This is a genomic window from Halovulum sp. GXIMD14794, from assembly GCF_054457455.1.
In genome coordinates this window covers 1-56268 of sequence record NZ_JBTLNF010000013.1, presented here as the reverse complement: position 1 = coordinate 56268, position 56268 = coordinate 1, and the positions used below count along the sequence as shown (strand labels likewise).

General features: G+C 62.5%; 53 protein-coding genes and 4 pseudogenes. 22 read left to right on the top strand and 35 right to left on the bottom strand.

Annotated elements, in window-relative coordinates:
- Nucleotides 1–91 precede the first annotated feature (91 nt).
- Both ACW9UR_RS24780 and ACW9UR_RS24775 read right to left on the bottom strand, forming a co-directional pair.
- Nucleotides 92–1897 carry a hypothetical protein gene (locus ACW9UR_RS24780; RefSeq protein WP_458919757.1) on the bottom strand — a complete coding sequence of 602 codons (1806 nt, stop codon included), beginning with the start codon at nt 1895–1897 and terminating at the stop codon, nt 92–94.
- Nucleotides 1894–2238 carry a plasmid mobilization protein gene (locus ACW9UR_RS24775; RefSeq protein ID WP_458919756.1) on the bottom strand — a complete coding sequence of 115 codons (345 nt, stop codon included), beginning with the start codon at nt 2236–2238 and terminating at the stop codon, nt 1894–1896. Before ACW9UR_RS24775 ends, ACW9UR_RS24780 begins: the two co-directional genes overlap by 4 nt.
- A gap of 250 nt (nt 2239–2488) precedes the next feature.
- On the opposite strand from ACW9UR_RS24775, the gene ACW9UR_RS24770 reads away from it, so the two are divergent.
- The gene (locus tag ACW9UR_RS24770; protein WP_458919780.1) at nt 2489–3172 is read left to right on the top strand and encodes an SOS response-associated peptidase; all 684 of its coding nucleotides are present in this window, start codon (nt 2489–2491) and stop codon (nt 3170–3172) included.
- 151 nt (nt 3173–3323) lie between these two features.
- On the opposite strand, the gene ACW9UR_RS24765 is transcribed toward ACW9UR_RS24770, so the two are convergent.
- The 3 genes from ACW9UR_RS24765 to ACW9UR_RS24755 are packed head-to-tail and all read right to left on the bottom strand — an operon-like array spanning nt 3324 to nt 4953.
- A complete protein-coding gene (locus ACW9UR_RS24765; protein ID WP_458919755.1) occupies nt 3324–4013 on the bottom strand; it encodes an RNA polymerase sigma factor in 690 nt (229 codons plus the stop codon).
- Nucleotides 4010–4537, bottom strand: coding sequence for a plastocyanin/azurin family copper-binding protein (locus tag ACW9UR_RS24760; RefSeq protein ID WP_458919754.1), 528 nt, complete (start codon nt 4535–4537; stop codon nt 4010–4012). The genes ACW9UR_RS24765 and ACW9UR_RS24760 overlap by 4 nt, the downstream gene beginning before the upstream one ends.
- Entirely contained in the window at nt 4534–4953 is a 420-nt protein-coding gene (locus tag ACW9UR_RS24755) for a hypothetical protein (protein WP_458919753.1), read from the bottom strand. The genes ACW9UR_RS24760 and ACW9UR_RS24755 overlap by 4 nt, the downstream gene beginning before the upstream one ends.
- Before the next feature lie 81 nt (nt 4954–5034).
- Between ACW9UR_RS24755 and ACW9UR_RS24750 the strand changes: the two genes are divergently transcribed.
- Nucleotides 5035–5268: a hypothetical protein gene (locus ACW9UR_RS24750; RefSeq protein WP_458919752.1), complete on the top strand. Its 234-nt coding sequence runs from the start codon at nt 5035–5037 to the stop codon at nt 5266–5268.
- Nucleotides 5269–5520: 252 nt separating this feature from the next.
- On the opposite strand, the gene ACW9UR_RS24745 is transcribed toward ACW9UR_RS24750, so the two are convergent.
- The 5 genes from ACW9UR_RS24745 to ACW9UR_RS24725 all read right to left on the bottom strand — a co-directional run bounded on the left by ACW9UR_RS24745 (nt 5521) and on the right by ACW9UR_RS24725 (nt 10770).
- A complete protein-coding gene (locus ACW9UR_RS24745; RefSeq protein WP_458919751.1) occupies nt 5521–7011 on the bottom strand; it encodes an amidohydrolase family protein in 1491 nt (496 codons plus the stop codon).
- A 12-nt stretch (nt 7012–7023) separates the two neighbouring features.
- Nucleotides 7024–7881, bottom strand: a complete 858-nt coding sequence (locus ACW9UR_RS24740) for an ABC transporter permease (RefSeq protein WP_458919750.1) — start codon at nt 7879–7881, stop codon at nt 7024–7026.
- Nucleotides 7817–8584: an ABC transporter ATP-binding protein gene (locus ACW9UR_RS24735; RefSeq protein ID WP_458919749.1), complete on the bottom strand. Its 768-nt coding sequence runs from the start codon at nt 8582–8584 to the stop codon at nt 7817–7819. The genes ACW9UR_RS24740 and ACW9UR_RS24735 overlap by 65 nt, the downstream gene beginning before the upstream one ends.
- A gap of 74 nt (nt 8585–8658) precedes the next feature.
- On the bottom strand, nt 8659–9663 hold the full coding sequence (locus ACW9UR_RS24730; protein WP_458919748.1) for an ABC transporter substrate-binding protein: 1005 nt from the start codon (nt 9661–9663) through the stop codon (nt 8659–8661).
- Nucleotides 9664–10014: 351 nt separating this feature from the next.
- The gene (locus tag ACW9UR_RS24725) at nt 10015–10770 is read right to left on the bottom strand and encodes a sigma-70 family RNA polymerase sigma factor (protein WP_458919747.1); all 756 of its coding nucleotides are present in this window, start codon (nt 10768–10770) and stop codon (nt 10015–10017) included.
- Here ACW9UR_RS24725 and dctP point away from each other — a divergent pair.
- The 8 genes from dctP to ACW9UR_RS24685 all read left to right on the top strand — a co-directional run bounded on the left by dctP (nt 10769) and on the right by ACW9UR_RS24685 (nt 18445).
- Nucleotides 10769–11794: a TRAP transporter substrate-binding protein DctP gene (dctP, locus tag ACW9UR_RS24720; RefSeq protein ID WP_458919746.1), complete on the top strand. Its 1026-nt coding sequence runs from the start codon at nt 10769–10771 to the stop codon at nt 11792–11794. The genes ACW9UR_RS24725 and dctP overlap by 2 nt on opposite strands.
- 59 nt (nt 11795–11853) lie before the next feature.
- A complete protein-coding gene (locus ACW9UR_RS24715) occupies nt 11854–12375 on the top strand; it encodes a TRAP transporter small permease subunit (protein WP_458919745.1) in 522 nt (173 codons plus the stop codon).
- The gene (locus ACW9UR_RS24710; RefSeq protein ID WP_458919744.1) at nt 12372–13685 is read left to right on the top strand and encodes a TRAP transporter large permease; all 1314 of its coding nucleotides are present in this window, start codon (nt 12372–12374) and stop codon (nt 13683–13685) included. The genes ACW9UR_RS24715 and ACW9UR_RS24710 overlap by 4 nt, the downstream gene beginning before the upstream one ends.
- On the top strand, nt 13682–13816 hold the full coding sequence (locus tag ACW9UR_RS24705; RefSeq protein WP_458919743.1) for a hypothetical protein: 135 nt from the start codon (nt 13682–13684) through the stop codon (nt 13814–13816). Before ACW9UR_RS24710 ends, ACW9UR_RS24705 begins: the two co-directional genes overlap by 4 nt.
- A 14-nt stretch (nt 13817–13830) precedes the next feature.
- Entirely contained in the window at nt 13831–15561 is a 1731-nt protein-coding gene (araD, locus tag ACW9UR_RS24700; protein WP_458919742.1) for an L-arabinonate dehydratase, read from the top strand.
- A 10-nt stretch (nt 15562–15571) separates the two neighbouring features.
- The gene (locus ACW9UR_RS24695) at nt 15572–16393 is read left to right on the top strand and encodes an IclR family transcriptional regulator domain-containing protein (RefSeq protein WP_458919741.1); all 822 of its coding nucleotides are present in this window, start codon (nt 15572–15574) and stop codon (nt 16391–16393) included.
- A gap of 15 nt (nt 16394–16408) precedes the next feature.
- Nucleotides 16409–17137, top strand: a complete 729-nt coding sequence (locus ACW9UR_RS24690; RefSeq protein ID WP_458919740.1) for an HpcH/HpaI aldolase family protein — start codon at nt 16409–16411, stop codon at nt 17135–17137.
- Nucleotides 17138–17248: 111 nt separating this feature from the next.
- Nucleotides 17249–18445: a Gfo/Idh/MocA family protein gene (locus ACW9UR_RS24685; protein ID WP_458919739.1), complete on the top strand. Its 1197-nt coding sequence runs from the start codon at nt 17249–17251 to the stop codon at nt 18443–18445.
- 44 nt (nt 18446–18489) lie between these two features.
- On the opposite strand, the gene ACW9UR_RS24680 is transcribed toward ACW9UR_RS24685, so the two are convergent.
- The 8 genes from ACW9UR_RS24680 to ACW9UR_RS24645 form a co-directional block, all read right to left on the bottom strand.
- Nucleotides 18490–18981 carry a VOC family protein gene (locus ACW9UR_RS24680; protein ID WP_458919738.1) on the bottom strand — a complete coding sequence of 164 codons (492 nt, stop codon included), beginning with the start codon at nt 18979–18981 and terminating at the stop codon, nt 18490–18492.
- Between the two features lie 69 nt (nt 18982–19050).
- Nucleotides 19051–20040, bottom strand: coding sequence for a sugar ABC transporter substrate-binding protein (locus ACW9UR_RS24675; RefSeq protein ID WP_458919737.1), 990 nt, complete (start codon nt 20038–20040; stop codon nt 19051–19053).
- Nucleotides 20037–21047: an ABC transporter permease gene (locus ACW9UR_RS24670; protein ID WP_458919736.1), complete on the bottom strand. Its 1011-nt coding sequence runs from the start codon at nt 21045–21047 to the stop codon at nt 20037–20039. The genes ACW9UR_RS24675 and ACW9UR_RS24670 overlap by 4 nt, the downstream gene beginning before the upstream one ends.
- Nucleotides 21044–22558 carry a sugar ABC transporter ATP-binding protein gene (locus ACW9UR_RS24665; protein ID WP_458919735.1) on the bottom strand — a complete coding sequence of 505 codons (1515 nt, stop codon included), beginning with the start codon at nt 22556–22558 and terminating at the stop codon, nt 21044–21046. Before ACW9UR_RS24665 ends, ACW9UR_RS24670 begins: the two co-directional genes overlap by 4 nt.
- On the bottom strand, nt 22555–23511 hold the full coding sequence (locus ACW9UR_RS24660) for an ABC transporter permease (protein ID WP_458919734.1): 957 nt from the start codon (nt 23509–23511) through the stop codon (nt 22555–22557). The genes ACW9UR_RS24665 and ACW9UR_RS24660 overlap by 4 nt, the downstream gene beginning before the upstream one ends.
- Nucleotides 23508–24671 carry a M24 family metallopeptidase gene (locus tag ACW9UR_RS24655; RefSeq protein WP_458919733.1) on the bottom strand — a complete coding sequence of 388 codons (1164 nt, stop codon included), beginning with the start codon at nt 24669–24671 and terminating at the stop codon, nt 23508–23510. The genes ACW9UR_RS24660 and ACW9UR_RS24655 overlap by 4 nt, the downstream gene beginning before the upstream one ends.
- Before the next feature lie 20 nt (nt 24672–24691).
- Nucleotides 24692–25540 carry a sugar phosphate isomerase/epimerase family protein gene (locus ACW9UR_RS24650; protein ID WP_458919732.1) on the bottom strand — a complete coding sequence of 283 codons (849 nt, stop codon included), beginning with the start codon at nt 25538–25540 and terminating at the stop codon, nt 24692–24694.
- A 144-nt stretch (nt 25541–25684) separates the two neighbouring features.
- A complete protein-coding gene (locus tag ACW9UR_RS24645) occupies nt 25685–27451 on the bottom strand; it encodes an extracellular solute-binding protein (RefSeq protein WP_458919731.1) in 1767 nt (588 codons plus the stop codon).
- Nucleotides 27452–27480: 29 nt separating this feature from the next.
- On the opposite strand from ACW9UR_RS24645, the gene ACW9UR_RS24640 reads away from it, so the two are divergent.
- The 3 genes from ACW9UR_RS24640 to ACW9UR_RS24630 are packed head-to-tail and all read left to right on the top strand — an operon-like array spanning nt 27481 to nt 30352.
- Nucleotides 27481–28329, top strand: a complete 849-nt coding sequence (locus tag ACW9UR_RS24640) for a sugar phosphate isomerase/epimerase family protein (RefSeq protein WP_458919730.1) — start codon at nt 27481–27483, stop codon at nt 28327–28329.
- A gap of 15 nt (nt 28330–28344) precedes the next feature.
- Nucleotides 28345–29154 carry an SDR family oxidoreductase gene (locus tag ACW9UR_RS24635; RefSeq protein WP_458919729.1) on the top strand — a complete coding sequence of 270 codons (810 nt, stop codon included), beginning with the start codon at nt 28345–28347 and terminating at the stop codon, nt 29152–29154.
- 31 nt (nt 29155–29185) lie between these two features.
- A complete protein-coding gene (locus ACW9UR_RS24630; RefSeq protein ID WP_458919728.1) occupies nt 29186–30352 on the top strand; it encodes a Gfo/Idh/MocA family protein in 1167 nt (388 codons plus the stop codon).
- 5 nt (nt 30353–30357) lie between these two features.
- Here the strand turns inward: ACW9UR_RS24630 and ACW9UR_RS24625 are convergent, their stop codons facing one another.
- From ACW9UR_RS24625 to ACW9UR_RS24615, 3 genes are read right to left on the bottom strand one after another with little or no spacing between them, the layout of a single operon-like run.
- Entirely contained in the window at nt 30358–31392 is a 1035-nt protein-coding gene (locus tag ACW9UR_RS24625; RefSeq protein WP_458919727.1) for a LacI family DNA-binding transcriptional regulator, read from the bottom strand.
- A 50-nt stretch (nt 31393–31442) separates the two neighbouring features.
- The gene (locus tag ACW9UR_RS24620; RefSeq protein ID WP_458919726.1) at nt 31443–32237 is read right to left on the bottom strand and encodes an inositol monophosphatase family protein; all 795 of its coding nucleotides are present in this window, start codon (nt 32235–32237) and stop codon (nt 31443–31445) included.
- Nucleotides 32234–32836, bottom strand: coding sequence for a nucleoside/nucleotide kinase family protein (locus ACW9UR_RS24615; protein ID WP_458919725.1), 603 nt, complete (start codon nt 32834–32836; stop codon nt 32234–32236). The genes ACW9UR_RS24620 and ACW9UR_RS24615 overlap by 4 nt, the downstream gene beginning before the upstream one ends.
- 171 nt (nt 32837–33007) lie before the next feature.
- Between ACW9UR_RS24615 and ACW9UR_RS24610 the strand changes: the two genes are divergently transcribed.
- The 5 genes from ACW9UR_RS24610 (at nt 33008) to ACW9UR_RS24590 (ending at nt 38635) form a co-directional block, all read left to right on the top strand.
- The gene (locus ACW9UR_RS24610; RefSeq protein ID WP_458919724.1) at nt 33008–34597 is read left to right on the top strand and encodes an ABC transporter substrate-binding protein; all 1590 of its coding nucleotides are present in this window, start codon (nt 33008–33010) and stop codon (nt 34595–34597) included.
- A gap of 68 nt (nt 34598–34665) precedes the next feature.
- Nucleotides 34666–35637, top strand: coding sequence for an ABC transporter permease (locus ACW9UR_RS24605; protein WP_458919723.1), 972 nt, complete (start codon nt 34666–34668; stop codon nt 35635–35637).
- A complete protein-coding gene (locus tag ACW9UR_RS24600; RefSeq protein WP_458919722.1) occupies nt 35634–36596 on the top strand; it encodes an ABC transporter permease in 963 nt (320 codons plus the stop codon). The genes ACW9UR_RS24605 and ACW9UR_RS24600 overlap by 4 nt, the downstream gene beginning before the upstream one ends.
- On the top strand, nt 36589–37626 hold the full coding sequence (locus tag ACW9UR_RS24595) for an ABC transporter ATP-binding protein (protein ID WP_458919721.1): 1038 nt from the start codon (nt 36589–36591) through the stop codon (nt 37624–37626). Before ACW9UR_RS24600 ends, ACW9UR_RS24595 begins: the two co-directional genes overlap by 8 nt.
- The gene (locus tag ACW9UR_RS24590) at nt 37619–38635 is read left to right on the top strand and encodes an ABC transporter ATP-binding protein (protein WP_458919720.1); all 1017 of its coding nucleotides are present in this window, start codon (nt 37619–37621) and stop codon (nt 38633–38635) included. Before ACW9UR_RS24595 ends, ACW9UR_RS24590 begins: the two co-directional genes overlap by 8 nt.
- 156 nt (nt 38636–38791) lie before the next feature.
- On the opposite strand, the gene ACW9UR_RS24585 is transcribed toward ACW9UR_RS24590, so the two are convergent.
- A complete protein-coding gene (locus ACW9UR_RS24585; protein WP_458919719.1) occupies nt 38792–39703 on the bottom strand; it encodes a LysR substrate-binding domain-containing protein in 912 nt (303 codons plus the stop codon).
- A 113-nt stretch (nt 39704–39816) separates the two neighbouring features.
- Between ACW9UR_RS24585 and ACW9UR_RS24580 the strand changes: the two are divergent.
- A pseudogene (locus tag ACW9UR_RS24580) lies at nt 39817–40047 on the top strand (transposase); the annotation flags it as partial.
- A 168-nt stretch (nt 40048–40215) separates the two neighbouring features.
- On the opposite strand, the gene ACW9UR_RS24575 reads toward ACW9UR_RS24580, so the two are convergent.
- The 8 genes and pseudogenes from ACW9UR_RS24575 to ACW9UR_RS24540 form a co-directional block, all read right to left on the bottom strand.
- On the bottom strand, nt 40216–41136 hold the full coding sequence (locus ACW9UR_RS24575) for a dihydrodipicolinate synthase family protein (protein WP_458919718.1): 921 nt from the start codon (nt 41134–41136) through the stop codon (nt 40216–40218).
- Nucleotides 41136–42293, bottom strand: a complete 1158-nt coding sequence (locus tag ACW9UR_RS24570) for a mandelate racemase/muconate lactonizing enzyme family protein (protein WP_458919717.1) — start codon at nt 42291–42293, stop codon at nt 41136–41138. The genes ACW9UR_RS24575 and ACW9UR_RS24570 overlap by 1 nt, the downstream gene beginning before the upstream one ends.
- Nucleotides 42294–42300: 7 nt before the next feature.
- Nucleotides 42301–43623, bottom strand: a complete 1323-nt coding sequence (locus ACW9UR_RS24565; RefSeq protein WP_458919716.1) for a TRAP transporter large permease — start codon at nt 43621–43623, stop codon at nt 42301–42303.
- Nucleotides 43620–44129 (bottom strand): TRAP transporter small permease, encoded by a 510-nt coding sequence (locus ACW9UR_RS24560; RefSeq protein WP_458919715.1) that lies wholly within the window; start codon nt 44127–44129, stop codon nt 43620–43622. The genes ACW9UR_RS24565 and ACW9UR_RS24560 overlap by 4 nt, the downstream gene beginning before the upstream one ends.
- Before the next feature lie 56 nt (nt 44130–44185).
- Entirely contained in the window at nt 44186–45148 is a 963-nt protein-coding gene (locus tag ACW9UR_RS24555) for a TRAP transporter substrate-binding protein (protein ID WP_458919714.1), read from the bottom strand.
- 68 nt (nt 45149–45216) lie between these two features.
- The gene (locus ACW9UR_RS24550) at nt 45217–45924 is read right to left on the bottom strand and encodes a FadR/GntR family transcriptional regulator (RefSeq protein ID WP_458919713.1); all 708 of its coding nucleotides are present in this window, start codon (nt 45922–45924) and stop codon (nt 45217–45219) included.
- 164 nt (nt 45925–46088) lie between these two features.
- Nucleotides 46089–46343: pseudogene (locus ACW9UR_RS24545) on the bottom strand (major capsid protein); the annotation flags it as partial.
- A gap of 171 nt (nt 46344–46514) precedes the next feature.
- The gene (locus ACW9UR_RS24540; protein WP_458919712.1) at nt 46515–46841 is read right to left on the bottom strand and encodes a hypothetical protein; all 327 of its coding nucleotides are present in this window, start codon (nt 46839–46841) and stop codon (nt 46515–46517) included.
- A gap of 288 nt (nt 46842–47129) precedes the next feature.
- Here ACW9UR_RS24540 and ACW9UR_RS24535 point away from each other — a divergent pair.
- A pseudogene (locus ACW9UR_RS24535) lies at nt 47130–48089 on the top strand (DEAD/DEAH box helicase); the annotation flags it as partial.
- Between the two features lie 1075 nt (nt 48090–49164).
- On the opposite strand, the gene ACW9UR_RS24530 reads toward ACW9UR_RS24535, so the two are convergent.
- From ACW9UR_RS24530 to ACW9UR_RS24515, 4 genes are all read right to left on the bottom strand, one after another.
- A complete protein-coding gene (locus ACW9UR_RS24530) occupies nt 49165–49908 on the bottom strand; it encodes a DUF3299 domain-containing protein (protein ID WP_458919711.1) in 744 nt (247 codons plus the stop codon).
- A gap of 46 nt (nt 49909–49954) precedes the next feature.
- Nucleotides 49955–50353 (bottom strand): hypothetical protein, encoded by a 399-nt coding sequence (locus ACW9UR_RS24525; RefSeq protein WP_458919710.1) that lies wholly within the window; start codon nt 50351–50353, stop codon nt 49955–49957.
- A 68-nt stretch (nt 50354–50421) separates the two neighbouring features.
- Nucleotides 50422–51813 (bottom strand): amidohydrolase family protein, encoded by a 1392-nt coding sequence (locus ACW9UR_RS24520; RefSeq protein ID WP_458919709.1) that lies wholly within the window; start codon nt 51811–51813, stop codon nt 50422–50424.
- 68 nt (nt 51814–51881) lie between these two features.
- Nucleotides 51882–53222 (bottom strand): metal-dependent hydrolase family protein, encoded by a 1341-nt coding sequence (locus ACW9UR_RS24515; protein ID WP_458919708.1) that lies wholly within the window; start codon nt 53220–53222, stop codon nt 51882–51884.
- 161 nt (nt 53223–53383) lie between these two features.
- On the opposite strand from ACW9UR_RS24515, the gene ACW9UR_RS24510 reads away from it, so the two are divergent.
- Entirely contained in the window at nt 53384–54340 is a 957-nt protein-coding gene (locus tag ACW9UR_RS24510; protein WP_458919707.1) for an AraC family transcriptional regulator, read from the top strand.
- 196 nt (nt 54341–54536) lie between these two features.
- On the opposite strand, the pseudogene ACW9UR_RS24505 reads toward ACW9UR_RS24510, so the two are convergent.
- Nucleotides 54537–55169: pseudogene (locus tag ACW9UR_RS24505) on the bottom strand (tyrosine-type recombinase/integrase).
- 243 nt (nt 55170–55412) lie between these two features.
- On the opposite strand from ACW9UR_RS24505, the gene ACW9UR_RS24500 reads away from it, so the two are divergent.
- Complete coding sequence (locus ACW9UR_RS24500) at nt 55413–56186, top strand: alpha/beta fold hydrolase (RefSeq protein ID WP_458919706.1); 774 nt, start codon at nt 55413–55415, stop codon at nt 56184–56186.
- The last annotated feature ends 82 nt before the right edge of the window (nt 56187–56268 follow it).

The window sequence follows — 56268 nt, the reverse complement described above, 5'->3', positions numbered from 1 at the left end:
GGTCACGAGGTAGAAGGCTTTCTCATGGCGGTCTACTATTGGTGCCGCTGTGGCGGATCCCCCTCCTCTTTCCGGGACACGCCAAAAACAACTAGATGTCGAACCTAGGCGAAAAGTTGGAGGACGGAGGTTCTGCGTTGCTGCTCAGCTCCGCCATTTCAGCTAGTTGCGAGAGGGCTGCGATATCGCCGCCATTTCCGGAACCATGTACCCCGTGTTCGTCTATCGCGTTGAATTCCCCTTTGATCGAGACTTTCAGCACCTCATTTGGTCCTGCACGAAACCGCAGATCCCGGATGCCCGCTGCTGACGCTGCTCGTTTCAGACGAACCATCACCTCTGCTCTGCTTCCGGCAGGGGGGCGGAGAACCACTCCTTCAGCATCGCAACATCCTTCTGAAGCAGCATGAGGCTGCGCGCGACCGCCTCCTGCCGAGAGGCGTCGTTCTCCTGAAGCGAAACCGCCCGTTCCAGCACGTCCGCCGCGCGCTGCATGTGACCGCTGATCGCCGTCAACTCGCCCATCAGCGCGTCCAGCCGCTCCCCGATGCCCGGCGCTTGCTCCATGGCCAGGAGAATCTGCAGCGGCTCGATCAACGCCGCCAGCGTGCGGGTGATGGATATGAGCTCCTCCAGGTCGTGCGGTGGGGTCGGCGGGGTGTCGGTCATCGAGGCGCTCCAGTTGTCGTCTGAGACTGGAGTAGGGTCGCAGGTCGATCGCGGCTACGCGGCGGAGGACGGATCGCTCGGCTATCCACAGGTTCATGCGCTCGGCGATCCGCGCGACGAGGGTCGCAAGCCGTGAGGCGATCGGGGTTCGAAACTGCTTGGGCTGATGGCCCGGGTGCCGGGGCGGCATGGGCATCGGTGGCGCATGCAGCATGGCGTGCGGATCGGGCAGGGGATGGGTGCCTCGGTAGCGGTGCCTGTGGAACGCGGCACGGCGTTCGAGTGCGCGCCGGAGCCGCTCCGGAGCGAGACGCAGAGCGCTGAGCCGGTATTCCCGGTAGTCGTATTCCGGCAGGTCGTGAACCGGATGCTCGGGCGAGAACGCATCCGAGAACAAGTGCCCCCGCATTCGCCAGCGCTCGCCATGGCGGTTCGCGAATGTCACCGTGGAGTGCGTTACGGCGACAATCTCGATGCCACGGTCGAGGAGTGCTGCCTCCATTTCGTAGAGCAGCGAGGCGCGGTCGGATACCGCACCACATTCGTAGAGCGTCAAGGCATGTGCGGCGAGTTGCGTGCGCTGGTCCCGAAGGGCGCCGAGGCCGCGCCGGTTGGCCTCCGCCGATGCTTTCAGTTGCCAGTCTGGCAGCCCGACGAGGCGCATAAGGTCGATGCCGCGTGGGTCGGCATAGCCGAAGCATCCGTTGACCGTGTCGGTGAAACTGTCCCACAGCCGAAGGCTCGCTTTTCCGGGCGGATGGGGATTGAACGCCATCATCTGCGCGGGGCCGGATGCGCCCGGTCGCAGCACCATGCGGGGCAGCACGACGTTGACCTCGAGACGTCCGGTATGCGTGTGAGTGTTCGCGAAGAGCGGCGGTCGATGTTCGGGCGCGATGCCTGCGTAGGCCACGTCGAAGAACAGGCGCAGGATCCTCCCGACCCGGTCGCGGTGTGGATCCTGTCCGGCGTTGAACTCCTCGATCGGGACGTCCGTGACGGCGAAACTCAGCGTCGCTGCGCTGTAGCTGTGTTTGAACCGGAGCCCCTCGATCGTCTGCCGGACGATGGCGGCGCTGCCGACAAGCGGTTCGGGCAGCGGATCGCGCCACGTCACGCGGGCGGTTCCGCCAACCGATTTCCGCACGGTCTCGCCGGTAAGATAGTCGAGAAGGGGCCCCGCGCTGCCGTCGCGCAGTGTGCTGTGGGGAGACCAGCCGAGAATCACGAGCGATCCCCCTCGACAAGATCTGCAAGTAGCGCCTCGATCCGCGCGAGGCGGGCGAGGATGAAAACAGATGACGCGCCGGTCTCACCGGTTTCGACGGCGGACGCCACACGCTCCAGCTCCGCCTGAATGCGTCCGAGCCCGGCAGCGAACCGGGCTCGGCGAGGAGACCGGCGCTGTGCCTTGCCTACGCGTTTCTGCAGCCCTGCCGCGACGAGATATCGGGAGACGGTCAGCTCAGCTGCAGCTGCGCCTGCTTCGATCACGGACCATTCTGTGGGCGTCGCGTATACCTCCCGGCGCCTCGCCTTGTCGTGCGTGGGCTTTTTCGGTCGTCCCATGTCCTGCCTCCCGTCCAAAACTCGGCTCGAATTTCACCCCGGGGGCGGAGGAGCCTTGATGTCAGGTTTGGGAATGGACGTGAAAATCGAAAAGGCAATCTGCGGCGATGCGATCAGTTGCATCCTCGGCTCAAGGCTCCGGCGTGGGGAGGCTCTCTGAGAATCCGAGACGTCGTTTCGGGTCCACGAGGAAGCATTTTGGTTGCCAAGAACAGTAGCGCGGCGCGGAAAAGCCCCTATTCTGCGGCCCATGTGCAACCTCTATTCTGCCACCACCGCGCAGCAGGCCATGCGGCAGCTCTTCTCGGTCGCTCCCGGGCGCGACCGGCTCGGGAACTTCGAGCCGCTGCCGGCGATCTATCCGAATTACGACGGCCCCGTCGTGCGCAAGGCGGAGGACGGTGAACGCGAACTCGTGAGCCTCGCCTGGGGCTTTCGTACGACGAACCGCTCGAAGAAGACCGGCAACCTCATCAAGCCGAACGCCTGGAACAACGCGCGCGACGACAAGCTGCAGCGCGCCTCGCTCTGGAAGGAGAGCTTCCAAAAGCGCCGCTGCCTGGTACCCGGCTCGAGCTTCTGCGAGGCCAAGGGCCGCAATCCAGCCATCTACCACTGGTTCGCCATGGCGGGCGACGAACCGCGGCCGCCTTTCGCCTTCGCCGGTCTCTGGCGCCTGTCGCGCTACGAGACGAAGGACGGCCCGGGAAAGGCCGAGACCTACACGATGATCACCACAACGCCGAACGAGCTGGTGAAGCCCGTGCACCCCGCGCGCATGCCGGTGATCCTGGCACCTGAGGACTACGAGACCTGGATGGACGGCTCCGCAGAGGAGGCTTTCGTGCTCCTCAAGCCCTTCCCCGCCGATCGGATGCAGATTGTCTCGAAAGGCGAGGGCGAGCGTTCGGATGGCGGAAACGCGCGGGGGTAGCGCGGCACCAAAACGTATGCGTGGACTGCGGTGAGCACGTTCTGGACGATGTCGCGATTTGTGGTGCAGTCGGTCGAGGGCTTGCAGACCTACCAACGCTGCACATGGAAACGGATGACGTCAGTAGTAGCTGCGTCGGGATTGCCAATCCCTATCCGCGGCGCGCCCTCAGCCCTTCGATCACCCGATCCGCCATCCGGGCGCACCGCGCGCCGTCGAAGGGGAAGACCCCTTCGAAGCCGCTTGAGACCTTTTCGGTGAGGGCGGCGCGCAACTGGCGGCGGGCGCGGAACATGCGGGTGCGCAGCGTCACCTGGTTGATCGAAAGATCCTGCGCGATCTCTCGAAGCTTCATGCCCTCGACCTCGTGCAGCAGGAAGGGCAAACGCAGCTCTGGTGGCAGAGCAGCAATGGCCGTCTCGAGCAGTGCGCGGGCCTGCGCGCGCCCCAGCGCGCTGTCGGCGCCTTCGGGCGGGCTGCCGGGGAAGGCGACGATCTGGCGGGTCCGGTCCTCGGTCACGGTGTCGTATTCCTCGGCGGTGCGCGTCCGGCGGAGATGCATCCGCGCGTTGTTGATGGCAATGCGGGTGATCCAGGTCGAGAACCGTGCCCGTTCCTCGTACCGGTCCAGTCGGGTGAAGGCGGCAAGGTACGTTTCCTGGACGACGTCCTCCGCCTCGGCGTCGCCCGGGACAATGCCGCGGGCGATGCGGAAGAGCCTCGGGTTCAGGCGGCGGATCAGCTCGCGGATCGCGGTCTCGTCACCGAGACGCGCCGCGGCGACCAGTTCGGACTCGCTCCGGTCGGCCGGGTGCTCTGTCTTGCGTGCAGTCGCTGTCATCGGTCCTCCCCCTCGATCCGGCCGCTGGCAAGGATCGCCTCGACCGACGGTAGTGTGGCGGCGACCTCGGGCGGCAGGTCCTCATCCGCTGGGGCCGCGCCTTCGAAGTCGGGATCCTGCGGGGTGCCGACCACGATCCGCCCGGCCATGCCCGCGTGCTCGTGCGGGACGCAGTAATAATCATAGACCCCCGGCGCGCTGAGCGTCACATCGAAGCTCTCGTCCGGGAGCAGGAAGTCGCTGTCCCAGGCCTGGGCGGCGCTCGGGATCCGCCGCGAGCGGTCGAAGTTCGCCGGGTGATAGGCGGTGGCCGTGTGGCTGTTGCCGGGATCCTTGTTGACGAACCGCAGCGTGGTGCCCGGTGGGATCACAAGGCCGAGCGGGGCGAACCAGATCCGTTCGCCGCGTGCGGTGCCCCTCATTTCGATGACCTCGACCGAGGCGGCCAGCGGGCGGCGGGGCAGGAGGAGGGCGGCGCCAAGGCCGCCCCCCAGTGCCAGGATCCGGCGGCGCGAGGCGCTCATTCGGCCAACCGCGCCTTGGCGTCCTCGTCGTGGAACAATACGACGTGAGCATGGGGGACCTCGACGCCCGGGTGCCCGGCATTGAAATAGATGTCGACGCCGGAGACCGTGTGCGACCCGATCCCCAGACCGTCGTAGGCGGTGCCGTTCTCCAACTCCTCGATCGGGGTCATGTAGACCGTAGCCGAAAGCAGCCCGTCGTGGTCGTAGGCCAGGAACGGGCCGGCCGGCAGCATGTCGGGATTGGCGAAAAGCGTGCCGAGGCCGGGAATGAACTCGGGCAGGGGCAGCACGTCGCTGACCTGAACGAAGGGCGCCCCCGGAGGCGCCTGGCGCAGCATTTCCTCGTCGTGGGCCAGCGCGCCGGCAGCGCTGGCCACGGCGATCGCGGCCCCCAGGGCGAACGGTCTGATCATGTCGATATCCTTTTCCAAGCCGTGCCGATTGTCCGGCACACGCCCCGTTAGATGCAGCGACTCGGAAAACGTTCCCGGCGGGTGACTGATCGTCGTTCCGCTTCAGGTCCGGACTTGCGCGCGCGCAAACTCTACGGGCTGCAGATGTGGGAAATTGACCAGATCACAAAGGGCGGACATGTGATGCTGGCGGATATCGACGATCCTGACCTGACCATGGACGAGATGTTCAGGACCTGGCCTGAGACAGCTTCTGTATTCGTGAAGCGGGGCATGCTGTGTGTCGGTTGCCACATCGCCCGTTCCACACGCTGATCGACGCGTGTCGGGAGTATCAGCTTGGAGAAGAGGTCCTACGCGACGAACTGAAAGCGATCATCTCGTCCGATATGGTGTCCCACCGGCACCGCTGAGCAGGACCAGCCGGTGGGGTCGATGTGCCGATCTCAAGCAAAATGGCCAGTAAACCAGTCGAGTAATCCCCGGTGGCGCCAGTCACCCCTAGACTGGCCGAACTTTGCTCCGACCTGTGGCCGGATTTTGTGCCGCTGTTGACAGCGGCGCTGTTCACCGCGCCGCAAACCTGTGGATGTGGAGAGGCTCCTTTGCGAGGCCCGGGCAGAAGCTCGAGACGATGGGCGAGAGCTGCTTGAATAGCGCTTTCCGCTCAGCATTGACGACCTCTAGGCGCGCACGCGCGGCTTCCGCATCGCGTGCCAGTGCTGCCATGTCTACGTTAACCGGGGTGCGATCCCGCACCACGAACTTGCCTCCGACCATAACGTGACGAACCCCGCTACCGTCTTCGGTCTGGACGATCTGGTTGACCGGATCGTTGAAGGGGATCCAGTTCACATGGCCGAGGTCAAGGAACACGATGTCAGCCTTGTAGCCTGGGGCGATGCGTCCGATCTTCTCGAGACCAAGCGCCTTTGCGCCACCTTCCGTGGCGGCGCGCAGGATCTCTGATGTCGAGAGCCAGTGGCCAATGTCCGGTCCGCGGACGTGGCTCATGTACAGGGCGGCGCGCATCGCCTCGTACATGTTCTGATTATCAGAGCAGTTGGCCCCATCGGTTCCGATCGCGAGGTTCACGCCCAGTTCCAGCATCCTTCGGGCATAGGCGATCCCGTTCCCGAGGATCGCGTTGGAGCCCGCGTTGTGAGAGACATGACCGCCCTTGGCAGCGAGGCGCTTCATGTCGTCGTCGTCGAGCCAGACCCCATGCGCGACGACGAAGTCCGAGCCGACGAGACCCATGTCGTCCATGTGAGCGAGCAAGGACTTGCCATACAGGCGACGCCCGGCGATCACCTGCACCTTGCTTTCGGCTACATGGCTGTGAAGTCCGATGCCGTGAGCATGGGCGATATCTCGGCATCCTGTCAGGAAACCGTTGCTGCAGTGATGCGGTATCGTGGGAGCGACCGCAGGCCGGACCATCTCGGCGTTCGCCCCCCAGTTCTCAACCACGTCGCGGATCGCGGCGAGCGTGTTCTCGGCGGGATCTAGCTTCATTCCGCCGACGGCTTTCTGCAGATGCGCGGGGAGTTCCTGCATCAGTCCGGGAATGGCCTCGAAGAAGCTGATGTCGGCGACCATGGGGGCAAGGACGCAACGCATGCCAACCTCGGTGTAGGCATCGGCCGCAGCCGCCATCCCCTCGCGGGTCGGGCCCGGAAACTCGAACGTCAGGTCATAGGCTGCGGTACAGCCCTTTAGTAGCATCTCAACGGCGCCGATAGCCGTGGTTAGACGCTTGTCTTCAAGCTCGCGGCCGCCGGAAATCCAGGGACCCGCTGTCAGGAGCAACTCCAACGACCAGCGGTCGCCCATGCCCTTCGCAAGATTGCCGTGGCCATGGGTGTGACCATTCACGAGACCAGCGTGCATCAGGTAGCCCTCGGCGTCGATGATTTCGGCATCAGGCGGAGCGGCTAGCCCTGGGCCGCCGGTCTCGATGATCTCATCGCCCCGAAGCAAGATGTCCGTGGCGGGAGCTTCGTGCCTGTCAATATCGACAAGGCGACCGCCTCGGATGATTTTGATGTCGTTCATATCAGCGTCCTCTTAGGCGATGATCTGTGCGCCGGCGCCGGGCGACCAGGGGAACAGTCGGCGTTCAACGATACAAACGAGTTGGAATAGCAGGACACCCATGAATGACAGGACTATGAGGGCCGAGAAAGCCAATGGTGTCTCGAAGAATGCGGTCGAGGTCACGATGAAGTAGCCAAGGCCGGCATCCGCATTCACGAATTCCCCGACCACTGCGCCTACCACCGAAAGTGTGATGGCGACCTTCAGTCCAGAGAAGATCATTGGCACTGCATAGGGCAGCTTGATCCTCATGAGGATCTGCCAAGTCGATCCTCGGTAGGATTTTCCAAGCTCGATCAACTCGCGCGGGGCAGCCATCAGACCGGTGGCGATCGCAATCACGAGCGGGAAGAAGGCCACCAAAAAGGTCACGACGATGCGCGGTAATTCGTTGGCGCCGAGCGCGATGACCAGTATCGGTGCCAGCGCCACCTTGGGAATTGACTGGGTCAGCACCAGCATCGGGTAGATCACGTTCGCGACCCATTGCGACGAGGTGATCGCGACGGCGAGCGGTAGGCTGATCGCAACCGAGACGATAAAGCCGTACATGACGGTCCGAAACGTCACGACCGTATGGCCCATCAGCGTGCCGAAATTCTCCAGGGTCGCGGTCCAGATGACCGACGGTGCAGGCAAGAGGAAGACCGGCAACTGGAACAATACCACAACGGCTTCCCATAGGATAAAGAGGCCCGCGAGGCAGAGGACTGGGACGGCGGCAGACTGTGCGAGCAAGAGCAGCGCTTGTCTTGCCATCCTGTCAGGCCGCGGCCTGCTTGGAGAAAATGAGGTCGCGGATGTGTTCGACGCGGTCTTGGAAATCATTGCTCCGCTCCATTTCAAAAGTTCGGGGACGAGGCAGGGGCACATCTATCACCTCTTGCACGCGTCCGGGTCGGGCACTCATCACGACCACCCGGTCCGAAAGCAGTACTGCTTCGGAGATCGAGTGGGTCACGAAGATCACCGTCTTGGGTCTCTCCGCGCAGATGCGCAGTAGTTCGAGGCTCATCTCCTCGCGCGTCAGCGCGTCGAGGGCGCCGAAAGGTTCATCCATGAGAAGGGTCTCTGGATCGTGCATCAGCGCCCTGCAGATCGCCGCACGCTGCTGCATTCCGCCCGACAGCTCCGAAGGGCGCTTGCCGCCGTAGCCGCCTAGGCCGACGAGTTCGAGCAGTTCCGCTGCAGTCTGCCGTGCAGCGCCATCGACCGGCCGATGGAGCATCCTGAGGGGAAACAGCAGGTTCTCCTCGATACTCGCCCAAGGTAGGAGTGTCGGACTTTGGAACACGAGGCCGGTATCGACCCTGGGCTCGCGCACGGCATCGCCGCCAATGCTGATCTTGCCCGCGGATGGGAGCATCAACCCGGCGACGAGCCTCAGCAGCGTGGACTTTCCACAACCGGAAGGCCCCACAAGGGAGACAAATTCATGGCTGCCGACATCAAGGCTGACGGCGTCGAGCGCCTGGACTGTGCTGCCGTCGCTGCTTTCGAAGATTCGTGAGACATCGCGTATCGAAATCATCTACCTGGACTTCCTGTTCGGTTTGGCGGCTGCGGGCGAAAGCAAGTGTGCATGGCGCCGCGCAGCAACTCACGTCAGTCCAGCTGGCTGGTGTCGATCGCGTTTGTCGGATCCCATTCAGGATCCAGTTCCTGAGCTTCCGCCACGACCTCCCATGTGAAAGCCAGCCGCTGGGGGTCATAATTGCCGAGGCCGGTGATTTCTGAGTGTTCGTTGAAGACGAACTCGAGCGTAGCGGCGAGGCTGCCCATGCAATCGTCCATCGCGACTTCCGGAACCCGCTCGACGTGAAGCGCGCAGGTTTCCTCGGGGTTTTCCTTGGCCCAGGTGAACGTCTCGTGGATGGCATCGGTGAAACGCCGTACGAGGTCAGGATTTTCCTCAAGCATCTTGTCGCTTGTGACGATCGAGGCCGCGTAGATGGCAAAGCCAACCTCTTCGAAAGGCAGGACACTAATCGTCTCGCCAGCTTCTTCAGCGGCCTTGTTCTGGTAGTAGTGGTGGATCGAATAGAAGGGCGCCGCGTCGATACGCTTCTGGATCAGAAGCGGAGCCATCGCCGCGCCGTCCGTGTTCACCCATACGATCTTGCTCGGATCGGTGCCGGCGCGTTCAGCGACCTTGGGAAAATAAAGCCGGTGACTGTTTCCGGGTGTGATGCCGATCTGCTTACCCTCAAGTCCCTTGAAATCGGTGATCCCGGAGCTTTCGAGAACGAAGAGCGAGTGCGGGGAATGGGTGTAGAGGATCGAGATCGTCTTGACGGGCATGTCGGCCCGGGCCCTGCCAGCAAGCACGGCCCCGATGTCCGCAACTCCGAAATCGAAGCCGCCGGATGCGAGTTTGGTAACGGTATCGCCTGAGCCGTACCCACGGGTAATCGTCACATCGATCCCATGTTTCTCGAAGATCCCCTTCGACCAGCCGCCATAGTACATCGCGTGCTCCCCGGATGGGATCCAGTCGGTCTGGAAAGTCACCTTATCGAGGTCCTGGGATGCTGCGGGTGTGAAGAAGAGAGCGCCGAGCGCGCTTGCGGTGAGAGTGGTCTTCATCATCGACATCGTTCGATTGAACATGGATAGGTCCCCTGCTTGCCCGTGAAATCCGGCCTATTGGCGCCTGTTGGCAAACCACGCGGCGGTGTTGGCGGCGTGTGCCGGGCGTAGAAAGTCGGATCAGATTTGCTAAGGGGGCGAGCGGCGATCCGGTCGTGTCAAATGATCGGTGCGTCCGGTGCGTAATTAATGGCATACTCGCCGAAGATTGCCCCAATGGCGATCATAATTTCAGAGAGTGTCCGCTTGATAATCAAATAACTTTTTCAGATGAATACTCTTGGATCAGGGACCCACTCGCCGTTTGCCGTTCGGCTTAATCAGAGATGCAATCCTGAAGGTGACGTCATTGATTGGCCTTCTTAGAGAGTTCTAGACGCGACCTCGTTGGCTAACGATTTGGTAAAAAACGAATTCTACCTTGCGCGCGCCCTCGGCCCTTCGATCACCCCTATCCGCCATCCGGGCGCACCGCGCGCCGTCGAAGGGGAAGACCCCTTCGAAGCCGCTTGAGACCTTTTCGGTGAGGGCGGCGCGCAACTGGCGGCGGGCGCGGAACATGCGGGTGCGCAGCGTCACCTGGTTGATCGAAAGATCCTGCGCGATCTCTCGAAGCTTCATGCCCTCGACCTCGTGCAGCAGGAAGGGCAAACGCAGCTCTGGTGGCAGAGCAGCAATGGCCGTCTCGAGCAGTGCGCGGGCCTGCGCGCGCCCCAGCGCGCTGTCGGCGCCTTCGGGCGGGCTGCCGGGGAAGGCGACGATCTGGCGGGTCCGGTCCTCGGTCACGGTGTCGTATTCCTCGGCAGGGCGCGTCCGGCGGAGATGCATGCGCGCGTTGTTGATGGCAATGCGGGTGATCCAGGTCGAGAACCGTGCCCGTTCCTCGTACCGGTCCAGCCGGGTGAAGGCGGCAAGATACGTTTCCTGGACGACGTCCTCCGCCTCGGCGTCGCCTGGGACAATTCCGCGGCGACCAGTTCGGATACGCCCCGGTCGGCCTCTTAGTCCAACGCGCTGATTTAGAACGTTGTGTGCGATAATCGAACTCAGTGATCGATTATTTGACGAAGTAGTATCGGTACCGCACCAAGCACGCGGAGGAAATTCTCGGTTCGTAGGAGGAATCATGAAACTTGGTGTGCTTCTTGCCGGTGCGGTCGCCGCAGCCGTTGCACTGCCGGCTGTGGCCGAAACCACATTGCGCGTCCAGACCGCGCAGAACGCGGGCGACTTCGTCATGTCGCGGCTGCAGGAGATCTGGGTGCCCAAGCTGGCGGCCATGACCGATGGGGAACTGCAGATCGAACTGCTGCCCACGGGCGCGGTTGTTCCGCATCGCGAAACACCGAAGGCGGTCTCGGCGGGTATTCTGGACGGGCAGATGACCACGGCGAACTATTTCGCAGGGCAGGATCCGGCCTTCGCGTTGTTCGGCGACCTGATCGCGGCATTCGACACGCCAGACCAGGGGCAGACCTTCTGCCGGAACGACAAGGGCCGCGACGTGCTGCAGGGGCTCTATGACAACCACTTCGGGACCGGTCTGCAGGTGATCGGCTGCGGTCCCTACGCCCGCGAGGCGCTGGTCGCGGCGACGCCGATCCGCACGCTTGCGGATATGCAGGGCATGAAGATCCGTGCCCCCGAGGGCCTTGCGGCCGAGGTGTTCCGCGAGGTCGGCGCGACCCCGGTCAGCATTCCATTCAGCGAAGTCTACACCTCGCTCGAAACCGGGCTGGTCGACGCCGCCGATGCCAGCGCGCTGGTCAACAACGAGGCGCTGGGCCTGCACAAGATCGCCAAGGCGCCGATCTATCCGGGCATCCACTCGCAGGCGGTACACAGCTTCTCGCTGAACCAGCGGGTCTGGGAAGGGCTGAGCGAGCAGCACAAGACCATCCTCGAGGTCTGGTACAACGCCGCCTACGACGATCTGCGCCGTGCCGCAGACCTGGAAGATCGCGCCACCGCCGTGGAACTGGCGGGCCGCGAAGGTTTCGAGATCATCGACTGGTCGGCGGCCGACCGTCAGGGCTTCCGCGATGCCGCGAAAGTTGCCTGGGAACGGGCCGCCAGCCAGTCCGAGGACGCCGCCGCCGTTTATGAGGCGCAGACGGACTACCTGCGCCTGATCGGTCTTCTGGACGAGTAACTCAGCGGGGCCGGAGGCGCCCGAAACCGTGCCTCCGGCCATCCGTCGGGACAAGACACATGCAAGCCAGCCTGTTCGTATCGCGGCTCAGCATCGCCATCGGCTATGCCTGTGCGCCGCTCTACCTGGTCTCGCTCCTGGTCGCCGTGCGCGAAGTGGTGATGCGCTATTTCTTCGCCGCGCCGTCGGACTGGGCCTTCGAGATCAGTCTCACCCTTTGCGCGATCGCCTGGGCGCTGTCGGTCGGCTATGTCGGCCAGCAGAACCGGCATATCGCGATCACCTTCCTGCATGACCTGGCGGGTCCCGGCCTGCGCCGCGTGCTGGATATCCTGACGCTAGTGCTGACGCTGATCGCCTTCGTTGCCCTGGCCGTCGCCACGTTCGAGCCCGCGCTCGAGGCCATCACGCGGCTTGAGCGTACCGGCAGCGCCTTCAACCCGCCGATGCCCGCCGTACTGAAGCCGACGCTGTTCATAGCCGCCTGCCTGGGCGCGGTGCAGACCGTCGCGAACCTGGCGCTGGCCCTTCTCGGTACGCCGTCGCCGGCAAGCGCCAAACCGAACGAGATCGAGCCATGAGCATCGCCATCGTCACTGCCCTGATCGTCGCGGCGCTACTCGTGCTGATGGTTCTGGGCACCCCCCTCGGGATCGCCACGCTGTTGGTCTCGGTCGCCACCGCGCTGATCTACTTCGGCCCGCCGGGCCTGTTCCTGGTGTCGAGCAACGTCTACCACGTGCTGGAAAACTACTCGCTGGTCGCGGTTCCGCTGTTCGTCTTCATGGCCGGGATCCTCGAGCGCTCGGGCATCGCCGAGCGGCTGTTCGACGCCATGGCGACGCTTGGCGGGCGGTTCCCCGGTTCGCTGGGCATCCAGACCTGTATAGTTGCCGTGTTCCTGGCCGCGATGAGCGGTATCATGGGCGGCGAGATCGTCATGCTGGGCATGGTGGCGCTGCCGCAGATGCTGCGCCTCGGCTATGACCGCAAGCTCTCTATCGGGCTTATCTGCGCCTCGGGCGCGCTGGCGACGCTGATCCCGCCGAGTATCGTGATGATCGTCTACGGCGTTACCGCGAACGTCTCGATCTCCGATCTCTTTCTAGGCGGCGCGCTGCCGGGGCTGATGCTGGCCGTGATCTACATGGGCTACATCTACACCCGCTGTCGGTTGAACCCCGAACTGGCCCCGGTCGCGCCGCCCCGCGAAGGCGACCGGCGCAAGGCGAAGCTCGGCGCGCTGCGGGACCTGATCGCACCGCTGTTCGTGATCTCGAGCGTGATGGGCACGATCTACTCCGGGATCGCCTCGGTGACCGAGGCCGCCGCGATCGGTGCCTGTGCTGCGCTGCTGGTTGCACTGATCCGCGGGCAACTAAGCTACACGATGGTGCGCGACACCTTCCGGCAGACTGTGCTGACCGTCGGGTCGGTGATCTGGCTGGTACTCGGCGCTGTCAGCCTTGTCGGGATCTACAACATCATCGGCGGCAGCCGCTTCCTGCAAGGCGCGTTGAACGGGCTGGAGTGGCACCCGATCCTGATCATCCTGTTGATGATGGCGATCGTCTTTGTGCTGGGCACGTTCATGGAGTGGATCGCCATCGTCTTCATCACCGTGCCGATCTTCGCGCCGGTCGTTGCCTCGTTCGGCTACGATCCGGTCTGGTTCGGCGTGCTGTTCGCTATGAACATCCAGATCTACTACCTGTCGCCGCCCTTCGGCCCGGCCTGCTTCTTCCTGAAAAGCGTCGCGCCGACGGATGTCACCTTGCAGGAGATCTTCGCCTCGGTCTGGCCGTTCGTGCTGATGCAGATCGCTGGCTTGCTGCTGGTGCTGTTCATTCCCCAGATCGCGACATTCCTTCCGGAGGTGCTTTCCCGATGACACCCGAAGATGAGCACAAGACCGGCCCCAGGCTGGGCAGGCGCGCCGACCTTCTGTCGGACCTTGCCGGATATGTCCTGGCCGCCGCTGTGATTGGCGTGATGTTCGCGCTGTCCGGATCCCTCAGATGAGTTGTGGAAAAGACATGAAGAAAGACCCCGAGGCGCTTCGCTCCCACCGCTGGTTTGGCGACCAGGGCCTGCGCACCTTCGGCCACCGGTCGCGCATGATGCAGATGGGCTATGATCCCGAGGACTGGTCAGGCCGCCCGATCATCGCGATCATCAACACCTGGTCGGACATCAACCCGTGCCACGCACATTTCCGGCAGCGGGCCGAATCCGTGAAGACCGGTATCCTGCAATCCGGCGGCTTTCCGCTGGAACTGCCCGCGATCTCGCTGGCCGAGCAGTTCGTGAAGCCCTCGGCGATGCTGTACCGGAACCTGCTGGCGATGGAGACCGAGGAGCTGATCCGCTCGCACCCGATCGACGGTGTCGTACTGATGGGCGGTTGCGACAAGACCACGCCGGGCCTGCTGATGGGCGCGATCAGCATGGACGTTCCCGCGATCTACATTCCGGCGGGTCCGATGCTGCGTGGCAACTGGCAGGGCAAGACGCTCGGTTCGGGTTCGGACAGCTGGAAATACTGGGACGAACTGCGCGCCGGCAACATCACCCGCGAGGACTGGAAAGGGGTCGAGCGCGGCATCGCCCGCAGCTATGGTCACTGCATGACCATGGGCACGGCCTCGACCATGACGGCGATCGCGGACGCACTGGGCACGACGCTGCCGGGTGCCTCGTCGATCCCCGCGCCCGATTCCAACCACATCGCCATGAGCAAGAACGCCGGTCGACGGATCGTCGACATGGTGTGGGACGACCTGAAGCCCTCGGACATCATCAAGCCTGCCTCGGTGCAGAACGCGATTGCGGTCGCGATGGCGATGGGATGCTCGACCAATGCGATCATCCACCTGATCGCCATCGGAAGGCGAGCAGGCGTGGACGTTTCGCTGGAGGATTTCGACCGCGCCAGCCGCAAGGTACCGGTGGTGGCGAACGTGCGCCCCAGCGGCGATACCTACCTGATGGAGGATTTCTTCTACGCAGGGGGGCTGCCCGCCCTCATGTCGCGGATCACCGAGCATCTGGACCTTGGGATGATCTCGGTCACCGGGCGTCCGCTGTCCGAGGATATTGCCGGGGCCAGGGTCTATAATGACGACGTGATCCGCGGCGTCGACAACCCGATCTATGCCGAAGGCGCGCTGGCCGTGCTCAAGGGCAACCTTGCGCCCGACGGCTGCGTGATCAAGCCGTCGGCCTGCAGCGAGAAGTTCCAGGTGCACACCGGCCCGGCGCTGGTCTTCGACAGCTATGAAGAGTTGAAGGCCCGCATCGACGACGACGATCTGGACGTGACCGAGGACAGCGTAATGGTCCTGCGCAATGCCGGGCCCGTGGGTGGGCCGGGGATGCCGGAATGGGGCATGCTGCCGATTCCGGGCAAGCTGGTGAAGGCCGGAGTGCGCGACATGCTGCGCCTTTCGGACGCGCGGATGAGCGGCACCAGCTATGGCGCCTGCGTACTGCACGTCTCGCCCGAAGCGCATGTCGGCGGCCCACTGGCGCTGCTGCGCACGGGCGACATGATCAGCGTCAACATCCCCGAGCGGAGCATCCACATGGAGGTGTCGGACGACGAACTGGCGCAGCGCCGCGCGGACTGGGTCCAGCCGCAGGAGCCCTATGGCCGTGGTTTCGGCAGGATGTACGCGACCCATGTCTCACAGGCGCATGACGGTTGTGACTTCGATTTTCTTCAGACCGGGGCCGGACCGCGCGTCCCCGAGCCGAAAATCTTCTGAAGGCGGGGTCGTGTCCGACGAGGCGAAACCGCAGATCGGCGAGGACCTCTTCGGGGACAACCCGAAGAACTACTCGTTGACCCTAGCCAAGGGCATTGCCGTGATGGAGATGTTCGGCCCGGATCTGCGGACGATCACCTTTCAGAGCGCGGCGGACCGTTTGGGTACCAGCCGGGCCACCGCGCGGCGGCTGATCCTGACGTTACACGCGATGGGGTATCTCGATCGCACCAACGAGGGATACCAGCTGACTGCGCGGTGCCTTGCGATCTCGCGGTCGTTCCTTGCCGGCAACAGCATCCTGTCGATGCTGGCCGACAAGGTCCGGCGGCTCGCGACGCAGATCGACTGCCCCTGTTCCATCGTCTCGCTCAGCGGGCCGGACGTGATGTTCCTCTGCCGCGATCCGTCGAGGCGGGTCTATGCATCGCAGCTGGCGCTTGGCGACCGGCTTCCGGCGCACGCTTCGGCCGGTGGCAAATTGCTGCTGGCGACGCTGGAGGATGCGGCGATCCGCGACTGGTTCGCGGCTCACAGTCCGGGGCAGGTCGCGTCGCGCACGATCACGGATCCCGACACGATGCTGGCCGACGCGGCCGAGATCCGCATGCGGGGATACGCGGTGTCCGAGGGCGAGCTTGAGGACAGTCTCGTCTCGCTGGCGGTGCCGGTCCGGGATCATGCCGGGGCGATCAAGTTGGCGCTGATCATCTCGCAATTCTCGACCCGGATGACCGCGGACGAGGTCGCGGCGCACTACCTGGAGCCGGTGCTGGCGGCTGCCGAGGACATTTCCCAAACCTATGCCGATTTTCTTCGGCACAATGCCTGAGGTGCAGGGGGGCGCATGAACCTGAAGACGCGGCTGGCGGCGCGGGAGCCGCTGTTGGGCACGTTCCTCAAGACGCCCCATCACGTTTTGGTCGAAGTGCTCGCGGGCACGGATCTGGATTTCCTCGTGCTGGACGCCGAGCACGCGCCCTTCACCCTGGCCGAGATCGACCGCTGCATTCTTGCGGGTCGGGCCTCGGGTCTTCCGGTGCTGGTGCGGCTGATCGACGACAGTGCAGGCTCGATCCTTCGGGTGCTCGACATGGGCGCGGCGGGGATCGTCGTGCCGCATGTCGGCTCGGCGGCGCAGGCCGAGGCGATCGTTGCCCGCACGCGCTATGTTCCCGGCGGCCGTGGCTTTGCGGGTACCAACCGGGGCGGCGGTTATGGTTCCATTCCGGCGGCGGACCTGGTCGAGCGGGCGGAAGGCACGGTGATCATCGCCCAGATCGAGAGCGAAGCCGCCGCCGCGAACGCGGCCGAAATCGCGCGGGTCGATGGCATCGACGCCTGTTTCGTGGGCCGCGCCGATCTTGGCGCGTCCATGGGGATCTTCGACGCGGGGCACGCGCGCGTCGCCGAACTGACGCGGGCGGTGATCGACGAGACAGTGGGCGCCGGGAAATCCTCGGCACTGTTCGTCGGAAGTGCGGCAGAGATCCCGGAGTGGCGCGACGCAGGCGCCAACGTCTTCCTGCTGGCCAGCGAGCACAAGGCGATCACCAGCTTTTTCAAGGACATCTGAGCGGATCCGCCCGGCGAACGGGGAGATGTCCGAACTGAACATCTCGGGCTTTCCCCCAGGGCTCGTCCGCCTCTAGGATCGCCCAAACAACGCCCGAGGGAGGAATCCGGATTGACCATCGATATGCGCGCGCCGCTGCGGCAGCCATTGCTTGACCGCCGCTTGCGCCTGGGGTTCGTGGGCGGCGGCATCGGCGCCCTCGTCGGGGACTGGCACTCGGCGGGCGCGCGGCTCTCCAACCATTGGGAGATCGTCGCCGGCGCCCTGTCCTCGGATCCCGAACGGGCGCGGGCCTCGGCCGCGCGCTGGATGATCCCCGAGGATCGCAGCTACGCAGATTTTGCCGAGATGGCCCGCGCCGAGGCGGCGCGCCCGGACGGGATCGACGCGGTATCGATCTGCACGCCGAACTGGACGCATTTCGAGATCGCCAAGGCATTCCTCGATGCCGGGATAAATGTGATCCTCGACAAGCCGATGACCACGCGGCTCGACGATGCCGAGGTGCTGGCGCTCCATGGCCGCGACGGCGGGCCGAAGCTCTACATCACGTATCCGTTCGCATTCCACGCCATGGTCCGGCAGGCGCGGCACATGATCCTGAACGGCGATCTGGGCCGTATCAGACAGGTGAATGTGGAGTACCTGCAGGAATGGGCAACCGAAGCCCCCGATCCTTCGATCAAGGGGCGGGCCTGGCGGATGGACCCCGAGAAGGCCGGGCGATCCTCGGCGATGGGGGATATCGGCACCCATGCCTACCACCTGCTGCACTACACCACCGGGCTCGACATCGACGCGCTGCGGGCCGATTTCCATGTCTGCGGTGCGCCGAAGGACCTCGAGGATACGGCCTACGTCAACCTGCGGATGGAGGGCGGCGTGCCCGGTCTTCTCTGGGTCACGCAGGCTGCGCCGGGGCAATACTGTGGCCTCCGGATGCGGATCTGGGGCGAGAAGGGCGGGCTGAGCTGGGACCAGGAGCATCCCGAACGGCTGGTGCACGCGCCGCTGAACGAGCCCGAGCGGCATATCCTGCGCGGCAAGGGCGTCGGCCTCTGCCCTGAGGCGGAGCGGCTGGTGCATCTGCCGCGCGGCCACCCCGAGGCGCTGAGCGATGCCTGGGCGAACCTCTACGCCGAGATCGGCGTGGCGATCGCGGCCGAGGTCTCCGGCCAGCCGCTGCCCGAGGGCCTGGTCGAACTGCCGACCGGGATCGACGGTGCGCAGGGCGTACGGTTCATCCACGCCTGTGCCGACAGCCACGAGGCTGGCGGCACCTGGGTGGATTTCGGGCGCACGGCCTGAGCAATACGGCGGGGCAGGCGCCCCGCCGAGTTCAGGCGCCAGTCCTAGCCCTTATGGGCCTGCATGTTCTCGTATTGGTGCGAGTAGATCTCGACGACGTTGCCGAACGGGTCTGCGCAATAGCACATCCGATAGTCTTCCGAGGGGGGACGCTCTGCCCAGAAATCCGAGATTTGCTGGCCACCTGTTTCCACGATACGCGCGACCAGGCCCTCGACATCGGGATCGGTTACACAGATGTGGAAAAAGCCCGAGCGCCAAAATTCAACGGCGTTCTCGCGCTGCTCGAAGGGCGGATCCACCGGCTCGAACAGCTCAAAGCCGACACCATTGCCGGTGCTCATGTGAGCGATCCGTAGATGCTGCAACTGTTTACCTAGGACTTCTTGGGCCTGCCTGCCGCTGCGATCGCCCGGCTTCAGATCGAATGGTCCCGATACAAGGCCGAACCCCATGACATCCCGATACCAGGTGATAGCGGCCTCGATGTCGGTTACCACCGCGCCGACGTGATTGATTGCGACTGGTCTTGGCATTCCCCGGAAACCCTCTGTTGGTATGATTGTTGGCCCCGCGCAGGCTAGTGCTGGCGCGGGGGCTTTTGCTTATCTTTCGCGGGACCAGAGGTTGTCGGTCTGCGCGATATTTGCCGGGGTGACGACGCGGCCTGCTTTCAGGCATCCACGTTCGCCGCAGGCCGGATCCTCTCCGTCGAGCAGGGCGGTGACCACGCGCAACGCTTCCCTGGCATGCTCGTAAGCGTCATAGGTGGTGCCAACATCGATATAACCCTGTTCCATCAGGGTGACCGCCTCGGGGAACAGATCCTGCGTTGCGATGTAGACATGGTTCGGTTCACCCTGCGGCGCCCAGCGATCCAGGCTTTCCAGCGCCGCGCGGACGGCTGAGATCGGAAAGTCGCTGGCAAGGAACATGCAGTTCGCCTCGGGGTTAGCCGTGAACCCGTTGACCGTGCCTGAACGGAACAGCTCGGGGTTCCATTCGGTCGGCACGGTCTGCAAAGTTTCGACGCTGTCCGACTTCGAGGTCACAAGCGTCCACGCATCGTGCCGATAAATCGAGTTGTTGTCCTTCAGCGCACCTTGAAGCTCGATGCACTTGGCATCGATGCCCTCTTTTTCGATCATTTCGACGAATGCCTCGGAGGTGGTGATCGCCTGTTCATAGGTGTCGCCGCCCACATGCGCCGCCGGCTGCGCGGTGGACGAGGTCTTGTCGAAGGTGATGAATGGGATCCCGGCACGCTGAGCCGCGCGGATCGACGAGCCGATGGCGGCCGAATCCTCGCCTCGGGCGATGATGACGTCTACGCCTTGGTTGATGAGATCCTCGATATTTGCGGCCTGCCGGGTCGGGTCGGCATCGGCCACATTGATCACGAACGAGAACTCATAGCCCGCGTCCGGTCCCTGGCGCTCAGCCTCGGCCAGCATGTAGCGCTCCCATGCGACGACGATGGCGTTTTCCTTGGCATTCCAAGACAGACCGATCACTTTGGGCTCGGCTGAAGATACCGGTCCTGCCACTATGGCAAGTAGGGCGGATAGTGCCGTGGTTTTGGTCCAGCGTGTCATGCGTTTGCTCCCTTGGGTGATTGTTGTTGTTGCTTTCCAGGACGCGCGAGGCGGGCCAGCAACGAAAATTGTCCCCGTTTGAGCGCGTCGACATACATGGCTGCGAAGATCAGAACGCCTGTGATGACCTGATAGATATAGGGGTCGGCACTGATGAGGTTCAGCCCGTTCGATATCATCTGGAAGGCGAAGGCTCCCAGCACTATGCCGGGCAGGATCGATCCTCGGCCGCCGCTCAGGCTGACCCCGCCGACGACCGCTGCGGCGATGGCGTCGAACTCAAGTCCGCGGCCCAGGAAACCACTGACCGAGCCAACTTGGTTGTAGCTGGCAATGGCCGATAGACCCGACAGGGCACCCGAGAGCACAAAGACAAGGAATACCGTCCTGCGTACCGGGATACCGATACGGCGGGCGACATCCTCGTCGTCACCCACCGCGTTCACATGACGCCCGAACCGGGTGCGGCGATAGAGGTAATGCGCTGCAAAAATGATCGCCGCGATGATCAGGGCGTCTACAAAAACAGGTCCGATGCGCGTGTTTCCCCAAGATCGTGCCGCCTCGGGCAGGTTGATTACGCGCGCCTCGGTCAGCACTAGGCCGAGGCCCCGAAAGGCGATCATCGTACCTAGCGTGGCGATCAGTGCGTCGATCCGCAGGATGGCGACGAGAAAGCCGTTGACGGCCCCCAGTAGGATGGCGACGGTGAGGATCAGCAGGAAGCCGGCTGCCGGCGGCAGCGTGGTGGCCTCCATGATCAGCGCGCCGACCGAAGCGGACAGGAAGGCAATCGAGCCGACCGAGATATCGATCTTGCCGCACAGGATGACCATGCCGATGGCGCAGGCCGCCAGTGTTATGGGGCCCATGTCATGAAGCATAGTCATGAAGTTGGTCAGTGTGGCGAAACTTGGCGCGGCGAACGAGAACCCGATCGCGACGGCGATCAACATTGTGCCGATCCCGGCGTAATTCCCCAGCATTGCGGACAGGCGGGGGGTCATGCGGCGTCCTCCGTGGTTTCGGTAACTGAAACTGCGCGCATCAGCGCATCTCGATCTGCAGTGCCGGGCAGGGTTTGGGCAATCCGGCCGCGCCGCATGATCAGGTAGCGGTCAGCGACACGCATCAACTCCTCCAGTTCCGACGAGATGATCAGGATCGCTGCGCCCCGTTCGGCCAGTTCGACAATCAGCCGCAGGATTTCGGTCTTGGCCCCGGTGTCGAGACCCCGCGTCGGCTCGTCCAGCACGTAGATGTCAGGCGCGAGGTTCAGCCAGCGGGCAAAGACGACCTTCTGCTGGTTGCCGCCGGACAGCGTACCGACCGGCTGTTCCGCCGAGGATGCCTTGACGCCGACCCGGTCAATCATGCGCCGCGCGGTATCTCGTTCGTCGCGGCGGCTTAGAAGGCCGAAGCGCGTCCGAAAGCGATCCAGCGCGGGCAGCGAGATGTTGTGCGCGATCGAGTAGGGCAGGATCATACCTTCGCCTCGGCGATCCTCGGTGACGAGCCCCGTGATCCGGCGCAACTGAGCCGGCTCGACTTTTTTCGCGGTGCCTGCTTCATCGTGCAGTTGCAGGCTGCCCGATTTTGCCGGATCAAGCCCCATCAGCGTCCGGACTGTTTCTGTCCTGCCGGATCCGAGTAGTCCCCAGAGACCGACAATCTCGCCGCGGTGGAGGCGAAGGTCGATGCCGTTGACCAGTGGTCCGCCCGTCAGCCCCGTGACGGACAGAAGTGGTGCGCCCGGTGGGACGTGCTGCCTGCGGATGCGCTCGGTTTCGTGCCGGTTACCGAGCATCTGCTGCACCACTGCCTCAGGCGAAACGTGGTCGATGTTGCTGGTCATGACGGTCGCACCGTCGCGCATCACCGTGACCCGGTCGCAGACGGCAAATATCTCTTCGAGGAAATGCGTGATGAAGATCAACGCCGCGCCCCTGTTTCGAATCGTGCGCATGAGGGCGAACAATTTCTGGCGTTCGGGTAGCGACAGCGACGAAGTCGGCTCGTCCAGGATAATCACGCGCGGGTCGGATTTCATGGCGCGGGCGATCTCAAGCAGTTGCCGGTCGCCGGTGCTGAGCCTCTCGACAGGCATGTCCGGCGATGCGTGGCAGCCGACCAGCGCCAGGAGATCGGCCGTGCGGTCGCGCATGATTTCTCGGTCGATGCGCCGGGACGAGCCGGGGAACGCGTCGATAAAGACGTTTTCGGCAACGGTCATGCTGCCGAGGGTGGTCAGTTCCTGGTGGACGACGGCGATCCCGGCGCGGGCCGCCGCGCGGGCCGACGAAAAGGTGACGGCCTCTCCGTCCAATAGGATCTGTCCTGCGCTCGGGGCGAAGACGCCGCCCAGCACGTTCATCAGCGTGCTTTTGCCCGCGCCATTTGCCCCCATGAGTGCGTGGATCTCTCCCGCTTGGACCGAAAGGTTGCCGTCGGTAAGTGCGTGGATTGCGCCAAAGCGCTTCGCGATATTCTCCATTTCGAGGCGAGGAGACTGAGTCATCTGCGGGCTCGCATGACGGTGTCGAAATAGACCAGAGCCAGGATGATGCAGCCCTTGACGACAAGGCTGGCGAAGAAGGCGATGCCGACCATGTTCAGGAGATTGGTGATCAGCGTGACCACAAGCGCCCCGATTGCGACGCCGAAGGGGGTGCCGATACCGCCATAGATGCTGACTCGCCCGATCACGCATGCGCTGATGATGTCGAGAAGAAGCGCATCGCTGCCCAGTTTCGCCGAGGCCGAGCCGAGCCGGGCGACCAGCAGGATAGCCGTGAGGCCAGCCGCGAGTCCTGCGAGGACATAGGACATACACACCACCCTGCGTGTCGGAACGCGCGCGATGGTGGCGGCGCGCGCGTTGAACCCCGCGGCGCGCAGCATCCGTCCGAACGGTGCACGCTCCATTACCACCTGTCCAAGGACTGTGACGAGCAGGAAGATCCATACCGACATCGGCAGGCCGAGGATGCGATACAGGAAGATGTCCTCGAACAGGTAAGGATGCCCGTAGATGCTCTGCGACCCGGTCAGCCAGACCGAGATGCCGCCGACGATGGTCATCGTGGCCAGCGTGACCACGAAAGGTGTCATCCCCAGAAAGCCGACCGCGAACCCGTTGAACGCGCCGATCCCCGCACCGATCGCCAGCATCGCAAGCGGGCCGATCCATACTGTCTGCATGTCCCGCATCAGTATCGCGCCGATGATCCCGGCGAAGGCGAGCGTCGCGGGCATCGAGAGGTCGATCCCGCCACCGACGAACACGAAGCACAGACCGACCGCCAGAATCCCGAGGATGGACGCCTGCACCAGAACGTTGATCAAGTTGTTCAGCCGAAAGAAACTGGGCGCGTAGACATACATTATTGCCAGAAACGCGACCGATCCGGCGGCCAGCAGCACGGGCAAGAGGACGGGTCGCGCGGAGTGCGCTGGTTCGGCAATGCTCATGCGCCCTGTCCCTCAACAGTGCCCGCCCGGGTCCAGCCCCGTGCGGTATCGCCAAGACCCTCGTTGCCGTCTGGGGTGACAAGGACCGTGTCCTCGAGCTTTATGAAGCCGCGCTCGGGATGAAGCATCGTCGTCTCGACCGAAGTGACCATTCCAGGCTGAAGCGGCTCGTCCGCGTCGGCTCCGGGATAGGGGACAGGTCCGTTGCCGGTCATCCGTGGCGCTTCGTGGCTGACCAGCCCCATGCCGTGGGCGACAAAGCTGGTCACTTCGCGGTTGGGAGCAGCCGCCAGTGCCGAAAGGCCCGCATGCATCACCTCGGACCCAGTCTTGCCGGGGGCGACAACCTTTCGTGCGGCTTGCTGGACGGACTCGATCTCGGCCAGAAGATCCTCGAGTTCCGCGTCGGGCTCTCCGAGGATGCCCATGCGGCAGAGATCGCCGATGTAGCCGTGGAAATTGCAGCCCGAGTCGAGCGAGATGATCTCGCCCTCTTGCCAGACCTGGTCGCTGGGTGCCCGGTCGAAGCTCTGGCCCAGCGTACAAAGGCAGTACTCGAACTGCAGCCCGCGCGAGGTTTCCTCGCGGCGGAGGGCTTCGGCCAGGGCCCGTTTGGGCGTGCCCGGTCCGTGGGTCTGCATCACCGCCATCATCGAGGCCACAGCCCCCTCCGAGGCGAAGCGCAGCTTCCGGATCTCGTCCTCGGTCTTGATGGCGCGCAACCGCTCGAGCGGTACGACGCAATCCGACAGGGTGGCGTCCGGAAAGGCCGAGGTCAGCGCCAGATAGGCGTCAGCGGGAAGAAAGCCAAGCTCTGCGCCAATGTGCTTCTGCGGCACGCCCAGATTCTGAAGATGGGTGACAATGGACGCGCAGGTGTCCCGCGTTCCCCAGTAGCCGGTGTGCGAGATCGGTGGCCAGGGTTCGGTCGGCGTTTCCATCGCGTTGCCGAAATAGGCCGTATCCTGCGGCCTGCCGCGCAGGTAGACCACGGCTGGCAGGTAGCGGCTGAGACCGATGGCGTCCATATAGTCGAAGAAATGAAACCTGTGTCCACCGGTCAGGTACTGTACGTTGTGCTTTGAGGTCGCGATCAGAACGTCGAGGCCGTCACGGTCCATGAGCGCGTCCAGCCGGCTGCTGTCGAATGGTATCTGCATTGTGGTTGTGCCCCGGTCTGTCAGGCCGGACGCACGCCGGCGTCCGCCAGCAGGGCGCGGGTGGACTCGAAACCTTCAGCGACCCAGGCACGCATCTGGGCTGGGTCCGGAGGAAACTCCAACTCCAAAGAGACGGTGCCAGAGAACCCGGTTTCGCGGATCGCACAGAGATAGTCGAGGAATGGAGTATTGCCCCGGCCGGGCGGCAGGTCGCCGTGGTTCTCGCCGTCGCAATCCGAGATGTGGACATGTGCGACCCGGTCCTTGAAGCGCAGCAGGTCATCAGGGCGGATCCGCTCCAGCCACATGTGTGAGATGTCGATGGTCGCCTTCACATTGTCGAGGCCGACGTCGTCGAGAATCCGCTCCATGGACTCGACCGAGTTGATGAAGGCATGCTCGAATGGCAGCAATTCCAGCGCTACCTCGAGACCTTTCTCGGCGGCCCGTTGACCGACCTGCCGCGTCGCGTCGATCAGCAGAGCCCATTCGTCTTCGGGAGGTAGCAGCTTGCGCTGGAACATGTATTCGCCGGGCACGAAACAGACGTTCCGCGTGGTATTGAACTCGGCGGCCAGATCGACAACCGCCTTCGAGCGGCGAATGTGAAAATCTCGCACAGCCGGATTGAAATCGGTGAGGCCGAGGCTTGTGCAGACGAGCGAGATGACCGGAAGCCCGGTGTCATCGCCGCGCGCGACGAAAGCAGCGCGTTCGGACGGGTTCATGGCTTCGGGATCGAAGCCGATGAAGTAGTCGAGAGTGTCGAAGCCGATCTTCGAAGACTCGATAAGGCCCGGAACGCCCTCGTACTCGGACCCGAACCAGGCCGAGTCGATGACACCCAGATTCCAGCTGTCCTGCGACATTTGTGTCCTCCCCAGGTGACGTGCTGTCACCCGTGTGTTTCGTTGGCGGGAAGCGCCCTGACTTCCTTGCCTGGAAAGCATCACTTGGAGGGTTCGGATGCCTCAATGCGGAAAATGTTCATACTGAATATCTGGGCGACGAGGTCACGAGGCGAGTTTGTGCAGCGCGTCAGCGCGATCCTGGGCGCGTCCCAACGCCTCGGCGATACCGCGTTTGCCCAGAAGCATGTCGTGAATTTCCTCCCCCAGGATCTCGACCACGGACGAGTAGGTGGCCACCGGCGGTCGAGGCCAAAGCCGGATCTGCCCGGCCCGCGCCATCCGGTCTACCGCGCCGATCATAGGCGAGACCCGCCGCACATCAGGGTCCAGACCGACACTGATCCGAGGCGTGACATAGCCGCCGTGCTGGACCAGGAGCTTGATGACCTCGGGCGAGGATAGCCATTCGATCGCGCTCCACGCCGTCGTCAGTCGCGCCGGGTCGATGTTGGCGGGGATGCCAAACGCAAAGCCGCCGATGGGAGCTAGCCCGTTGCGCTGCTCGCGGAAGCCGGGAACGATCCCGACCGGGTGCGGCAGATAACCGAGTTCCCTGATGGGACGGGCGGAGACCAGTTGCGCGGCGCGGCTGGCCCATTCGTAAGCCATCGCCACGCGCCCCTCACGTAACAGGTCGACCTGTCCGCCCCAACCGAATTGCAGCACCTCGGGCGGCGAGACCTCCAGAAGGTCGAGCATGAACCGGGCAGTGACATGGCCGCGTTCGGTGGTGATCGCTGGTCGCAGCGTCGTCGGGTCGATTTGGTCGGTCTTGTAGCCGTCGACCGAGCGTTCGAGGTGGAACACCGGCTGGCCGTGGTCGGCTAGGAACTGGATGAAGGCTTGCCCCACCGGTCCGCCGCGTCCAGCGGTCCAGGAAACGCCATAGCTACCATTCGCCGGATCATGCAGGTGTCGTGCGTGGTCAAGAAGCTGTTGAGTGTCCTGCGGCGGCTGGTAGCCGGCCTGACGGAAAAGGTCGGTGCGATAAAACAGAAGCTGGGGGTTTATCAGCATCGGGATCGCGAACTGCTGCCCGCCGCTGATCGTACCGCGCCAGGCCGAGGACACGAAATCCGCGCTGTTGATCCGGCCGGGTGCGGCGATCTCCTCCAGTGGGGTCAGCATGCCCCGACCGGCAAACTCCGAGATCCACGGCAAGTCTACCGCGACCACGTCGAAGCTCGAGATTGCCTGCCGGGCGTTATTCAGCAAACGGTTTCGCAACTCGTCGATGGAACTGCCGGTAAATTTCACCTTGCCGCCCATCAGATATGACAGCTCGCGCCGCAGCCTTTTGCTGATCGAATAGGCCGGATCATCCGGCACCAGAATGTTCAGTGCTGTCCCAAATCCAGTGGTGGAGGTGGCGAGGGCAGGGGGCGGAATGACATGGCTCTCGTCGCCGGCTGCCCGCGCAGGTAGTGGTGTCTGACGCAGGGCTGCGCTGATGCCTGTCAGATACCCGGTCATAGACGAGACCAGCGCCGGGCTTGGATGAAGCGAGACCGTCCGTCCGCTTCGGGTGCGCGGTCTGGTGTCCAGAAGCCCCATTTCCAGCATCGCCTTAACGCGCCGGGTTGCCGTGGTGTACGGAACGCCTGCCGCTTGCGCCAGGCTGGTCGGTGTGACCAGCTGACCTGTCAAATGGCGCTTCATGACATGCAGGCTCATGTTCATGAATGGGTCCTGTTCCGATTGCGAGAACCAAAGACTCCCCAGTTCCCGCATCCGCTCCAGCAGGTCTATCGTTTTGATCAGGTCTTCGTTCACCATCGCGCACCAAATGTTCAAATTGAACTTCTTGCAGCTTATCCCCCCGCGCGCCGGTTGCCAACGTGCCTGAAAGGGCTCGGCAATCCGGCCCAACTGCAAATCTATGGGGGAGAGATCAGACCGTGGGCAGCCAGATGATCGCGAGTTACTTCACGCTCGCAGGGGACGCCGTGCCCTTCGCCGAGCCCGCAAAGGAGGCGAGCCCAGAAGATCTTTCTGCTCGGGCAATGGCCGCAGCGGAGGCCGGGTATTGGGGGATGGGCCTTTCATATCCGGATCTGCTTTCGCTTCGCGAAAAGGTTTCGGTACGGGAGATGCGGGATGTTCTCGACGCGGCGGGTCTTCCGCTGCTCGAGTTGGAGTGCATCGTCGACTGGCACGCGGCCGGTGCGCGGCGTGAAGCCTCGGACGAAGTGCGCCGGACGTTGCTGGATATCGCGTCGGAAATCGGCGCATGCCACATCAAGGTCGCGGGGGATCAGTTCGCGAGGGATTGCCCCTGGGATGTCCTCGTAGCCAGCTTCCGTGGGCTTTGTGACGATGCAGCTGCCGTCGGCACGCGTATCGTGATCGAGTGCATGCCTTGGTCGAATGTCCATGACATCCATATCGCTTCGCGACTGGTCGCGGAAGCGGGCGCCTCGAATGGCGGTGTACTGATGGACATCTGGCATGTCGCTCGGGCTGGAACGGATTTCGCGGATATTGCGGGAATTCCGCCCGAAACCATCGGATATATCGAGCTATGCGATGCGCTGACCGAAGCGGAACCGGACCTCAAGTTCGACACGATCAACAATCGCCGCCTTTGCGGTGAAGGACAGCTGGACGTCGCGGGTTTCGTGAAGGCGGTGAAGGCGACGGGCTACGACGGTCTGTGGGGCGTCGAGGTCATTTCTCACGAGCAGAGACGGCGCACGCCCGCGGCGGCGGCAGCACTGTCCCTGATCAGTGCGCGTGAGTTTCTGTAACGTCGGGAGCCGGACATGGGATCGATGAAGAACAAGGTGGCGATCGTCACCGGCAGTACCCAGGGGTTGGGCGCGGCTATCGCCCGCCTCTTCGCCGAGCGCGGAGCGGTGGGGCTGGTCACCTGCGGGCGCAACCACGAAAACGGAGAACAGGTCGCCGAGGAAATCCGCAAGACGTACTGTTGCGATGTGCGGTACGTCGCGGCTGATCTGGCCTCGCTCGACGATTGCAGGAAGATCGTGCAGACGGCCGAACAGGCCTTTGGTCGGGTGGATACTTTGGTCAACGCCGCCGCAATTTCGGACCGTGGCACGCTGATGGACACTTCGCCGGATTTGTTCGATCGGATCATGGCAGTGAACCTGCGGGCGCCGTTCTACCTGATGCAAGGCGCGGTCGCCCTGATGCGCAAGGCCGGGGTGCAGGGGACGATGGTGAACATCGTCTCGATGTCGTCGTTGGCGGGGCAGCCCTATGTCTCGGCCTACTGCGCGTCCAAGGGTGGGCTGGCGACACTGACCCGCAACACCGGCTTTGCGCTGCTGCCTGACCGGATCCGGGTGAACGGGATCAACATCGGCTGGATGGCGAGCGAGGGCGAGCACCGCATTCAGCAGGCTTATCACGATGCCGAGGACAACTGGCTGGAATGGGCAGCGAAGGCGCAGCCTTTCGGACGTCTGATCGATCCGGCAGAGGTCGCGCGGGTCGCGGCCTTTCTGGCCAGCGACGAGTCCGGATTAATGACCGGCGAGGTGGTCAACTTCGATCAGTCGGTCTGGGGAGGCTATGAGGCGCCTCCGGTTCCGGCAGTGCCGATATGACGGAACTTTTCGAGCGCAAGGATTTGATAAGATGTTGAACCGGTTAGAAAAAGCGCCGAACGAAGCGCTGTCGGCGCGGCCCCTTACGATGCGGGTCGGGCTGATCGGCGCAGGCTTCATGGGCAAGGCGCATTGCATTGGTTTCGGAACCGCCGCGCGGGTATTCGATCTGCCGGTTTGGTTCGAGTTGGACATGGTGGCCGAGGCGTCGCCTGACCTGGCCGAACGGGCACGTAGGAAGTTCGGTTTCGCGCGCGCCACCGGGGATTGGCGCGAACTGGTCGCAGATCCGCAGATCGATATTGTCGACATCGCGGCGCCAAACCGATTTCACCGCGAGATCGCTATCGCCGCCGCGAGGGCGGGCAAACACATCTATTGCGAGAAGCCGCTGGCCCCCACTGCGGATGATGCGCGGCTCATGGCCGAGGCGGCGAAGCAAGCAGGCGTACTGACCCAAGTGGGGTTCAACTACCTCGCAAACCCGATGATCCGTGCTGCGAAAGAGATCATCGGCAGCGGTGAGATCGGCGAGATCTATTCCTACCGGGGCGTCCATGCCGAGGATTACATGGCCGATCCCGCATCACCCTGGACCTTCCGCCACGATCCGGTCGGTGGCGGCGCTCTCGCCGACATCGGCAGTCACGCCATCGCGACAGCGGAGCTACTGTTGGGACCTATCGCAGCCGTCGCCGGGCGGGCCAGGACCGTGCACCGGGAGCGCCCTGATGGTGCGGGGGGTATGCGGGTGGTGGAAGTCGACGACGTGACCCACGCGCTTGTGGAGTTCGAAAGCGGCGTGACAGGTACGCTCGAGGCCAACTGGCTCGCCAGCGGGCGCACCATGCAGCATGATTTTGAGGTGTTCGGATCTAAAGGCGCGCTCCGCTTCAGCCAGGAACGGCTGAACGAGTTGCAGCTGTATGTAGGTGCGGATAGCGCCGGGCGGCGCGGCTTCCGGAGGATCGAAGCGGGGCCGGATCATCCGCCCTACGGTGCGTTCTGTATGGCGCCCGGTCACCAGATCGGCTTCAACGATCTCAAGGCGATCGAGATACTAGAGTTCAGCCGCGCGCTCGCCGGGCAGCGGGACGAGCCGTTCGGATTTGCCGCCGGTTTTAGAAACCAGAGGGTAATCGCAGCGATCTTAATGTCATCGACCAGCAATGGGTGGGTGCAAGTTGACGCCGGTTGAATAGTTTAGACTGAAACCGGCGGCGCAATCGAGGCCCGGTCGACCGGGGTGCACGCAAGTTGTCGTGTCTCCCAGTCGTCGCTCCAGTTGTTGATGCGTTGGCTGAGGATGTCGACGGTTTCCTGCACCATGCTTTGCAATGGTTGGCGGATGGTGCTCAGCCGGTAGGACGCAGCGGATGCGAGGTTCACGTCATCGAAGCCGATGACCGACAACTCGTCCGGCAGCACCATCCCGTGCTCGTACCGAGCGACGTCCATCAGTGCCATGGCAAGAAGGTCGTTTGCGCAGAAGACGGCATCGGGCCGCTCGGGGCCGGACAGCAGTTCCCGCGCGCTGTCGGTCCCTGCGTCATAGGAATACTCCCGTGCATGGGCCGTCGCGATCACCCGGTGCCCTGCTTCCTCGATCTCGGCGCGGAACCCCTTGCCGCGTTCGATCGTCGTGGAGGCTTTTTGCGGGCCGGCAAGGAAACCGAACTTCCGGTGCGGCGAGGCCAGCAACCTGCTTCCGGCGACATGGCCGCCCGCGACATTGTCCGCACAAACCACATGCAGCTTCGCTCGCCGGGGGCGCCTGGCGAAGGCGACCAGCGGAATCCGGCGCTTGAGGCATTGCTCGGTAATGAAAGGCGAGATCGATCCGGCCGATACGACCAGCCCGTCGACGCTGTACTGAAGCACCAGCCGGGCCATGTCTTCGAGATCCTGGCCGTCGGACACGTTCAGCAGCAATGTCCGCAGCCCACGCGCCTGAAGTGCCTGAGTGAAATGGTCCAGCACGGTCAGGTAGACGGGGTTCTTGTAGTTGGCGAGGATCACGCCGACCAGGTTGGTGCGCTGGGTCATCAGGCTGCGGGCCAGCACGTTTGGCTGGTAGCCCAGCTTGTCCGCCGCCGCCATCACCCGGACCCGCATCTTGGCCGAGACGCTCGCCCCCGGCGTGAACACACGCGAGACGGCGGACATCGAAACCCCGGCTTCGCGGGCGACGTCCATCGCGGTGATGCGGCTTGCGCCTTGTGTCGAGGTCTCGTCCATCGATGCTATCGTCCGAAGTGATGGTTGGCGGTGCGGGGCTGTGGCCCGTTTCAGCTATAGAGGGGAAGCACTGTCTCCCATAGGCGGGGACAGGAGGCCAGTACCGGGCGTTTGCGGTCCGATGCCAGGCTCGGCGCGAACTCGTTGGTCCGCCCACCGGCTTCGCGCACAAGCAGCATTCCGGCAAGGTCGTCCCAGGGGGATACTTTTGGCTCGAACGCGGCCAGAAGCCGCCCGGAAGCGACATAACTCAACGCGAGGGCGCAGGCGCCGATGCGGATGTACATGCCGCCCTCCGCCACCAGGTGGTCGATGAACTCGGCAGATCTGGCCGGAGCGCCGTCCCGGTTTGCACCGACGGCGATCAGCCCGTCGCCGATGGTGTCGGCCTCGGCGACCTGCATCGGAGTGCCGTTCAAGAACGCTCCGCCACCGCCGATTGCGCTGAACAATTCGTCCGTTACCGGGGCATGGATCGCCGAGACCACGGGGATCGCATCGACGGTATAGGTGAGGACCACGCACCATTGCGGCAGGCCGAGCATGAAGCAGGTCGTCCCATCCACCGGGTCGATCACCCAGGCAGTGTTGCCGGTCGCCGGGTCATGTTCGGTTTCCTCGCCAACGATGGCGTCGTCCGGGAATGCTTCGGACAGTCTGCGCCGGATCAGTGCCTCGACCTCGATGTCCACGTTGGTTACCCAGTCTTGGGTGCCCTTGGTCCGGACCGACAGCGAGCCACGGTCGCGAAACGCCGCCAGGGCGACGCCGCCTGCCTCACGCACGATGGTGCAGGCAACATGGTGACGCCGGTCCAGATCAGAAGTGGTCGGGGCGATGTTCATGGTGCCGCCTGCCCGGCGGGCATGGCGCCCGCCTGTTCCAGCACAGCTTGCAGATTGGCGCGCAGCGTGTCGAGACCGCCGGTATTCTCGATCCGCATGTCGGCCGAGGCGATCAACTCGGCATTGTTCTGGAAGATACCGTCGCCGCCGTTGGCCCGCGCATCGTCCCGGCGAAAGCGGTCCAGTTCACCCGGATCGCCGGCGCGGGCACGACCCTGAACCCGCTGGAACCGCCTTTCGGTGTCGAGCACCAGCGCAAGCAGCACGAGGCGCAAGCCGTGCTCGGAGGCCGATGCACGCAGATGTGCCAGCTCGTCCAGGTTGCGAAGTCCGTCGATTACGGCCCGGCGTTGCTGCATCAGGTCGGTCTCTCGCAGAAGGACATCGGCATAGTAGTGGTTGCCGTGACGCTCCTGTTGCGCCTTGCCATGGCTTTGCACCTGTGCGCGGCTGGGGGTGTCGAAAGCGGCCTCGGCCTCGCTGCGCAGGAAGGCGGACAGCGAGTAGGGGGCGAAACCTGCGTCGCGAAGCAGGCCGGTCGTAGTGGATTTCCCGGCTCCCGAATCTCCACAGACGGCGATGATCAATCCGTCACTCATACTTGCGTTCCCTTGCATTTTCTGCGGAGAAGGCTCCGCAATTACCTTTATTTAAAGTCTCCAAAAACCTAGCTCGGCGGAATTATATTTGCAAGGGCTTGCAAAAACTCCGACTCAGCCGTAGCCTGATCGCAATCAAACGGCGTCTGCCGGACATATGGGAGGACGGAAATGAAGATCGGTCTTGGTGTTTCGGTGCTGGCGCTCACTGTCGCGCAATTGGGGGCGCAGGCCGCATTGGCGGCGCCGGATGGAGAGTTCGTGGTCGCGGTCCATCAGGAACCGCAGGACCTGGCCGCGCAAGGCGCCTACAAGGAAATCAACGCACCCGGTCTGCGCAATGTACTCGAGCCGCTGATCTCGACGGACCCGGCAAGCGGCGAATACATCCCCGTTCTCGCCACGGGCTGGGAGCGGGTTGACGACAAGACCGTCCGCCTGACCCTGCGTGAGGGCGTGACCTTCCATGAGGGCACCGAGATGACCGCCGAAGCCGTAGCGATGGCCGTGTCCTTCGTGTGGAATCCTGAAAGCGCCTTCACAATCCAGGAATATGCCGGCCCCGGCGTCATCAGCGCCACGGCCACCGGCCCGCTTGAGGTCGAGGTGACCTCGACCGAACCGGATCCGATGCTGGAGTTCCGCCTGACATTGACCGGGATTTCCTCTGCCAAACAGATCGCCGAGGATCCGGCGGCGCATTTCGGCAATCCGATCGGCACCGGCCCCTACAGTTTTGTCGAATGGCAGCGCGGCCAGTACTGGACGGCGAAAGCCAATCCCGACTGGTGGGGGCTGAGCGCCGATGACGCCTATGGCACGACCGCGCCTGCGTTCGAGACCTTGCGTTTCGTGTTCCGCCCCGAAGGTTCGGCGCGCAATGCCATGGTCCGCACCGGAGAGGCGCACCTTGCAACCAATCCGTCGCCCGAGGACTGCGCCGCCGCCAGCGACAACGACGGGTACTCGTGTATCACCGGGCCTTCGGACGCCTATCTCTACGGTCGGCTGGACCAGTCGCTTCACGCGCATCCGGCCCTTGAGGACATGCGGGTGCGACAGGCGATCTTCCATGCGCTCGACTACGAAGGCATCGCCGACCTGATCGGACTCGCCTCGGTGCCGCAAGGGCAGCTGGGTACGCCCGACATGCTCGGCTATGACGATGCGCTGTCGCAATATGCCTACGATCCCGACCGGTCCCGGCAACTGCTGGACGAGGCGCGCGCCGATGGTGTCGATGTCGACGGTCTCGTGGTCGAGGTCGTGGGGCGCAACACGACACCGAGGATCGGATCCGTGACCGAGGTGATCGGCTTCTTCCTTCAGGATGTCGGCGTGAATACGCAGATCAACGTCCAACTGCCGGATGTCTTCAATCCGCGCGTCCGGATCGCCGGCTATGCCGAGGAAGCGCCCCGCGCGATGATGCAGGTACACGTGAAGCAGAACGCCTCGGGCGAGTTCGGGACGAACCTGCTGGGCAACTACGCCTGCCCGGATATCGACGATCCGTCAGGCGCTTCACGGTCCTCGGTCTATTGCAACCCTGACTTCGATGCGAAGCTGGCCGAGGCGCTGACGCTATCCGGCGAGGATCGCGACATGGCGCTCCAGGAACTGGTCGGCTTCCTTCACGATCAATATCCGATCATCCCGCTCGCGCTGCTCGACAAAGGATACCTGATCGCTGACGGCTATGACTTTACCTTCGGCGTCGACCACCGTTTCCTGGCGGTCAATGTCGCGCCGGTGAAGTGACGGCACATGATCTGCGCGGGCCGCTGATCGGTCCGCGCTTTCCCTGAATCCAGCCGGGGTGCTGCCAGATGCCATTCATTCTCAGACGGTCGATGCAGTCGCTGATGCTGCTGTTCGTTCTCGTCTCGTTCGTCTTTGTCGTCGGCCGGATCATCGGGGATCCGGCGCTGATCATGCTGGGGGTGAATGCCAGCGAAACTGCTTTGCAGCAACTGCGGGAGAACCTGGGGCTGGATCAGCCGATCTGGCAGCAGTACCTGGTCTTCCTCGGCGATCTGCTGCGCGGCGATTTCGGTGTCAGTTTCCGCTACGGTTTTTCGATGATGCCGTCCGACGCCCTGCGCGGAGCAGGGACACCGGTGCTGCCAGTGGTGCTCGAGCGGCTGCCGGCGACCTTCCTGCTGGCGGGAACGGCGCTAGGGGTGGCGTTCTCGCTGGCCGTCGTGCTCGGCTGCCTCGCGGCAATGTACCCGCGCAGCTGGATCGACAACCTCGTGAACGTCGTCTCGCTGGCGGCGGTGTCGGTGGTTCAGTTCTGGCTTGGCCTGTTGTTGATCATCCTGTTCAGCGTGCAGCTCGGGCTGCTTCCCACGGGCGGCTACGGCTCGTGGCAGCACCTGGTCCTGCCGGCGTTGACACTGGCGGCGCGGCCGCTTGGCCGGATCTCGCAGGTTGTGCGCAGCGCCATGCTGGACGAGCTGTCGAAACCCTATATCGCAGCGGCCCGGGCAAAGGGCGTGCCGGAGTGGCGGGTGGTGTTCGTCCACGCGCTCAAGAACGCCTCGATCCCGATCGTGACGATTACCGGAGACGAGCTTTCGCAACTGCTGACCGGCGCCATGCTGGTCGAGACGGTCTTCGCTTGGCCCGGAGTCGGCCTGTTGCTTATCGACTCGCTGGGCCGCCGCGACCTGCCGATGGTGCAGGCTGGGATCTTCGTCGTCGCGGCGCTGGTGATCCTGGTGAATCTCGCGGTCGACATCGCCTACACCGTGCTGAACCCGCGTATCCGGCTCGATGGCCGGGGAGGCCGCGCATGACTGCCGTGGATACCGCCCCGATGCCCGAGACCGATGCACACGACCGCGCTGCGGCGATCACGCCGCGCAACTACCTGAGTGCGCTGGTCCGCGACCGGGTAGCCTTCGCCTCGGCGATCTTCCTAGGCCTGCTGCTGGCAGCTGCGCTGGGCGCTGACCTGTTGCAGCCTTACGACCCAGACCGTGCCAACCTGCGGGCGCGCTTCGTGCCGCCGCTTGGGACCGCCAGCGATGGCGGGTTCCACCTCCTCGGCACGGACGAACTGGGTCGCGACCTGTTCACCCGGCTGATGCACGGTGCGCGGGTTTCGATGTCCATCGGTCTGCTCGGCGCCATCTGCTCGGGGATTGTCGGTATCACGTTGGGCGTGCTGGCCGGCTTCTACCGCGGCTTGCTGGAGGACCTGCTGATGCGCGCGGTGGACGGCATGCTGGCTCTTCCGTCGCTGCTGATCGCGCTCTTCATCCTCTTCGTGATCGGCCCGGGATTTACCAACCTGATCCTGATCTTCACCCTGCTGCATTGGATGGTCTTCGCGCGCATGGCCCGCTCGCTGACGCTCAGCTACCAGCAGAACACTTATGTCACCGCGGCGCGCGCGATCGGCAGCAGCGACGCGCGGATCATCCTGACGCACCTGTTGCCGAACATGATCTCGCCGCTGATTGTGCTGTTCACCCTCGAGATCGCGGTGCTGATCCTGTCCGAGGCGTCGCTGTCCTTCCTCGGCTTCGGGGTGCAGCCGCCGCAATCCTCGTGGGGCCTGATGATCGCCCGCGGGCGCGAGTATATCGGTTCGGCCTGGTGGCTGGTGGTGATGCCAGGCGCGGCAATCTTCCTGACCGCACTTGCGCTGAACCTGGTCGCGGCCTGGGCGAGAGGGATCACCGATCCCGTTCAGCGGTGGCGATGGCTGACGCCACCGCGCCGCAAGGGCCGGATCGACGAAGATGACTGATCAGGGGGAAAAGATGCGGGCGATGAAGCCATCCGAAACCGCAGATGCCGACGCCGTGCCTCTGCTGGGCGTACGCGACCTGCGCGTCAGCTTCGACACGCCTCACGGCATCGTCTTGGCGGTCGGCGGCGTCAGCTGGGACCTTGCCCCGGGCGAGACCCTCGGCATCATCGGCGAAAGTGGCTCTGGCAAGAGCGTCGGCCTTGAGGCGATCATGGGGCTGGTCAAGAGCCCGCCGGGCCGCGTTTCGGGCGAGGTGCTGTTCCAGGGACAGGACATCTTGCGGATGCCCGAGCGAGCGCGCCGCCAACTGCGAGGCGAGAAGATCGCGATGATCTTCCAGGACGCTATGAGCGCACTGAACCCGAGCCTAACCATCGGCACGCAGATTTCCGAAGTGTACCGCCTGCGCCGCAACTGCTCTCAGGCCGAGGCCGAGCGCAAGGCGGTCGAACTGATGGATCGGGTCCGGATTCCTTCCGCGAAGTCCCGTGTAGGCAGTTATCCGCACGAGTTTTCGGGCGGCATGTGCCAGCGGGTGATGATTGCGACCGCGCTGGCGCTGAACCCGAAGATCCTGATCGCGGACGAGCCGACCACCGCGCTGGACGTGACCGTCCAGCGGCAGATCATGACCCTTCTGTCCGAACTGCAGCGCGAGGATGGCATGGCGCTGGTGCTGATCACCCATGATCTTGGCGTCGTGGCCGAGGTCGTCGATCGGGCCATGGTCATGTATGCCGGGCGTATCGTCGAGCGCGGCCCGGTTACGGATCTGTTCGACGCGCCGGCGCATCCGTATACGCGCGGCCTGATCCGCTCGATGCCGCGCATTGACGGCGCCGCCGGCACTTTGCACGCGATTGGCGGCACGCCTCCGGCGGCGGGGCGGATGCCGAAAGGTTGCGCCTTTCACCCGCGCTGCACGCAGCGAATCGAGCGCTGTCTTGGCGAGCGCCCCGCGCTTCGCACCGTTTCGGGGGCGCAGAGCGCCGCCTGCCACCTAACAGGAGAGGCCGCCGATGTCTGAGGCTCCGGTGTTCGAGGTCCGCAACGTGCGCAAGGATTACGCGCTGGGCAAGGTCGGGCTGTTCGGGGGCCAGGTCCGCAAGCTCTCGGCGGTCCGCGACGTCAGCTTTGCCTTGCGACGCGGTGAAACCGTCGGCCTGGTCGGCGAGTCCGGCTGCGGAAAGTCCAGCCTTGCGCGCACTGTCCTGCGTCTGACCGAGCCGTCGGGCGGCGAGGTTCTCTACCACGGCCGCAATATCCTGGACCTGCCCAAGGCGGATATGCAGCGGTTGCGGCGACACATCCAGGTCGTTTTCCAGGATCCCTACAGCTCTCTAGATCCTAGGTTCACGGTTCGGCGAATCCTGTCCGAGCCGTGGCAGGTCTTCCCCGATATCGTCCCCCCCGATCGACGGGAGGCGCGGATTTCAGAGCTGCTGAGACTGGTGGGGCTCAATCCCTCCGACGCCGACAGGCACCCCCACCAGTTCTCGGGCGGCCAGCGTCAGCGTATCGGCATAGCCCGTGCGCTGGCGTTGGAGCCCGAAGTTATCATTTGCGACGAGGCCGTCTCGGCGCTCGATGTCTCGGTACAGGCGCAGGTGGTCAACCTGCTCAAGGACCTCCAGCAGAAGCTGGGGCTGGCCTATCTGTTCATCGCCCACGACCTGTCGGTGGTGCGTCACATCTCGGACCGCGTGATCGTGATGTACCTTGGAAATGTCGTCGAAGAGGGTCCGACCGAGAGCGTTTTCTCGAACCCGCGGCATCCCTATACGCAGGCCCTGTTGTCGGCGGTACCGGTGCCGGACCCGAAACTGCGGGATCGCGACGTGATCGTCCTGGAGGGCGAGGTGCCGAACCCGATTTTCCCACCGGCTGGCTGCCCCTTCCACCCGCGCTGCGCACACGCCAAACCAGTTTGCAGAGAGGCGGCACCTCCGGATAGAGGGAATGGCGATAGTGTCGTGCGCTGCCATTTCCCTTGGGAGATGGGCGAAAGCAGCGCTGGTGCCGGGACCGGGTGGTAATGTGCGATAGCGGCAGCCCGTGAGGTTCCTAATTTGATTGTGTGATTCCCGTACTGCCAACGAAGCTGAAACGATAGCGCTTACTAGTTGCTGGCTGCGGTGCCCAAATTGATCCGCTACCCAACGTGGGCGTGCGCAAGGTTGCTGAGTGGAAAGCTAAACCGTTTCTCTGGCCGTCTGTCTCACAGTTTGGTCCACGAACCGTTTCACGAACGGGTTGATGCTGTCCTCCCGCCAAGCCACGACTAGCGCTACGGCCTTCGGCAGTTCCGAAAGGGGGCGATACACGACCCCTTTCATGGGGGTCAGTTCCACCCAGGCGGGCACGATTCCGACACCGAGACCTGCCGCAACCATGGTGACGATGGTATGGGTATGGCTAACTTCCTGCACCACATTCGGACGGAAGCCGGCCTTCTTGCACTGTTGCAATACTACATCCTGGTAGCTCACCCCCACGATCGACGAATAGGTGATGAACGGCTCGTCCCGAAGATCGCTGAGGGTCAGCTTGGTTCGGTTTGCGATCTTTGAATTCGCTGGCAGAGCCGCGACAAATCCCTCCCTGTGGATCTCGCTGAAGCTGATGCCCGAGGCTGATCGCGGAGGTCGGACGAAGGCCACGTCGATCTTGCGATCCTTGAGCAGGGCCAGCTGTTCTTCGGTGGTGTGGATCTGCATGTCCATGCGCACCTTCGGGTTCTTCTCGAGGAATGTTCGGATCACATCGCTCATGAAGGTGAACACCGCAACGTAGACGGCGCCGATTTTCAGGGTGCCGGACGTCAGGCCGCCCGCAGCCTGCGTTGATCGTATGCCGCCTTCCAGCGCTGTAAGAACCTCCTGTGCCTTGTCGTAGAGGACCTTTCCTGCCGGCGTCAGACGAACCGCACGTGTCGTTCGGTCGAAGAGGCGGATGCCCATCCGCTCTTCCAGTTGCCTGATCTGTTGGCTCAGAGGGGCTTGCGATACCCCGAGCATTTCCGCCGCGCGACCGAAATGGAGTTCCTCGGCGACCCGGAGGAAGTAGCGCAGATGTCGGATCTCGATGTTCTCAACGGGGAGCACGCTAAACCTTTTTCATATTCTAAACAGAATGTTCCCCGTCAGCACCTTTGGGACTTCTGATTTGATTTCGCATCGGAGGGATTCTGGCTCATCGTAACCACCCAGGAGTGGAGATGAGACAGAAACCCGAAACACGGAATGAGCCTGCCGAGAAGGTCGAGAAAGACATCCGGCGACGCACCAGGAAGCATCACTCGGCCGAGGAGAAGGTCCGGATTGTGCTGGAAGGGCTGCGCGGCGAAGTAAGCATTTCCGAGCTGTCCCGACGCGAGGGGATCGCGACGAGCTTGTATTATAGCTGGTCGAAAGAGTTCCTCGAGGCGGGCAAGAAGCGGCTGGCGGGGCGAGCCTCGGGGATCATGGGCACGTCCGCCGCCAACTGGACGTCGGTCAGATCGGTGGGGTAGGCGCGGCGGCAAGGCAAGGTGTCGATCCGGGTACAATGAGGGTCGGCACCTCATGAATCACACGGCCATAGCCGAGGGGATCCCCCTTCTCAAACGCGCTCTAAGTCAGTACGCAGTTGCTTGGTTTGATTGGAAATACGGTGAAATATTCGCCCAGATTCCTTCCAGCAACGCTTCGTCCACCTCATCGATCTTCGGATAGCTCTCCCGACTGTACGTATTGCGGATAACACCTCGGCGCTTGAGGCATTGTTTAGCGAATTCCATACCGTAGGCCGATTCCATGACAAGGGCTGGCTGTACTGCTGCAAAGACCTCACGACACTCGTCTAGATTGCCGGCTTCGTGGCAGGCAAAAACCCGGGCCATCACGTCGGTAAATTCGCACGCGACCATGGTACCGCGTACGCCCCGCGCAAGTTCATTCAAGAAATGCAGCCCCCCGAATCCGCCAAAAACCGATACTTCTGGGCGTTTCAGCATCTTAACCAGGTGTCCCATCCCCTGCGGTGATCGACCGGACTCTTCCTTTATGCCGACGACGTGCTGATGATCAGCGGCGATAGTTGCCAACCGCTCCAGCGGGATCGGAGGGGAAAATTGCGGCGGGGCGTTCTGAAGCACAACGGGCAGCGAGACCGCGTTCAGAAACCGTTCGAAATACTTGGTCGCAGACTCGGCGCTGCGGGTTCCGACCATTGGCGCCATGGTGATCAGGCCCGTCGCCCCCGCCTCTTGGGCCATTGCCGCCAACTCCAGCGCATGTGGCGCCGAGTTGCCGGACACACCGGCGATAAATGGCAACCGCCCACGCAGAGCGTCCGCAACCGTTTCGAAGTAACGCCGCCGTTCACTGTCGGACAGCGTATATACTTCACTGGCGATGATCGGCCCGACGATACCGTGCGCGCCAGCTCCGACTGCAAAGTCGACCTGTGAAGCGACTTCATCCCAGACGAGAGCAAGATTTCTGTCAAATGGGGCAACCGGAATGGCCCAGATCCCCTTCCAAATGGGTTGATCCATCAATTCACCTTGTATTCATTCAGGAAATCGCGGTCGATGGTGATCCCAAGACCAGGGCCAGCAGGTGGGGCTACCCGACCGAATTTGGCCACTTGGCCTGCTACGTCCAGAGGTTCAGCCAGCAAATGATCCCGGAAGCGGTTGCTTGTCGTATCGAATTCAAGCATGGGTTCGGCGGGATACAGACTGCCCGGCAATGGCGGGATCGTCGTCAGAAGGTGCAAGTTCGCCGCGACGGTAACTGCGGTGCCCCAACAGTGATTGACAACGGGCACGTAGTGCGCGTGTGACAATGAAAGAACCTTGGAGTACTCGGTGATGCCACCGAGACTGCAAATTTCAGGCTGCAGGATGTCCACACAGTCACCGGCCAAAAGGCCTTGCATCTCCCATCGGGTGAAAAGTGACTCTCCGCCCGCAATCGGAACATTGAGTGTGTCGCGAAGTCTTCGATACCCGACAAGATCATCGGGCGCGACGGGTTCCTCGAACCATTTGATTCCCAACTCGCCCAGGGAGCGACCGACAAAGGCCGCCTCGTTCACCGTGTAGCAGTGGTTTGCATCCACGGCGACATCAACCCCGGACCCAACGGCGTCTCGCACTGCCTCCACCAGTTCAATGTCGCGCTTCGGACCTAATCCGATCTTCATCTTCAGGGTCTGAAATCCATCTGCTACGATCGTCTGGGCTTCTTCCGCGAAGCGTTTCGAAAGGTCGTCGCAACAGCGCAACATCATGCCGTATCCATAGGCCGGCACGTCCGGTCGGAACTGCCCGCCCAATAGAGAATGCAGCGGCCGGTCTGTCGCCTTGCCCATGAGATCCCAAAGGGCGATATCCACTGCGGAATAAGCCGCCATGCAGATGCCAGAGCGCCCTAGGATGCGGGTTCCAGAATGTATTTCGTGCCACAGGACTTCATAGTCGAACGGGGTCCGCCCGATCAGCTGTGGCGCAATCACGTTCTCTAAATACGAGGCAGCAACATGGGCCATACCCCCACCACCGGACCCCTCGCCGATACCGACAATACCCTGGTCTGTCTCCACTTCGACAAGGAAGCTGGATCGCTCGGTGAAGTACTTCTGCGACGATCCCAGCGGCTCGTCCATCCTGTAGGACAGGACATGCGGGATGATGCGAGTGATTTTCATTCCGGCTTCACCTTCCCTGGGACATGATCTCGGGCACGACAAGGCGCGGCAGGAAGAGCGTGATCCCTGGGAACAGGATCAGGACCGCCAGCAGCATCCCGAAAGCCACGAAGAAGACCGCAGCCCAACGCAGGGAATCCATCAACGGAACCTTGGCAACGGCGCAGGCCATCATCAGGCTGATCCCGTAGGGCGGCGTGATCTTCCCGATTGCAAGGGCCATGACGATGACGACCCCCATTAGAACGGGATCGACACCTAGGGCCACGGACATTGGGCCGATCACCGGAATGAAGATCAAGATGGCTGGTGCCGGGTCGAGGAAGGTCCCTAGCAAAAGAAACAGCGCTGTCACGATGAACAGGAACGCGGTGGGGCCGACCGACCATTCGATCAACAGTTCCTTCGCGAAATCAAGTACATCATAGAATGTTAGAACCCAGCCGAAGAACGATCCTGCGCCGACGCACAGCATTACCACGCCGGTTAGAATGGCGGTACGGATCGCGGTTTCCAGCACTATGGAAAAAGTCAGGTTGCGATATACTAGCAGCCCGAGAAGCACGACATAGACGGATGCGACGGCCGCGGCCTCGGTCGCGGTCATGATGCCGAATATGATGCCGCCGATGATTATGAAGATCACTGAAATCGGGATCAGCCCTCGGATGAGAACAAGGAAAACTTCTTTCCAGGTTCGCTCTACCCGTTCGGTCACCACGTTGTGTTTCTTGGCATAGAAATATGAAATTGCCATTTGCTGGAAGCCAACCAGAAGGCCCGGAATGTAGCCGGCGAGGAACAGCGCACTGATAGAGACATTGGCCGTAGCGCCGTAGAAAACCATCAGAATGCTGGGCGGAATGATTGATCCGATAGCGGAAGAGGCCGCTGTAACCGATACCGAAAATCCGCCGGAATACCCGCCACGCCGCATCACCGGGATCAGGATCGACCCAAGCCCAGCTACGTCGGCGGTCGAGGACCCCGAAACCGATCCCAGCAACATGGACGCTGTGACATTCACCTGCGCCAAGCCGCCCCGGATCCGGCCGACCAACACGTCAGATATCGCCACAATGTCGTCCGTCAGCCCGATCTTGTTCATCAGCAACGCCGAGAACATGAAGCCAGGAATGGCAAGCAGCAGAAAGCTCTCCATCGCCTGAAGCATGATGAGCGGCGCCGTGACCAGGTTCAGCATGGGTTCCAGCGCAAACACACCGGCCCCGGAAAACAGCAGGGCCAGTGAGATGGGGACGCCAATCACCAAGCAAAACAGGAATCCGCCGAAAAGGATCGATCCGACGATCGTCGTTGTCAGTATCATATTTCGTACCCCTCGGCACTCGTGTCGGGGCGTTGCTTGTGCTTTAGAACGATCAACATCTGTTCAAGCGCGAATACCGCCATGAAAGTGCCGCAGACCGGCAGAGCAAGATAGAAGAGCACATCCGGCAGGCCAGTGGACGGATCTCGTTTTTCGAGTCCCAACGGGATCAACTGGATGGACGTGGCAGCGATCAGTACGCCCCCGAACAACGCGGATCCTGTGGCGATAAGCAGGCCTGTCAGGCGGGCCGTTGCATTGGACACGTTGTCCAGCGCGTCGATGCGAAAATGTGCCCATTCTCGCACGGCGCCGATTGCCCCCAGCGCCATCACCCAGATGAACGCGTTGCGGATCAGGTAGGAATTGGTTGCCCATCCGATCTGCAGGACGTAGCGGGTGATGACCTGGGCCAGAAGACAGGACAGAAGTAGAAGGCAAAGCAGCCCGGCGGCGGTTGCGATGACGCGGTAAAGCGCATCGCAGGATCTGAAGAACAATTGCATCGGATGACTTTCTTGATACGGCCGGGGCGAACCGCCGCCCCGGCCGGCTGAGTGGTTCAACCTCCGGTGGCGATGATCTCGGTGGCTAAATCCTCGATATCGTTGCTTTCCGCGAAGGTCTGGATTGTCGCCTGCGACCGTTCTATGAACGGTGTCTTGTCGGGGCGGCTGACCGTGACGCTGAATTCTCCCTCCAGACGGGCCAGGTTGGTGGCGTCCAATTCGCGCTGAAGCGCGACATCCTCTTCCGCCGCCTCACGCGCCGCCTCCAGGACGGCAGCCTGGATATCCTCCGGCAACGAATAGAACGCATCCGCGCTGGCGACCATCGGGCGCACGGTAAAGTTGTGCTCTGTGATGGCGATGTCCTTGGCGACCTCTGCCCAACGCGCGGTGGTGAAGGTGCTGAACTCGTTTTCGCCGCCATCGACCACACCGGTCTGAAGCGCCGGGTACACTTCTGCAAAGGGCACCACGGCACCAATGGCGCCAAGATCCGCCCACCAGTTGATCATGGTGTCGGACTGAAACGTCCGCATCTTCATCCCTTCGAGGTCGTCGATGGATTCGATCGGGTGGTCCACGGTTATCATGTTGCGCGCCGCGCCGCCGAAATAGCCCAGAAGGACAAGTCCGGACTCCGCCTCGATATCCTTGGCCAGCCGATCGCCGATCGGGCCGCGTGTCACCGCGATCATGTGTTCGTAGCTACGGAACAAGTACGGGATTTCCAGGATCGCGAAGGACGGATCGAACTGGGCCAGACGGCTTGGCGTGACGATCCCCGATTGCAGGGACCCGGTCTTGAGATGGTCGATCTCGTTTCCCGAAAGGTGACTGGAATGGAAAACCTTGATTTCCATCCGGCCGTCGGTCAGTTCGGCGACCTTCTCGGCAAAGTTGTGGGTGGCGATTGTCAGAGGGTGGTCAGGGGCCTGACTATTGCTGGCCCGCCACGTAATTTCGGCGCCTTGCGCAATCGCGGAGGCCAGAGACATACCCAGCACACCGGCAAGCAAAGTGATCCTGTTAGCAAAAGACATAAGTCTCCTCCCTTTGTGTCTATTTGGTTTTGGGGGTCGTATCTTTAGGCTTTGGTGAGTTCCTGCGTCCAAAGACCTCTCGCGTTTTCAAGAACTCGGGTCATCGCGTCCTTTGCGCCAGCCGCATCTGCCTGTTCTATTGCACTGGCGACCTCTTCGTGCAGTTCAACGGTATGCAACGGACCGCCTGGCGGATCCCAATACCAAGTCAGACTCTTGAGAAATGCGACCGAGATCGCATTGAAAACCGCGGTCAGAAATGGATTTCCTGCCGCTTCGAACAAGACTCGATGAAACTCGAAATCGGCATGCGGGAACTTGCCCGGATCGTCGTAGTGCGTGCGCATATCAGCCGCAGCTGCAACAACAGCGGCCCGCGCGCCATCGTCTGGATTAATAGCCGCAAGCTCGGCGGCAGCCGGTTCGACGATCATCCGAAAGGCGACCAGATCCAGCAGGTAGGATCCTCGTCCCGGCGTAGAGAGCGCCCAAGACATTAAGTCCGGATCCAACATGTTCCAGTTGCCCGTTGCTTGGACGGTTGCCCCAATCCCCGGTCGTGATGCGATCATTCCTTTCGATGCAAGAGACCGAATGGACTCACGCACGACCGAACGACTGACGCCCTGTTCGGCTGCAATTGCGTGTTCCGTTGGTAGTCGCTCGCCCGGCTGCCACACGCCGCGCAGCATTTGAAGGGCGATTTCGCGGGCCAGCGCGTCCGTTAAGTTCGTCCGTTGGAGTTGGGTCAACAGCTATATCCTATTTGTCTGACAAAGATGGATATTATGATTCGACCATTAAGTCAAACAATTTTGACTTGCATATGGGTTCCGCTTTTATGTATACGTTGCAGCTCGGCAATGGCGGGGTCGGCGTATAGCCTCCATCTCGTAGAGCAGCGAGGCCCCTTTATGCCGGTGTATTCCTCGAAGAGGATGCCGGTGGAGAGGAAGTCTCGGCGTACGTCCTGGCGCAGCGGCGCATGCACGCCCAACCTGCTTTCGCCGAGCAGGTTGTCCTCGATAGCGCGCAATACCTCACGGACCATGCCCTGCACATTGGTCCCGGCCGTGCCGAGCGGGAACTCGACCGAGATCTGCGTCGGGCCGAACTCGGTGAAGTAGCTGCAGAGCGTGGTGCCGGCGACGTCCTTCACGATGCCGGCGAGCTATGATCCGGTTGCTGTGAGTGCTAGGCGGCGAATAGTGCAGGGACGTCTGCCTGCCGGCGGATTGTGCCTGCCAGTGCGCACAGCGGCCTACCGTGCTTCCAGCCGCTCTTCATCCTACATTAGATTGACACGCGCCAAGCAGTGTTGTGATCCTGCCCCCGCAACCACTTATACCGAACACCAGGCCCCGGCGTCCGCCCGGGGCTTTTGTGTATCCGGGCTTCCCATCTCCACCAGCCGGGCGATCTCGCCCTTCAGGTCGACCTGCCAGGTTTGGTCCTCATAGCGCAGCTCCACGGTCTCGATCAGCCCGCGCAGCAGGCCGAGGGCCTCGTCGCGCATCGCCGGGTCGGCCAGTGCCGCACTCAAGCCGATGACCTTTTGGCGGTAGACCTCGGAGAGATTGGGATGCAGGCGCACGGGGGAGGGCGCCGGAGCCTCCAGGGCCGCTTCGAGTGACCGCTTTTGTTCTTCCAGCGCTGTCACCTTTTCCATCAGGCCCGGGGAGCGCAGGCCATCAGCGATTGCGTCGCAGAGACCCTCGAGCTTGCGGGTGACGGTCGCATGTTCCTTCTGCTGTCAAGGGCGCTGCAAAAATGCCGTTTGATCTCGGGCAAAAGCATATCAATCACGCCCGCGACCAGGCGCCACCGGGTGCTTTTGGCCTCCCTTGAGTCTATACAAGCCTTCGCTATTGCGCTAAGTACGGCGGCTTGTGCGCCCTTGCTGGCGCGAAACCTACCCGTTCGCGCCCCGAGCCGTTCCCGAGAGTAAAGATCCTCCATGCACCCTGCACTTCGCGCGGCCCTCGATGACCGTGGCTACACCACGCTGACACCCGTTCAGACATCGGTGCTCGAGCCCGCATTGAAAGGTCGTGATCTACTGGTTTCGGCGCAAACCGGCTCGGGCAAGACACTTGGCTTCGGCCTTGCGATCGCCCCTACGCTACTGGGGGACAATGACCTTTTCGCACCGGGTGCCACACCTCTTGCCGTCGTCATTGCCCCGACGCGCGAACTGGCCTTGCAGGTCAAACGCGAACTCGGCTGGCTTTATGCCAGGGCGGGGGCAGTCCTTGCCTCTTGCGTGGGTGGCATGGACATGCGCGACGAACGCCGCGCACTGGAACGCGGGGCGCATATCGTTGCGGCGACGCCGGGGCGCCTGCGCGATCACATCGCCCGCGGCTCCATCGATCTTTCCGCCGTGCGCGCAGTTGTCCTCGACGAGGCCGACGAGATGCTCGACCTCGGATTCCGAGAAGAGCTTGAGTTCATCCTGGGCGAATTGCCGCCCGAACGGCAGACCTTGCTGTTCTCGGCCACCGTTCCGCCGACCATCGCCGCTCTCGCGAAAGACTACCAGAACGACGCCGAACGAATTGTCGCGAAGTCCGAGACCCCGCAGCACGATGATATCGAATACCGCGCGATGTTGGTGGCCGAGCGTGATGTCGGCAATGCGGTGATCAATACATTGCGGTATCACGAAGCCCCCAATGCGCTGGTCTTTGCCAACACGCGTGCCATGGTCAACCGCCTTGCGGCGAGGCTGTCGAACCGAGGGTTCAACGCAGTGGCTCTGTCGGGCGAGCAGTCGCAATCTGAACGCACCCACTCCTTGCAGGCCATGCGTGACGGGCGCGCGCAAGTCTGCGTCGCGACTGATGTCGCGGCACGCGGCATCGACCTGCCAAGGCTCGATCTCGTCGTGCATGCCGAACTGCCCTCCAACCAGGAGAGGCCCGACCGCAAACCCAAGGGGCCGCCCCCGCCCAAAGGCAAGCCGAGCAGCAAGAAGAACCGCGCTCGCGCGGCAGCGGCTACGTCAGGCAAGGCAGCGGGAAAAACCCGGAACAAGCCCGGCGCCCCAAAACGGCAGCCCAAAGGCGCAAAGCCGGTACCCGGTCGATCGTAGACGGCGAAACACCGCTTCAGGGTTTCGATCGCGGTAGCCTCGACCGATGACGGGTATGCCGCGGTGCCGACATTTGTGCGACGCGCAGCGGCCATCCCTTTCCGGCCACAGAGCCCGGTCTACACAAAGGGCAGTCCGTGTCGGTGAAAGCCCGAAGCTGATCTCGACCCTTTGCCGAACTCAGATCCCTGCTCAGGATGGTGCAGCGCTGCCCGCCGAACCCGACGCTCGCCGCACTTGCGCGCTCTGGAAGCGGCCAGAAGTCCACAGTGCGGACGAACCAGGCTCATGCACCCGCGGCATTTGTGATCCTCCAAATCACTTGCTGACAGCCACCTCATCGCAGCAGCGCAACTCGATGTCCCGAAAGCGGTCGTTTGTGGTCCGCCAAGTGAGCGAGACCGTATGCGGTCGTTCGCTGCGCAGGTTTTCGATGTTTCATATGCGGTCTCTTCTGGCGTTAATAAGCTGTCGTCCGGGTTGGTGCCTCCACGCTGTGTCGCGATTTCTTTTGAAGCGGTCGTTTGGCCACAGGCGGCAGAAACTGGAGCGCGAGAAGCAACTCACTGCCGCGAAACACATGTCTCACCGAAAGGCTCGAGTGACCCGGTCGAGTCCCAACCTGGCCTTCGATTAATCGTGAACATCTATCGCGAAGCGGCGTTTAGTTGACTGCAGGCTTCGCTGTTCCGGACTCAGTCTCCTCTTTACTCCCTGAAGTTTATGATCAGAGCGAAATCCTCCGCAAAGAAAATTTATTCAGGTGTCCCAAGAGGCTTTCGGGGGAAAGGTGAGCGGTCCGCGTTTCTCTGAAAACAGGACGGCAACTGTGTAGTGTCGGATAGTGTTAGTCTCGGTTGCCATTTTTTGAGAACGAAGCGCGCAGACTGTCCGGCTCTCATTGCCCGGCTGGATCTGTTGTCGTACGCGGCCGAACACCGTCGACAAGATTTTTAGCCCAATCATTGGTCACAGATGTGTCCGTCCCGCCCGACGAACCGAAACTCTGCACCTCGGCAACGTCCATCGAGAAGGTCGCCTTCATCTGGATGAAGCCGTCCACCACCATCAACTGCCGTTCGGACGGATCGATGTTGAGCCGACCCGTGACCACGATGGGCTCGTGGATCATGGCCGGTTTCCAGCCATCGGAAAGGCGCAGGCGCACCATCTGGTTTGGTGGCGGCGGCGGGACATGGCTGCACATGCCCCGTTCGGGGACGAGATAAGCTGTCGAGGTGCCGTTCTCGGCCGGCGGCGCGGGGATGGCAAATCCGCCGAGCGTGACCGTTTCGCCGTCATGGGTCGGGTTGCCGGCGGCACCCGCCAGTTCGCGGCGCTCGGCAACGACCCAACGTTGAGAGATCAGCCAGTCGGCGTCGATTCCCTGCTCGGAAAGCGCCGCCTTGATCTCCTCCAGCCGCGCGCTTGCCCCCGGAGATGGATTTGTGCCGTCCAAAGCCGCCTGGAGTTTCACGATCCGACGCAGATCGTCGATCTGTTCATAGCTTAGCTCGGTGAAGGGATCCTCGTAGGATTGCACGCTCTGGTCGACCAGGTCTGGCCAGTCGATGGAGGTTTCGCCAGCGCTGAGCGGGTTGGCTCCGGCGATGACCAATAGGGTGGCAAGGAAATGGCGCATATCAGTCTCTCGGCTTCCGGTCGTTGCTGCGGGCGGGAGGGGGTGCCTACTCGACCGGCGTCATGAAGTCCGGCACCCGTTTCAGGGCATCGACCATGTCGGCGGTCGTCATGAGTTCAATGAAGGTGTAGTCCTCCAGAACGCCCTGGCTAAGGCGCGACACATACATCGCCTGAACCATGCCGGGATCGTCCGGCAACCGGACCGTGATGTAGTTCTTTCCATCCGCCAGCCCCCAGAAATAACTGATCATCTCGCCACCAATCGCCTCGATGGCGCCGCCCATGTCCTTTTCCCGGTCAGTCGGGTTTTCGACCATGATCTTCCAAGCGTGAGGGGCAGGCTCGCCGATGCCGAGGTAGTAACGGCTCGCGTTTTCTTCCGCGGCAACGGCAAACGCGCAAAGCGAGGTTGCGACAGCCACACCAATGAATGCTTTCACCATAACTCTCTCCCTTGACCCAGCTTGGGAAAATGCGCGGGGCACCGAGGGACGATCACCCCGCGCAACACTCATTCGAGTGTGTTCTTGTAAACGACACCATCCTTCATGATGAGCCGGATGGTCTCGAAACCGCGGTCTCTGGGGGCAGCGTCGAACCATTCCGGATTGGCGCCCAGCACCGAGAGGTCTTCAAGCGGGTTTCCGTCCACGACCAGGATGTCGGCATAAGCTCCCGCCTCGATCACCCCTAGCTTGTTCGGATAGGGGTTCCGCTTTCCGGTCAGTTGCGCCAATTCGCCTCCGGTGGACGTTGCCGCGACGAGGAAAGCGTGGTTCCCGAAAAGTTCAGCGAAGTAAAACTTCTCGAAATCCCGATGCGACCGGCCGAAGCCGATTGTCGACAGCACCGTGTCCACGTTGTGTACGATCTTCGGCTTGTACTTCTTTACGTAGTCCACGAGGTTCTCGGACCCGTCGAGATAGGCTTCAAGCTTCGGCTTCACCGTCGGTTGGGCATAGTTCGGGTGGTTCAACAACTGCGGATCCAGCCCGGCCACGTTGATCGCCCAGAAGATCCCTTCATCGGCAATGCGCTTCACCGTTTCCTCGGTGACCATTTGCCCGTGTTCGATGGACTTCACGCCCGCATCCAGCGCCATGTTCACGGTCTCGTCCGTGTAGGCATGAACAGTCGTATAGGTATCGAAAAACGACGCCGCCTCGACGGCAGCCGCGATCTCGTCCACCCGGTAGGCAACTGACCAGAGCGGGTCGAGTTCGGAGGAAACGCCACCACCAGCCATGAGCTTCAGGAAATGTGCGCCATGTGCGAAGTTGAGGCGGGATGCCTTGCGCACCTCGTCAGTACCATCTGCGATGTAGGACAGGTTCAGCGTGTTGCCGACGTCGCTGGCGCCCATGTTGAAGGTGCGCTGTACTGGATTGCGCCAATCGCCGTGCCCAGAGGATGGGCCGATGGCGGCACCAGCGGCATAAATTCTTGGACCATCGACAGTGCCCTGATCGATCAGTTCCTTCAGGCCGGCCCCCATCCCACCGGTGTCCCGCACGGTCGTGTACCCGTCATAGAGGTAATCGCGCGCATTTTCGGCAGCCACGGCGCCGATCTGGTCCCATTTCGCGGCCTGCAATCCCGCGAATGTCTGGAACACACCGGTGGCGTAAAGATGCGTGTGGCTATCGATCAGGCCGGGCATCAGCGTGCGCCCGCCGCCGTCAACCACCGTCGCCCCCGGTGCGTTGATGGCCTCAGTCGACACTTCCTTGATGAGGTTGCCTTCGACCAGAACGCTGGCATCTTCGATGCGTGCCTCGCCCACACCGTCAAAGACATGGACATTTGTGAAAAGCGTCTGTGGACTTGCGTCCTGCGCGTAGGCGATGCTTGCCGTCATAGTGGCAATGACAGCCGCCATGTAGAGTTGCCAGTTATGGGCCATCGGTCTTCCTCCTTACCGAAACGAGAGAGATGCGCGGGACGTCGAGGTACGTTCGCCCCGCGCCCCACTCAGTCCAGCGTGCTCTTGTAGATCACGCCGTCCTTCATGATCAGGTCGATGTTGGCTTCGTAGTCGACCAGCAATTCCACATCCTCGACCGGGTTCCCCTCGACCAGCAGAAGGTCCGCATAGGCGCCCGGCTCGATCACGCCGAGCGGGCCATCTTTGTAGGGGTTGAGCTTGCCCGAAAGCGCCAGAAGTTCGGCTGACTTCGAGGTCGCCTGCTGCAGGATCTCGTGAGACGTCCAGACCTCGAGGCGGTACTTGAATTCGTCGTTCTGCTTGGTCAGCGCCACCGGATCGCCGATGATGTCGGTCGAGAAGGCGACGTTCTCGATCTCGTATTCCTTCAGCAAGCGCATCTGGTTGCGCGCACCCGCCTGCACTTCGAGGAACTTGGGTGCCGAGAGCGGGCCGAGCGCCTTGGCCACTGTTTCTGCGTCAATGCCCAGAAGCGAATAGAACGGCACAACCCAGACATCGGCATCCTTGATGGCCTGTGCCGAGACCTCCGTCATCAGCTGGGCGTGCTCGATGCTGATGACACCGGCGTCGATCGACCTCAGGATCGAGTCGTCGTTGTAGACATGGACCAGGACATAGGTTCCCCAATCTTCGGCAGCCTTGACTGCGGCTTCCAGTTCCTCGGGCAGGTACTGCACGGTGTGGAGCGGATCGACGGTCGAAGACACGCCCCCGCCAGCCATGACCTTGATCTGCGTCGCGCCAAGGCGCAGCGCCTCCCGCGTCGCGCGTAGCACTTCCGGCACCCCATCGGCCAGAAACTCGAGGTGCTGGTTGAAGAAGGAAGGCTGCGCCCCTTCGAAATTCGGGTGCGGCTCATTGTAGACCCGGTGTTCGCCGTGGCCAGAGGTCTGCGAGATCACCGGCCCGGAGGGATAGATCCGCGGCCCAACGGCCTTGCCCCGGTCAATCGCCTTCTGAAGCCCGATCGCGGGGCCTCCTGCATCGCGGACTGTTGTGAAGCCGCGCAGCAGCATTTTCTCGGCCTCGATGGTGGAGACGGCACCCCAGTACATCCAGTCGTAGTTGTCCCGCAGGTCGGCAACGGGTTCGGTGACCGCCATGTGCACATGGGCGTCGATCAGGCCCGGCATCAGGGTGCGCCCGCCGCCGTCGATGATCCGGGCATTGGCAGCCGCCAGGGGCTCGCTCGATACCTCCGCGATCAGGTTGTCGACAACCAGCACATTGGCATTCTCGATCCTCTCTTCGTTCACACCGTCAAAGACATGCACGTCGGTGAAGAGAATTGGGAAGCTTTCCTCCTGTGCTGTCGCAGCCGTGGCGATGCTCAGGGAGAGCGTGAAAGCGAGTTGTTTCTTCATGCCATCAGCCTTTGAGGGAAACATTTGGTTTATTGAGTGTAACGGTATGCGAGGACGTGTCATTGACACTACGGTCAATGATGGTCGAATAATCGCACCGTTTTGCACATGACCTCCGGGGAACCATGCCAAGAAGGAACGCTTCCCGGACCTATCTTCCCGTGGTTTCCAGCGCCATGGCACAACCCTTTCTGACGGCGCTGCTCGGCAAGGGCATCACCGCGGATGATGCGCTACTTGGAACAGGATTGTCCCTGGCCGATGTTCAGGAAGGCTCTGCGCCTATGCTGGGACAGGATTGGTACAACCTGGCCGAACGCACGGCGGAGGTGACGGGCGATCCGCATTTCGGGTTCAGGATCGGGTCGGAGGATGCGATTTACAGCCACCCCAACTTCCGAGCTGTCACCTTGACCGATACGGCGCTTGGCGAAGTCCTGACAAAGCTGATCGTCGATGCAGACCAGATCACCTCACTTGCGACTTACGAACTGCGTATCAACGGCAGCCGGGCCGTCCTGAGTTCCGAACGTCAGTTCAAACCAGCCCGCCGCCCGCGGCAGGTCGACGGGTATTTTGCAGGCTTCATGTGCCGATTGATCCGCGAGGCTTGTGGCGAGGAGTGGAGACCGTCCGATCTGACGATACGCGTCTCCGCCCCTGCAGCGATTCCGACGACCTTCGCGCCCGGTCTCGCCGTGCGCCGTGGTGACTCGCGAGGGGCACGTTTCGAGTTTCCCGCGCCTTGGCTTCTTCTCCACATCGGGGGAGCGCCCCGGCAGTCGGCTCCTGAGCGTCCGCCCACGCCCGAGGCGTTCCTCTCGGATTTTCGTAGGCTGCTGGACCTCCACCTTCACAAACCATCTCTCTCGCTGGAGAAGTTCTCGGAGGTCGCCGGCTTGAAACCCCGCCGCATCAAATCGGTGCTCGCGGAACATGGAACCAGTTACAAGGCGGAACTGGACCATAGTCGCGCCGAACGGGCGAAGGCGCTCCTGAATGACAATCGGCTCGGTTACCCGCAAGTCGGGGAACTGGTCGGCTACCCGGACCCCTCGTCGTTTTCGCGTGTCTTCAAGAGGTGGACCGGCCTCACGCCTGGTAACTACAGGCGTTGAGGTCGCTGAGGAAGTCTCTTTATTTCTTTCTTTCCGGACATTGGCGACAGGAACAGCGAAAGTCAGCTTCCCGCCCTTTTTCCCTATTGCTGCGCCTGGGGCTCACTGCAGCTTTGGGCTCTAGGCAGCCGCTGCGACCAGATGTGAACAACGGGTGGTCACGGATGGCGGACGACCGCTGCCGTCCGCCAAACGCTCAGATATCGATCTTCTCTGCGATGCTGAGTGCGCCATCGAGTTCGACGCCAATGTAGCGAACCGTGCTGTCCACCTTTGTGTGACCGAGCAGAAGTTGAACCGCGCGCAGATTGCCGGTCTTCCGGTAGATCAACGCGGCTTTCGTCCGCCGTAGGGAATGTGTTCCATACCCGCTTGGATCGAGACCGATCGCAGACACCCAGTCGTGAAGAAGACGCGCGTACTGCCTTGTCGAGATGTGCGGTGAGCTGTGGAACCTGCTTGGAAACAGGAACACCGGACCAAGCATGGGTACCGACGTGACCCACGCGAGTACTGATCGCCGCGTGTTCTCCGACACTTCGAATTGAACTGGCCGCCCTGTCTTGCGCTAGAGGACCGATACGCGGTCACGGACGTTGCCGGCGGCGACGAGGTCCACGACTTCGAGCCGAACCAAGTCACAGCCGCGAAGCTTGCTGTCGATTGCGAGGTTGAACAAAGCCAAGTCGCGCGGGTTGTCGGCAAGCTCGAGCCGGGCGCGAATGGCCCAGACCTGTCGTGGAAGGAGCGGACGTTTCTGGCCAATCAGTCGCCCGTTGTTCCATGGCGGACGTGGTGGTCTGGCTGCCGGAAGCTGGATACTGGAGATGATGAGGTCTCCATCCAGCCCTCCCGCACCAGGCATGGGCACCGTGCCAACCCGCGGATTTTCCCTGCGAGGACGAATGTCCGCTTCCATTCTCAAATCTCAAAGACGCTTTGCTGCAGTGCGGTGGTCCGTGCCGAGCCCAAAGCCGATAAACACAGAACCACAAGAGCGACGCTATCGCGGTTAACATTTGGTCACACACAAGGCTTGCTGTAAAATCATGCACGGAAGGTGGGCGGTTGGATGGCTGATCTCCGGTTTGATTCAGAGAACGCGCTCTATTTTCTACACACTCGACCCGTTCGGAGCGGCGCACCGACATTCGTATTCGTAAACGCGCTGACCGGCTCCACCAGTCATTGGGAAAACGCTGTCGCGCCAGGGCTTCGCAGCCGTGGTTTCGGGACGCTCAGCTATAACTTCAGGGGACAAGAGAAATCCAAGTTCGACCCAAGCCTGGAACTCACCAACGACCTGATCGTCGATGACTTGGTGTGGCTTTTGGGCAAGGTTGCGCCAGACCGCCCTGTCCTTACCGGCCTGTCGATCGGCGGACTCTATGCGGCGCAAGCCTTTGCAAGGGGCGCCCCTGCGGCCGGGATCGTGCTTCTGAACACGCTGCGCGAGATCAATCCACGCATCGCATGGATCAACGACGCGCTTCCCCATTACGTGGCAACGGGTGGCGCGGCCCTGTTCATGGGTTTGATGATGCCACTTCTGACCAATCCGGACTACGCGGCCAGTGTGCGCCCGGATTTCCTAAATGGCCCTTACGCACCCATGGCCCCGAAACACGGCCACGCAAACCTGATGCGAAACTCGGTAAATACAGACTGGCAATTTCCGTGGTCGTCGCTCGACCTTCCGGTCCTTTCGATCACGGGTCTGCATGACCGAGTTTTCCGTGACGCCGAAGTCATTGATCGCCTCTACGCTGACTTGCCTGATGCCCGGAGGGAAGACTGGAACAACGCCGCTGACCTGAGACCCGTTTCTTCCTCCAGTTTCGGGTAGAGTCCGCCCCAACCAGGAGACGGACGATGAAGCGATCGAGGTTCACGGAAGAGCAGATCATCGCGATGCTGAAGGAGCAGGA

Coding starts and splice junctions, on each gene's coding strand:
- ACW9UR_RS24635 (WP_458919729.1), top strand. CDS start 28,345: ATGGGATCGATGAAGAACAAGGTGGCGATCGTCACCGGCAGTACCCAG.
- ACW9UR_RS24630 (WP_458919728.1), top strand. CDS start 29,186: ATGTTGAACCGGTTAGAAAAAGCGCCGAACGAAGCGCTGTCGGCGCGG.
- ACW9UR_RS24705 (WP_458919743.1), top strand. CDS start 13,682: ATGACACCCGAAGATGAGCACAAGACCGGCCCCAGGCTGGGCAGGCGC.
- araD (WP_458919742.1), top strand. CDS start 13,831: ATGAAGAAAGACCCCGAGGCGCTTCGCTCCCACCGCTGGTTTGGCGAC.
- ACW9UR_RS24745 (WP_458919751.1), bottom strand. CDS start 7,011: ATGAACGACATCAAAATCATCCGAGGCGGTCGCCTTGTCGATATTGAC.
- ACW9UR_RS24690 (WP_458919740.1), top strand. CDS start 16,409: ATGAACCTGAAGACGCGGCTGGCGGCGCGGGAGCCGCTGTTGGGCACG.
- ACW9UR_RS24500 (WP_458919706.1), top strand. CDS start 55,413: ATGGCTGATCTCCGGTTTGATTCAGAGAACGCGCTCTATTTTCTACAC.
- ACW9UR_RS24670 (WP_458919736.1), bottom strand. CDS start 21,047: ATGACCCCCCGCCTGTCCGCAATGCTGGGGAATTACGCCGGGATCGGC.
- ACW9UR_RS24730 (WP_458919748.1), bottom strand. CDS start 9,663: ATGTTCAATCGAACGATGTCGATGATGAAGACCACTCTCACCGCAAGC.
- ACW9UR_RS24660 (WP_458919734.1), bottom strand. CDS start 23,511: ATGAGCATTGCCGAACCAGCGCACTCCGCGCGACCCGTCCTCTTGCCC.
- ACW9UR_RS24540 (WP_458919712.1), bottom strand. CDS start 46,841: ATGGAAAAGGTGACAGCGCTGGAAGAACAAAAGCGGTCACTCGAAGCG.
- ACW9UR_RS24710 (WP_458919744.1), top strand. CDS start 12,372: ATGAGCATCGCCATCGTCACTGCCCTGATCGTCGCGGCGCTACTCGTG.
- ACW9UR_RS24570 (WP_458919717.1), bottom strand. CDS start 42,293: ATGAAAATCACTCGCATCATCCCGCATGTCCTGTCCTACAGGATGGAC.
- ACW9UR_RS24725 (WP_458919747.1), bottom strand. CDS start 10,770: ATGATTCCTCCTACGAACCGAGAATTTCCTCCGCGTGCTTGGTGCGGT.
- ACW9UR_RS24760 (WP_458919754.1), bottom strand. CDS start 4,537: ATGAGCGCCTCGCGCCGCCGGATCCTGGCACTGGGGGGCGGCCTTGGC.
- ACW9UR_RS24530 (WP_458919711.1), bottom strand. CDS start 49,908: ATGCGCCATTTCCTTGCCACCCTATTGGTCATCGCCGGAGCCAACCCG.
- ACW9UR_RS24665 (WP_458919735.1), bottom strand. CDS start 22,558: ATGACTCAGTCTCCTCGCCTCGAAATGGAGAATATCGCGAAGCGCTTT.
- ACW9UR_RS24575 (WP_458919718.1), bottom strand. CDS start 41,136: ATGGATCAACCCATTTGGAAGGGGATCTGGGCCATTCCGGTTGCCCCA.
- ACW9UR_RS24605 (WP_458919723.1), top strand. CDS start 34,666: ATGCCATTCATTCTCAGACGGTCGATGCAGTCGCTGATGCTGCTGTTC.
- ACW9UR_RS24610 (WP_458919724.1), top strand. CDS start 33,008: ATGAAGATCGGTCTTGGTGTTTCGGTGCTGGCGCTCACTGTCGCGCAA.
- ACW9UR_RS24650 (WP_458919732.1), bottom strand. CDS start 25,540: ATGTCGCAGGACAGCTGGAATCTGGGTGTCATCGACTCGGCCTGGTTC.
- ACW9UR_RS24625 (WP_458919727.1), bottom strand. CDS start 31,392: ATGGACGAGACCTCGACACAAGGCGCAAGCCGCATCACCGCGATGGAC.
- ACW9UR_RS24515 (WP_458919708.1), bottom strand. CDS start 53,222: ATGAAGAAACAACTCGCTTTCACGCTCTCCCTGAGCATCGCCACGGCT.
- ACW9UR_RS24590 (WP_458919720.1), top strand. CDS start 37,619: ATGTCTGAGGCTCCGGTGTTCGAGGTCCGCAACGTGCGCAAGGATTAC.
- ACW9UR_RS24675 (WP_458919737.1), bottom strand. CDS start 20,040: ATGACACGCTGGACCAAAACCACGGCACTATCCGCCCTACTTGCCATA.
- ACW9UR_RS24770 (WP_458919780.1), top strand. CDS start 2,489: ATGTGCAACCTCTATTCTGCCACCACCGCGCAGCAGGCCATGCGGCAG.
- ACW9UR_RS24525 (WP_458919710.1), bottom strand. CDS start 50,353: ATGGTGAAAGCATTCATTGGTGTGGCTGTCGCAACCTCGCTTTGCGCG.
- dctP (WP_458919746.1), top strand. CDS start 10,769: ATGAAACTTGGTGTGCTTCTTGCCGGTGCGGTCGCCGCAGCCGTTGCA.
- ACW9UR_RS24615 (WP_458919725.1), bottom strand. CDS start 32,836: ATGAGTGACGGATTGATCATCGCCGTCTGTGGAGATTCGGGAGCCGGG.
- ACW9UR_RS24520 (WP_458919709.1), bottom strand. CDS start 51,813: ATGGCCCATAACTGGCAACTCTACATGGCGGCTGTCATTGCCACTATG.
- ACW9UR_RS24755 (WP_458919753.1), bottom strand. CDS start 4,953: ATGATCAGACCGTTCGCCCTGGGGGCCGCGATCGCCGTGGCCAGCGCT.
- ACW9UR_RS24735 (WP_458919749.1), bottom strand. CDS start 8,584: ATGATTTCGATACGCGATGTCTCACGAATCTTCGAAAGCAGCGACGGC.
- ACW9UR_RS24680 (WP_458919738.1), bottom strand. CDS start 18,981: ATGCCAAGACCAGTCGCAATCAATCACGTCGGCGCGGTGGTAACCGAC.
- ACW9UR_RS24565 (WP_458919716.1), bottom strand. CDS start 43,623: ATGATACTGACAACGACGATCGTCGGATCGATCCTTTTCGGCGGATTC.
- ACW9UR_RS24740 (WP_458919750.1), bottom strand. CDS start 7,881: ATGATTTCCAAGACCGCGTCGAACACATCCGCGACCTCATTTTCTCCA.
- ACW9UR_RS24765 (WP_458919755.1), bottom strand. CDS start 4,013: ATGACAGCGACTGCACGCAAGACAGAGCACCCGGCCGACCGGAGCGAG.
- ACW9UR_RS24775 (WP_458919756.1), bottom strand. CDS start 2,238: ATGGGACGACCGAAAAAGCCCACGCACGACAAGGCGAGGCGCCGGGAG.
- ACW9UR_RS24655 (WP_458919733.1), bottom strand. CDS start 24,671: ATGCAGATACCATTCGACAGCAGCCGGCTGGACGCGCTCATGGACCGT.
- ACW9UR_RS24560 (WP_458919715.1), bottom strand. CDS start 44,129: ATGCAATTGTTCTTCAGATCCTGCGATGCGCTTTACCGCGTCATCGCA.
- ACW9UR_RS24620 (WP_458919726.1), bottom strand. CDS start 32,237: ATGAACATCGCCCCGACCACTTCTGATCTGGACCGGCGTCACCATGTT.
- ACW9UR_RS24600 (WP_458919722.1), top strand. CDS start 35,634: ATGACTGCCGTGGATACCGCCCCGATGCCCGAGACCGATGCACACGAC.
- ACW9UR_RS24715 (WP_458919745.1), top strand. CDS start 11,854: ATGCAAGCCAGCCTGTTCGTATCGCGGCTCAGCATCGCCATCGGCTAT.
- ACW9UR_RS24595 (WP_458919721.1), top strand. CDS start 36,589: ATGACTGATCAGGGGGAAAAGATGCGGGCGATGAAGCCATCCGAAACC.